45 protein-coding genes, 3 tRNA genes, 3 rRNA genes and 1 riboswitch (2 of these 52 only partly in view) are annotated in these 57,671 nt (G+C 68.3%); of the genes, 37 read left to right on the top strand and 14 right to left on the bottom strand.

The window, feature by feature from the left end; genetic code table 11:
• The 9 genes from ACQPYK_RS37720 to ACQPYK_RS37680 form a co-directional block, all read right to left on the bottom strand.
• Positions 1-646 carry the 5' portion of a coiled-coil domain-containing protein gene (locus ACQPYK_RS37720; RefSeq protein WP_433242241.1) on the bottom strand. It extends 278 nt beyond the left edge of the window, so the window shows 646 of its 924 coding nt (coding positions 1-646); the start codon lies at positions 644-646; its stop codon lies beyond the left edge, outside the window.
• Between the two features lie 53 nt (positions 647-699).
• A riboswitch (cyclic di-AMP (ydaO/yuaA leader) is annotated at positions 700-835 on the bottom strand.
• Positions 836-906: 71 nt separating this feature from the next.
• Positions 907-1,986, bottom strand: coding sequence for a galactose-1-phosphate uridylyltransferase (galT, locus tag ACQPYK_RS37715; RefSeq protein WP_433242238.1), 1,080 nt, complete (start codon positions 1,984-1,986; stop codon positions 907-909).
• Complete coding sequence (locus tag ACQPYK_RS37710; RefSeq protein ID WP_433242235.1) at positions 1,983-2,783, bottom strand: DeoR/GlpR family DNA-binding transcription regulator; 801 nt, start codon at positions 2,781-2,783, stop codon at positions 1,983-1,985. The genes galT and ACQPYK_RS37710 overlap by 4 nt, the downstream gene beginning before the upstream one ends.
• Positions 2,784-2,867: 84 nt before the next feature.
• The gene (locus tag ACQPYK_RS37705) at positions 2,868-3,464 is read right to left on the bottom strand and encodes an HD domain-containing protein (protein ID WP_433242232.1); all 597 of its coding nucleotides are present in this window, start codon (positions 3,462-3,464) and stop codon (positions 2,868-2,870) included.
• Positions 3,465-3,538: 74 nt separating this feature from the next.
• A complete protein-coding gene (locus ACQPYK_RS37700; RefSeq protein WP_433242230.1) occupies positions 3,539-4,108 on the bottom strand; it encodes a TIGR03086 family metal-binding protein in 570 nt (189 codons plus the stop codon).
• Between the two features lie 321 nt (positions 4,109-4,429).
• Positions 4,430-6,151: an ATP-binding SpoIIE family protein phosphatase gene (locus ACQPYK_RS37695; protein ID WP_433242227.1), complete on the bottom strand. Its 1,722-nt coding sequence runs from the start codon at positions 6,149-6,151 to the stop codon at positions 4,430-4,432.
• Positions 6,148-7,734, bottom strand: a complete 1,587-nt coding sequence (locus ACQPYK_RS37690) for a phytoene desaturase family protein (protein WP_433242225.1) — start codon at positions 7,732-7,734, stop codon at positions 6,148-6,150. Before ACQPYK_RS37690 ends, ACQPYK_RS37695 begins: the two co-directional genes overlap by 4 nt.
• 348 nt (positions 7,735-8,082) lie before the next feature.
• Positions 8,083-9,444, bottom strand: a complete 1,362-nt coding sequence (locus tag ACQPYK_RS37685) for a TrpB-like pyridoxal phosphate-dependent enzyme (RefSeq protein ID WP_433242222.1) — start codon at positions 9,442-9,444, stop codon at positions 8,083-8,085.
• A gap of 181 nt (positions 9,445-9,625) precedes the next feature.
• Positions 9,626-9,696 (bottom strand) — tRNA-Gly (locus ACQPYK_RS37680).
• Positions 9,697-9,785: 89 nt separating this feature from the next.
• Between ACQPYK_RS37680 and ACQPYK_RS37675 the strand changes: the two genes are divergently transcribed.
• Positions 9,786-9,859, top strand: a tRNA-Pro gene (locus ACQPYK_RS37675).
• Positions 9,860-9,981: 122 nt separating this feature from the next.
• On the opposite strand, the gene ACQPYK_RS37670 is transcribed toward ACQPYK_RS37675, so the two are convergent.
• Positions 9,982-10,491, bottom strand: a complete 510-nt coding sequence (locus ACQPYK_RS37670) for an ATP-binding protein (protein WP_433242219.1) — start codon at positions 10,489-10,491, stop codon at positions 9,982-9,984.
• Between the two features lie 243 nt (positions 10,492-10,734).
• On the opposite strand from ACQPYK_RS37670, the gene ACQPYK_RS37665 reads away from it, so the two are divergent.
• The 5 genes from ACQPYK_RS37665 to clpX all read left to right on the top strand — a co-directional run bounded on the left by ACQPYK_RS37665 (position 10,735) and on the right by clpX (position 16,715).
• The gene (locus tag ACQPYK_RS37665) at positions 10,735-11,601 is read left to right on the top strand and encodes a helix-turn-helix domain-containing protein (protein ID WP_433242216.1); all 867 of its coding nucleotides are present in this window, start codon (positions 10,735-10,737) and stop codon (positions 11,599-11,601) included.
• Positions 11,602-11,809: 208 nt separating this feature from the next.
• The gene (tig, locus tag ACQPYK_RS37660; RefSeq protein WP_433242213.1) at positions 11,810-13,204 is read left to right on the top strand and encodes a trigger factor; all 1,395 of its coding nucleotides are present in this window, start codon (positions 11,810-11,812) and stop codon (positions 13,202-13,204) included.
• Between the two features lie 736 nt (positions 13,205-13,940).
• On the top strand, positions 13,941-14,585 hold the full coding sequence (locus ACQPYK_RS37655; RefSeq protein WP_433242210.1) for a ClpP family protease: 645 nt from the start codon (positions 13,941-13,943) through the stop codon (positions 14,583-14,585).
• Between the two features lie 11 nt (positions 14,586-14,596).
• Positions 14,597-15,241 (top strand): ATP-dependent Clp protease proteolytic subunit, encoded by a 645-nt coding sequence (locus ACQPYK_RS37650; protein WP_433242207.1) that lies wholly within the window; start codon positions 14,597-14,599, stop codon positions 15,239-15,241.
• A gap of 193 nt (positions 15,242-15,434) precedes the next feature.
• Entirely contained in the window at positions 15,435-16,715 is a 1,281-nt protein-coding gene (gene clpX, locus ACQPYK_RS37645; RefSeq protein WP_433242204.1) for an ATP-dependent Clp protease ATP-binding subunit ClpX, read from the top strand.
• Between the two features lie 168 nt (positions 16,716-16,883).
• On the opposite strand, the gene ACQPYK_RS37640 is transcribed toward clpX, so the two are convergent.
• Together ACQPYK_RS37640 and ACQPYK_RS37635 are read right to left on the bottom strand one after the other, a co-directional pair.
• Positions 16,884-17,519, bottom strand: coding sequence for an HD domain-containing protein (locus ACQPYK_RS37640; RefSeq protein ID WP_433242201.1), 636 nt, complete (start codon positions 17,517-17,519; stop codon positions 16,884-16,886).
• 12 nt (positions 17,520-17,531) lie between these two features.
• On the bottom strand, positions 17,532-18,281 hold the full coding sequence (locus ACQPYK_RS37635) for a GntR family transcriptional regulator (RefSeq protein ID WP_433242198.1): 750 nt from the start codon (positions 18,279-18,281) through the stop codon (positions 17,532-17,534).
• A gap of 80 nt (positions 18,282-18,361) precedes the next feature.
• Here ACQPYK_RS37635 and ACQPYK_RS37630 point away from each other — a divergent pair, with 80 nt between their 5' ends.
• The 27 genes from ACQPYK_RS37630 (at position 18,362) to ACQPYK_RS37500 (ending at position 53,418) form a co-directional block, all read left to right on the top strand.
• On the top strand, positions 18,362-20,947 hold the full coding sequence (locus tag ACQPYK_RS37630; RefSeq protein ID WP_433242195.1) for a valine--tRNA ligase: 2,586 nt from the start codon (positions 18,362-18,364) through the stop codon (positions 20,945-20,947).
• A 571-nt stretch (positions 20,948-21,518) separates the two neighbouring features.
• Positions 21,519-23,040, top strand: a 16S ribosomal RNA gene (locus ACQPYK_RS37625).
• A gap of 422 nt (positions 23,041-23,462) precedes the next feature.
• Positions 23,463-26,591: ribosomal RNA gene (locus ACQPYK_RS37620) — 23S ribosomal RNA — on the top strand.
• Positions 26,592-26,669: 78 nt separating this feature from the next.
• Positions 26,670-26,786 (top strand): 5S ribosomal RNA (gene rrf, locus ACQPYK_RS37615).
• The 16S, 23S and 5S rRNA genes sit together here, the layout of an rRNA operon.
• A 239-nt stretch (positions 26,787-27,025) precedes the next feature.
• Complete coding sequence (locus ACQPYK_RS37610; protein ID WP_433242192.1) at positions 27,026-28,318, top strand: bifunctional folylpolyglutamate synthase/dihydrofolate synthase; 1,293 nt, start codon at positions 27,026-27,028, stop codon at positions 28,316-28,318.
• Positions 28,315-28,683 carry a DUF4233 domain-containing protein gene (locus ACQPYK_RS37605; RefSeq protein WP_433242189.1) on the top strand — a complete coding sequence of 123 codons (369 nt, stop codon included), beginning with the start codon at positions 28,315-28,317 and terminating at the stop codon, positions 28,681-28,683. Before ACQPYK_RS37610 ends, ACQPYK_RS37605 begins: the two co-directional genes overlap by 4 nt.
• A 44-nt stretch (positions 28,684-28,727) precedes the next feature.
• Positions 28,728-30,458 (top strand): hypothetical protein, encoded by a 1,731-nt coding sequence (locus tag ACQPYK_RS37600; RefSeq protein WP_433242186.1) that lies wholly within the window; start codon positions 28,728-28,730, stop codon positions 30,456-30,458.
• A 128-nt stretch (positions 30,459-30,586) separates the two neighbouring features.
• Positions 30,587-30,997 carry a nucleoside-diphosphate kinase gene (gene ndk / locus ACQPYK_RS37595; RefSeq protein WP_271223390.1) on the top strand — a complete coding sequence of 137 codons (411 nt, stop codon included), beginning with the start codon at positions 30,587-30,589 and terminating at the stop codon, positions 30,995-30,997.
• Positions 30,998-31,190: 193 nt separating this feature from the next.
• Complete coding sequence (locus ACQPYK_RS37590; protein ID WP_433242183.1) at positions 31,191-32,222, top strand: rod shape-determining protein; 1,032 nt, start codon at positions 31,191-31,193, stop codon at positions 32,220-32,222.
• Entirely contained in the window at positions 32,222-33,355 is a 1,134-nt protein-coding gene (locus tag ACQPYK_RS37585; RefSeq protein ID WP_433242180.1) for a rod shape-determining protein MreC, read from the top strand. The genes ACQPYK_RS37590 and ACQPYK_RS37585 overlap by 1 nt, the downstream gene beginning before the upstream one ends.
• Positions 33,356-33,357: 2 nt before the next feature.
• Complete coding sequence (mreD, locus tag ACQPYK_RS37580; protein WP_433242177.1) at positions 33,358-33,888, top strand: rod shape-determining protein MreD; 531 nt, start codon at positions 33,358-33,360, stop codon at positions 33,886-33,888.
• A gap of 67 nt (positions 33,889-33,955) precedes the next feature.
• On the top strand, positions 33,956-36,019 hold the full coding sequence (gene mrdA, locus ACQPYK_RS37575) for a penicillin-binding protein 2 (protein ID WP_433242174.1): 2,064 nt from the start codon (positions 33,956-33,958) through the stop codon (positions 36,017-36,019).
• Positions 36,016-37,179 (top strand): rod shape-determining protein RodA, encoded by a 1,164-nt coding sequence (rodA, locus tag ACQPYK_RS37570; protein ID WP_433242171.1) that lies wholly within the window; start codon positions 36,016-36,018, stop codon positions 37,177-37,179. The genes mrdA and rodA overlap by 4 nt, the downstream gene beginning before the upstream one ends.
• A gap of 114 nt (positions 37,180-37,293) precedes the next feature.
• Entirely contained in the window at positions 37,294-37,518 is a 225-nt protein-coding gene (locus ACQPYK_RS37565) for a hypothetical protein (RefSeq protein ID WP_433242168.1), read from the top strand.
• A 103-nt stretch (positions 37,519-37,621) separates the two neighbouring features.
• Positions 37,622-39,049 (top strand): hypothetical protein, encoded by a 1,428-nt coding sequence (locus tag ACQPYK_RS37560; protein ID WP_433242165.1) that lies wholly within the window; start codon positions 37,622-37,624, stop codon positions 39,047-39,049.
• On the top strand, positions 39,046-39,942 hold the full coding sequence (locus tag ACQPYK_RS37555; protein ID WP_433242162.1) for a phosphotransferase family protein: 897 nt from the start codon (positions 39,046-39,048) through the stop codon (positions 39,940-39,942). Before ACQPYK_RS37560 ends, ACQPYK_RS37555 begins: the two co-directional genes overlap by 4 nt.
• 18 nt (positions 39,943-39,960) lie before the next feature.
• Positions 39,961-41,871, top strand: a complete 1,911-nt coding sequence (locus ACQPYK_RS37550) for a TIGR03960 family B12-binding radical SAM protein (RefSeq protein ID WP_433242159.1) — start codon at positions 39,961-39,963, stop codon at positions 41,869-41,871.
• 103 nt (positions 41,872-41,974) lie between these two features.
• Entirely contained in the window at positions 41,975-42,754 is a 780-nt protein-coding gene (locus ACQPYK_RS37545; RefSeq protein WP_433242156.1) for a TIGR03936 family radical SAM-associated protein, read from the top strand.
• Between the two features lie 95 nt (positions 42,755-42,849).
• Positions 42,850-45,639 carry an Rne/Rng family ribonuclease gene (locus ACQPYK_RS37540; RefSeq protein WP_433242153.1) on the top strand — a complete coding sequence of 930 codons (2,790 nt, stop codon included), beginning with the start codon at positions 42,850-42,852 and terminating at the stop codon, positions 45,637-45,639.
• A gap of 185 nt (positions 45,640-45,824) precedes the next feature.
• Positions 45,825-46,127: a 50S ribosomal protein L21 gene (gene rplU / locus ACQPYK_RS37535; protein WP_030924785.1), complete on the top strand. Its 303-nt coding sequence runs from the start codon at positions 45,825-45,827 to the stop codon at positions 46,125-46,127.
• 19 nt (positions 46,128-46,146) lie between these two features.
• Positions 46,147-46,404: a 50S ribosomal protein L27 gene (rpmA, locus tag ACQPYK_RS37530; protein WP_012893687.1), complete on the top strand. Its 258-nt coding sequence runs from the start codon at positions 46,147-46,149 to the stop codon at positions 46,402-46,404.
• Between the two features lie 105 nt (positions 46,405-46,509).
• On the top strand, positions 46,510-47,862 hold the full coding sequence (gene obgE / locus ACQPYK_RS37525; protein ID WP_433242148.1) for a GTPase ObgE: 1,353 nt from the start codon (positions 46,510-46,512) through the stop codon (positions 47,860-47,862).
• 69 nt (positions 47,863-47,931) lie between these two features.
• Positions 47,932-49,056 (top strand): glutamate 5-kinase, encoded by a 1,125-nt coding sequence (gene proB, locus ACQPYK_RS37520; RefSeq protein WP_433242145.1) that lies wholly within the window; start codon positions 47,932-47,934, stop codon positions 49,054-49,056.
• 17 nt (positions 49,057-49,073) lie between these two features.
• Complete coding sequence (locus ACQPYK_RS37515; RefSeq protein WP_433242143.1) at positions 49,074-50,363, top strand: glutamate-5-semialdehyde dehydrogenase; 1,290 nt, start codon at positions 49,074-49,076, stop codon at positions 50,361-50,363.
• Between the two features lie 158 nt (positions 50,364-50,521).
• Complete coding sequence (locus tag ACQPYK_RS37510; protein WP_433242140.1) at positions 50,522-50,713, top strand: hypothetical protein; 192 nt, start codon at positions 50,522-50,524, stop codon at positions 50,711-50,713.
• A complete protein-coding gene (locus tag ACQPYK_RS37505) occupies positions 50,710-51,486 on the top strand; it encodes a DoxX family membrane protein (protein ID WP_433242138.1) in 777 nt (258 codons plus the stop codon). The genes ACQPYK_RS37510 and ACQPYK_RS37505 overlap by 4 nt, the downstream gene beginning before the upstream one ends.
• Positions 51,487-51,639: 153 nt before the next feature.
• The gene (locus ACQPYK_RS37500) at positions 51,640-53,418 is read left to right on the top strand and encodes a protein kinase domain-containing protein (RefSeq protein ID WP_433242135.1); all 1,779 of its coding nucleotides are present in this window, start codon (positions 51,640-51,642) and stop codon (positions 53,416-53,418) included.
• Between the two features lie 64 nt (positions 53,419-53,482).
• Here the strand turns inward: ACQPYK_RS37500 and ACQPYK_RS37495 are convergent, their stop codons facing one another.
• Positions 53,483-54,508, bottom strand: coding sequence for a M48 family metallopeptidase (locus tag ACQPYK_RS37495; protein ID WP_433242132.1), 1,026 nt, complete (start codon positions 54,506-54,508; stop codon positions 53,483-53,485).
• 74 nt (positions 54,509-54,582) lie between these two features.
• On the opposite strand from ACQPYK_RS37495, the gene nadD reads away from it, so the two are divergent.
• The 4 genes from nadD (at position 54,583) to ACQPYK_RS37475 (ending at position 56,576) form a co-directional block, all read left to right on the top strand.
• Entirely contained in the window at positions 54,583-55,203 is a 621-nt protein-coding gene (nadD, locus tag ACQPYK_RS37490) for a nicotinate-nucleotide adenylyltransferase (protein WP_433242129.1), read from the top strand.
• 139 nt (positions 55,204-55,342) lie between these two features.
• Positions 55,343-55,750, top strand: a complete 408-nt coding sequence (gene rsfS / locus ACQPYK_RS37485) for a ribosome silencing factor (protein WP_012893678.1) — start codon at positions 55,343-55,345, stop codon at positions 55,748-55,750.
• Entirely contained in the window at positions 55,747-56,379 is a 633-nt protein-coding gene (locus ACQPYK_RS37480; RefSeq protein ID WP_433242126.1) for a histidine phosphatase family protein, read from the top strand. Before rsfS ends, ACQPYK_RS37480 begins: the two co-directional genes overlap by 4 nt.
• Positions 56,380-56,503: 124 nt before the next feature.
• Positions 56,504-56,576, top strand: a tRNA-Ala gene (locus tag ACQPYK_RS37475).
• Between the two features lie 36 nt (positions 56,577-56,612).
• Here ACQPYK_RS37475 and ACQPYK_RS37470 read toward each other — a convergent pair.
• Positions 56,613-57,671, bottom strand: the 3' portion of a protein-coding gene (locus ACQPYK_RS37470) for a helix-turn-helix transcriptional regulator (RefSeq protein WP_433242124.1). The gene runs 18 nt beyond the window's last position; the window shows 1,059 of its 1,077 coding nt (coding positions 19-1,077); its start codon lies beyond the right edge, outside the window — the gene reads right to left on this strand; its stop codon occupies positions 56,613-56,615.

The following is a 57,671-nucleotide window of genomic DNA, read 5'->3' as shown; positions in this document are numbered from 1 at the left end:
CGTACGGCAGGGCGAAGCGCTTCTCGATCGCCTCGCGCATGATCCGGGTGCGGTCGGTGATGTTGTCGGCGCCTGCGGGGAGCTGGGGCGCCCAGCTGCCGTCGGAGCGTCGGCCGGAGCCCGTGGGGGCGAGCGCGTCGAGCTTCTCCTCGATGGCGTCGATCACCTTCTCGGCGTCTTCGCGCTGGGCCTCCACCACCCCGGCCTCCTCGCCGATCTGCTCGGTGAGCAGGGCCGCCTTCTCCGCCGCCTGCTTCTTCAGATCGCGGCTTTGGGCGAAGACCTGTAGCTGGCTGCTCTGCTGGGCGGTGAGCTGCTCCATGATCGCGGCGCCGCCCATGTTGGTGGAGAACAGCATCGAGGGCAGGGTGGTGAAATCGCTCTGGTAGCGGAGCCGGGCGATGGAGTCGACCTGCTTTTCGGCTTCGGTGTAGGCCTCCTCGGCCTTGCGCAGGTCCGCCCGGGCGGCCGTCTCGGCGGCCTGGGCCTTCTTGAGGGACGCGCGCTTGGCCGCGTAGGCCTCGATGAGCCCGTCGACCTTCTTGTTCAGCTTGGCCAGTTCTGCGCGGAGCCGGGACTCGTCCGGCTTGGGGGTCGCGTTACCCACGGTCGCCGTGCCGAAGGTGAACGCAAGGACCGAAACCATGGAAACGGCCAAAGCCGTATGGCGACGGAACGCGGGGGACAGAGCCGCCACGACTCTCCTCTCCTACCGCCTACCGGGTTAGCTGACGGGTTCGGGCTGGAGGAAGCCCTTCCACCGAAGTGGTTCACCCCAAATGCGATGGGTCCCCGGCTCCCGGGCGATGCGCCCGGAATTAGGCATATCGGACATTAGGTCCGATGTGTGAGGATGGTAGTGGTAAACCCTGAGTAACGCGACCCCAATCTGATGCTAATCAGTGATCAGTTTGTGACAACAGATCGCAAAAGATGTGCCGTCTCCTCGGGGAGGACGTCGTTCACGAACGCCCCCATGCCCGACTCCGATCCGGCGAGATATTTCAGCTTGCCCGGCGCCCGGCGGACACTGAACAGCTCCAGGTGTGCGTAGGAAAGGTCGCGACCGGCGTTCACCGGCGCCTGATGCCAGCCCGCGACGTACGGCATGGCCACGCCGAACAGGCCGTCCAGCCGGCGGAGCACGTCCGTGTAGAGCGGTCCGAACGCCGCGCGCTCGGCGGCCTCCAGTCCGCCCAGGTCGGGGACCTGGCGGTGGGGGTAGATGTGGATCTCCACCGGCCAGCGTGCCGCGGCGGGGACGAAGGCCGTCCAGTGCTCGTTGGAGGCGATCACGCGGACCCCCGCCTCGCGCTCGGCGGCGAGCACGTCGGCGAACAGGTTGCGGCCCGTTCGTTCCCGGTGCCGTTCGGCCGCGCCGAGAGACAGCTTGGTGCGCGGGGTCACGTAGGGGTAGGCGTAGATCTGGCCGTGCGGGTGGGTCAGCGTGATGCCGATCTCCGCTCCCCGGTTCTCGAAACAGAACACCTGCTCCACACCGGGCATCGCCGACAGCTCCGCCGTACGGTCGATCCAGGCCTCCATGACCAGCTCGACCTGGTCGGCGGAGAGCTCGGAGAAGGAGGAGTCGTGGTCGGAGGTGAAGCAGACCACCTCGCACCGGCCGATCCCCGGGCGGACCTCGCTCAGCCCGCCGACCTGGGAGTATTCGCCCAGCTGAGCGGAGAAGGACGGGAAGCGGTTTTCGAAGACGACGACGTCGTAGGCCGGTGAGGGGATCTCGGTCGAGTGGCCGGGGGTCGACGGGCATAGCGGGCACTCGCTGGCCGGGGGGAGGAAGGTGCGGCCCTGGCGGTGGCCGGCCACCGCGATCCACTCCTCGGTCAGCGGGTCGTAGCGCAGCTCGGAGGCCGCGGGGCGGGGCGGCAGCTCGCGCTCGTCGATCGTGCTGCGGTCGGCGTCGTCACGCCGGTCGAAGTAGAGCAGCTCGCGGCCGTCGGCCAGGTGGGTGATCGTGCGTTTCATCGGCTCAGCGCCTCGCTCTCCGGCTGCGGCTCGGTGATGATCAGCTCGCCCACCTGTGCGGTGAGCTCGTCGCGGGCCTCGTCCGACAGGCCGGAGTCGGTGATCACGACGTGGGCCTGGGCCAGCTCGGCGATCGTGCTGATCCCCACCGTCCCCCACTTGGTGTGGTCGGCGGGCACCACGAGGCGGTGCGCGGAGGCGACCAGCTCGCGGTCGGTCTCCGCCTCCAGCAGGTTCGGCGTGGTGAACCCGGCGCGGGCGTTCATCCCGTGCACGCCGAGGAACAGGGTGTCCACGTGGAGCCTGCGGATCGCCGCCACGGCCACCGGGCCGACCAGCGCGTCCGAGGGAGTGCGGACGCCGCCGGTCAGCACGACGGTGCGGTCCGTGCGGGGAGAACGGTGAAAGACGTCGGCGATCCGGATCGAGTTGGTGATCACGGTCAGGTCGGGCACGTCGATCACGAAGTGGGCCAGCGTCCAGGTCGTCGTCCCGGCGGACAGGGCGATCGCCGTGCCGGGCCGGACGAGCGCCGCGGCGTGCTGGGCGATCGCCTCCTTCTCCGCCTGCTGACGCATCGACTTGGCGGCGAATCCGGGCTCCTCCGTCGAGCCGGGTCCGGCGGCGGTGGCCCCGCCGTGCACCTTTTCCACCAGCCCGCGCTCGGCGAGCACCTCCAGATCCCTGCGAATCGTCATGTCGGATACGCCGAGCTCACGTACGAGGTCGGCGACCCTGACCCCACCACTGCTGCGCACCCGCTCCAAAATCGCCTGCTGCCGTTGTTGGGCGAGCATTGATCCACTCCTTAATCAAACAGATTCCACCAAATTATCACAGAGAGGCCAGGTGATCGGTGTTGAATCCTGGTGAATAGTCGCTCACAGGCGCTCAAGCTCGGCATGGATGTTCGCCCTGGCCGGAGCCTCCAGGTCGGCGATGCGGAAGATCACCGGTAGGTCGAGCAGCGAGCGGAGTACGGCCTCCCGGCCGCGCCGGAAGGCGTCGTCCGGCACGAAGGAGTACTCCTGGCGCACGGCCGCCGCGTAGGCCGCGTAGACCTCGGGCGGAGCGGCCAGGATCGCCAGGTCGGCGTCGCAGAGTACGGCGCCGTCCGCGTCGTCGGGCGCGGGGTCGTGTGTGAGGGTGAGCCTGACCAGCCGGGCCACGGTGGCCACCGCGTCGGCGGACAGCCCCATCTCGGGCAGCGCGCGCTCGGCCAGCCGGGCGCTGCGCTCCTCGTTGTCGCCGCGCCGCGGGTCGTAGACGGCGTCGTGGAACCAGGCTGCGAGCCGTACGAGGTCGGGGTCGGCCGCGCTCCCGGCCAGCGTGTCGACATGGTTCAGCACGGCCTCCAGATGGTCGGTCGTGTGATACCTGCGGTGCGGCTCGCCGTACCGGGCGATCAGCTCCCTGCCGAGGCTCTCGGCCTCGGGCCCTGTCAGGGACCGCCAGCGGTCCATCAGTTTCGCGCTCATGCGGGGAGCCTAGGAGCACGGCCGGTGACCGTGTTCACCACCCCGCGAGCGGGAGCGCCGGAGACGGCGGCCCGCTAGCTGCGGCGACCCCATGAGGCGAGCAGCCTGGTCTGGGGATCGGTGTCCGGGTCCACCTGTTGCGGCTCTCCTATGACACCGGCCTGGCGGTAGCCCTCTTCGGCGTCGGCGAACCAGGCCGCGCAGGCCTCCACCAGCTCGGGGTCGAGCCGCTCGTCGGCGCCGATGGCGCGGGCGAGATCCCAGGTGTGGATGAGGGCGTCGGCGAACAGCTCGTTGACGTACTCCCCGGCGGGCACATCGCCGAACGACAGGTGGACGACGCGCGCCAGCGCGCCCTCCTCGCTCGCCGCCTGGGCGGCGGCCACCGCCGAGATGTCGAACGCCTTCAACGGGTCGTCACCGAGCAGATCACCGTCGAAGGCGTCGCCGACCTCGGAGACGGTCCGCCCGGCGAGAAGCTCCGGAGCCCACCGGTTCTCCGAGACCACGTGGTTGACCAGGGCACGCACGTCCCAATCCACGCACGGCGTCTGGTTGTCCCACTGTCGCGGCCCGATCCTGTGCACAAGAGCGCCGAACCCGTCCAGCGTGCGTCGGTAGGCCTCGCTTATGTCAATGCTCATCGTGTCCTCCCGAGTCGTCATTTCGACCGTAACTCCTGGGCGGGACGTAGTCATCGCGCTCGCGGGACAGGGCCGGACGGCGCGAGCGGGCCGGGGCCGCGCCGGAACCGGAGGCGTCCGCGGCCTCCTGCGCGGCCCGTCGGACCACCCTTCTGACCAGCGGCCGGCCGTCAGCACGCCGAAGGCCGGGACCGGACCGCGACCTCTCCCGCCCGGCCTTCCACCACGCGGTGGAAGGCCGCGCCGGGCGTGGATCGCCTTCGTGTCTTCGCCGCCGCCCCTCGGCGGGGCCGGCGGCTCCCCGTACGCCGGGGCCGTGCCTCACGGCAGACTCTGCTCCATCCAGACGACCTTGCCCTTGGGCGTCAGGCGGGAGCCCCAGCGGTGCGCCAGCCAGTTGATGAGATGCAGCCCTCGGCCGGTGTCGTCGCCACTGCCGGCTTCGCGCATGACCGGCATCGTCAGGGAACGGTCGGTCACCTCGCACACGAGCGTCGGGCCGCGCAGCAGGCGCAGCCCGACCGTGCCCGAACCATGCTTGATCGCGTTGGTGACCAGTTCGCTGATCATGAGTTCGGTGGCGTCGGCGATCGGGTCCAGCCGCCACTCGGCCAGCGTGGCCCGGACGAACCGGCGGGCCGCGGAGGCGGAGCGGGGATCCGGGGGAAGGTCGATCTCGACGATGTCGTCCTCGCTCAGCTCGCGCACCCTGGCCAGCAGGAGCGCGATGTCGTCGCGCTCGTGTCCCGGGCGCTGCGCGTCGATCGTGAGGTCGCAGACCTTTTCCAGGTCCTGGTTCTGGCCGGCGAGCAGATCGCACACCATGCCGATGCCCTCGTCGATGTCCCGGTCGCGGCTCTCCACCAGGCCGTCGGTGTAGAAGGCCAGGATGGAGTCGTGCGGCAGGGTGAGCTCGCGCATCTCGACCGTCTCGTTGCCGATGCCGAGGGGAAGGCCGGGCGGCAGCTCCAGCAGCTCGGGCTTGCCGCCCGGCCGTACCAGGATCGGCGGCACGTGTCCCGCGGAGGCGATCGAGCAGGTTCGCGTGACCGGGTCGTAGGTGGCGTAGACGCACGTCGCGATCTGGGTGGCGTCCAGGTCCTGGCTCATCCGGTTGAGCCGGAACAGCACCTCGGCCGGGCTGAGGTCGAGGCTGGCCAGCGTACGGGCGGCCGTGCGCAGCTGACCCATCGTGGCGGCCGCCCTGATGCCGTGCCCCATGACGTCGCCGACCACGAGGGCGACCCGGCAGCCGGGCAGCGGGATCACGTCGTACCAGTCGCCGCCCACCCCCACCAGGTCGCTCGCGGGCAGATAGCGGGAGGCGATCGTCAGGCCCAGCGGCTGGTAGAGGTCGGCAGGGAGCAGGCTGCTCTGCAGGGTCAGCGCGGTACGGCGTTCGCGGTTGTAGAGGCGGGCGTTGTCCAGGCAGACCGCGGTCCTGGCCGCCAGCTCCTCGGCGAGGGCGATGTCCTGCTCCTCGAAGGGATCACTGTCGGGCCTGCGGGTGAAGATGACGAAGCCCAGCACCCTGCCGCGCGCCTTCAGCGGGACCACCAGGAACGAGCTGTCCTCCAGCACCTTGGTCACCGAGTCGCGCTTCCAGAAGCGCCCGATCTCATCGGCGGTGCGGCGGCCCAGCCGAGGGTAGAGGATCGGGTTGCCGGTGGCCATGCACCTGGCGTAGGGCGTCCAGGCGTCGTAGACGGCGACCTCGTCCACCGGGAACGCCCTGGCGTACTCGCCGGGAGCGGGGTCGGACACGCCGACCGCGATCCGCCGTACCAGCGCGGTGCCGTCGGTGGTGCGCTGCGGGAACTCCCCGTCGGTCATGAGCCGGTCCTGCACCAGGATGCCGGCCGCGTCCGCGAAGCGCGGCACGGCGACGTCCATCAGCTCCCTGCCGGTCTCGAACATGTCCAGGGTGCTGCCGATCCGCTTGCTCGCCGCGTTGAGCAGCGACAGCTGCTCGTGCATGGTGGCGGGACTGCTCATCCGCGGTGCCGCTGCCGCCGGATCCTTGGCGACGAACCGGCGGTTCACTCGCTCCACCGCGGGGCCGGGACCGGAGTCCACCAGGTGGTGAGTTCGAGGTCCTCGGCGATGGCGTTGGCGCCGTTGTAGCCGGGGGCCGCGGAGACCGAGCCGCCGGGATGACTGCTCGCGCCGCACAGGTAGAGGCCGTCGATCGGGGTGCGGTACTGCCCGAGCTCGGGAACCGGCCGGTTACCGCCCATCTGGACGGGCTCGTAGGCGCCGACGTGGTGGCTGCCGCGGACCATGTTGATGCAGTGCCGCTCGATGTCGAGCGGTGAGAAGACCCGTTTGCCGAGCACGGCGCCCCTAGCGAGATTGGGGGCGTATTCCGCCCATTCCATAAGTAACCTTTCGCCCACCTCCTCACGGCGCCGATCCCAGTTGCGCGGATCGCCGTCCAGATCGTAAGGCGCCCACGGCCACCAGAAGGCCACGTGCTTGCCGTCCGGCGCGTAGGAGGGATCGAACAGTGAGGGGCAGGCGCCGTTGCCCGCCAGACGATCGGGCAGCCGTCCCTGATGGATCTGGTCGAAGGTACGGCTGAGCTGCGCGCTGTCGTCGGCCCCGAGGACGACGAGGAAGGCCCGGTCCACGTCGGGCTCGAACTCGGCCGCCAGATAGCGCGGCGCCTCCTCCAGCGCGAGATGCAGGCTGACCAGGCTGTGCCCGGCCCATTTGTAGCCGTCGACCTTGGCCGCGAGTTCGGCGCCGAAGTTCTCCGGGCCCGCCAGCCGTACCGTCTGGGGGGCGTCCACCGCGCTGACCACGAACCGCCGCGCGTGCAGGACGTCGCCGGTGGCCAGCCGTACCCCGGTGGCCCGGCCGTCGTCGACCAGGATCCGCTCGACGTGCGCGCCGGTGATCACCGTGCCGCCGTGCTCCTCGATGGCGCCGCGCAGCGCGTTCGCGACGTTGACGGCGCCGCCCACGGGCACACCGAGTCTGGCGATGCGAGACAGCAGACGCGGCAGGAAACCACCGGTACCAGGCACGTTCTCGATCGAGATCGCGTGCAGGAAGGACTTGAACAGCACCCTCACCTGTTCGCTCTCGAAGTTCTTGTCGACGGCCTCGTAGAGCGACAGGGGCATGTAGCTCAGCAGGTCGCGGCCCAGATCGCCCCGGAGGCGTTCGGCGAGCACCGATGGCGGCAGCGGCCTGGAATACAGGAAACCGTTCATCAGGTCCCTGGCCGCCTCGGCGTAGCGCTCGTGCAGCTCCAGCCAACGGTCCGCGTCGGAAGCGGAGAACCGGGCGAAGGACTCGGCGGTGCGCTTGGGGTCGGTGTAGACCGTGATCGCGCGGCCGTCCCTGAAGACCGTGGAGTGCTGGGTCTCGGGATAGACATAGCGCAGACCGTGGCGCTGGAGCTCGAGATCGGCCGGGACCGGTCCCTCCTCCAGGAAGTGGTAGCTGCTGTGGGTGTTGTGCCGGAACCCGGGGAGGGTCAGCTCCTGGGTGCTGCAGCCGCCGCCCGCCTCGTCGTTGCGCTCGACGACCGCGATGGAAAGGCCCGCCCTGGCGAGATAGGCGGCGCATGTCAGCCCGTTGTGACCGCCACCGATGATCACGCCGTCGAACCCCGCCACGTTCTCCTCCAGTGCGACTTGACTGCCGTTCGTGGAGAATTGTAAAGAACGATCTACACTCGGGTCTTCGTTTGACGGAGATTTATGGATATTTATCGATCTCCGTCACATGCTGCCGGTATGTGGCATCGCCGTCAAGATCGTCCTGTCCGGCGACGCTGGCGGCTTCCGATCCGTAAGGCCGAGGCGACTCCTGCCGTTCGTGAGATCGTGCGTGCGAGGTCGGGTGTGAGGCCGTTCGTGAGGTCGGGCGTGCGAGGTCGTGCGTGAGATCGGGCATGCGGGATCAGGCATGCGGGATCGGGCATGTGCGGCCGCCCGCGTGAGGCGAACCCGCAACCCGGGCCTCTACAGGTCGGGCAGGCCGGCCAGCGCCGCGTCGATCCGGTCCTGGGGGAGAGGGAAGTCCTCCATCCGACCGGACAGGTAGCGGTCATAGGCGTTCAGATCGAAGTGCCCGTGCCCGCACAGCGCGGTCAGCAGGACCTTCGCCTCACCGCTCTCCCGGCACCGCAACGCCTCGGCGATGGTCTCGGCCAGCGCGTGGGCCGGTTCGGGGGCCGGGAGGATCCCCTCCGTCCTGGCGAAACGCAGCCCTGCCTCGAAGCACTCGGTCTGGCCCTTTGCCACGGCCTCGAACATCCCCAGCTCGTACATGTGGGACAACAGGGGAGACATGCCGTGATAGCGCAGGCCGCCCGCGTGGATCGGGTCGGGGACGAAGGCGTGGCCGAGCGTGTGCATCTTCAGCAGCGGCGTGAACCCGGCCGTGTCGCCGAAGTCGTAGGCGTAGGTGCCGCGGGTGAGCGACGGGCAGGCTTCCGGCTCGACCGCCCGGATCACCGGGTTCATCCGCCCGGCCAGCCTCTCCCGCAGGAACGGGAAGGTGAGCCCGGCGAAGTTGGAGCCGCCGCCGGTGCAGCCCACGATCACGTCCGGCACCTCGCCGAACGCGGCCAGTTGCTCGATCGCCTCCTCGCCGATCACCGTCTGGTGCAGCAGGACGTGGTTCAGCACGCTGCCCAGGGCGTAGCGGACGTCAGGCCTCGATCCGGCCACCTCGACGGCCTCGCTGATCGCGATGCCGAGGCTGCCCGGTGAGTCGGCCTGCTCGGCCAGGACCCTCCTGCCCGACGCGGTCAACGGGGACGGGCTGGCGTGCACGGTGGCGCCGTACACCCGCATCAGACTCCTGCGGTGCGGCTTCTGGTCATAGGAGGCGCGGACCATCCAGATCTCGCACTCGATGTCGTACTGCGCGCACGCGAACGCCAGCGCCGACCCCCACTGGCCGGCTCCGGTCTCCGTGGTGAGCTTCCCGATTCCTTGCCGCGCGTTGTAGTAGGCCTGCGGGACGGCGGTGTTCGGCTTGTGCGAGCCGGAGGGGGAGCCGCCCTCGTACTTGTAGTAGATCCTGGCCGGGGTGCCGAGGGCGCGTTCCAGCCTGCGCGCACGGATCAGCGGCGTCGGCCGCCAGAGCCGGTAGACGTCGCGGACGCCCTCCGGGATCGCGACGAAACGCTCGGTGCCGGCCTCCTGGTCGATGAGCTCCATCGGGAAGAGCGGCGCGAGGTCGTCCGGCCCGACCGGTTGCAGCGTGCCCGGGTGGAGCGGCGGAGGAGGAGGGGCGGGCAGGTCGGCCGCGATGTTGTACCAGGTGCGGGGGATGCGGGACTCGTCGAGCAGAACTCGGGTGGCTTCGGCCATCATGCGCCTCCACAGGTCGGATTCACCCAGTGTCGGCGCAATCACCGTCCGTGGCCCACGCTTTGCGTTTTTCGTTCTTCATCTCGTGAGGCGTGCGCGTCACGGTTGCGAAAGATCGTAAAGTTTTGGAGAAAGCGAAAGGCCAGGCCACCGGATACCGGTTGACCTGGCCTTTCGCCATCTGAGCGGACGACGGGAATCGAACCCGCGTAGCCAGTTTGGAAGACTGGGGCTCTACCATTGAGCTACGTCCGCGCGAGCCGGTGTCAGTCTGGTCTAGACTTCATCCGGTCGTCAGGGCGTAATCGTACCGGAGTTCCGGAGCGGGCGCGTACCCGACGGACCGGGGTGTGGCGCAGTTTGGTAGCGCACCTGCTTTGGGAGCAGGGGGCCGCAGGTTCAAATCCTGTCACCCCGACACGAAGTACGAGCTCGAAGGCCGTTTCCGATCGTGGGAAACGGCCTCGTTCGTTTTTCGGGGTCGTCGGCCCTCTGGCCGAAATCCGTCGCGCGGGGTCGGACGGTGTCGCCGAAGCGGGGTCAGGCGGTGCCGCTGAAGAGGGCCCAGACGGCCTTGCCGCCGCGGTTGAGGTGGTCCCAGCCCCAGCACTTGCTGTAGGTCTCCACGATGTAGAGGCCGCGGCCGTTCTCGGAGATGAAGTCCGGCTCCTTGGGGGTGGGGACCTCGTCGCTGGGGTCGGCCACGGCGAGGAGCACGTGGGGGGACAGGTGCAGCAGCATCAGGGTGATGGGGGTGGTCTCCACCTGACTGGGCGGGCACAGCGCGTAACGGACCGCGTTGGTGACCAGTTCCGAAACTACTAGCGCTGCGTCATCGCTCAGTTCCGACAATCCCCAGTCGCTCAACGTCGAGCGGGTCACGTCTCGGGCGGTCTTCACCGAATCGGCCTGTCGGGGGAGCGGGCATGCCGTGGCGTCGGAGTGATTGGCCGCGAGCAGCTCGTCGAAGCCGACGTCGCGAGTCGCCTGCAGGTAGTCGGCAGCCGATTTTGGCTCCTCCACCATCCTGCCGGTACCTCCCGCTGTCATCGTGAGTCTCCGTGCCAGTTGTGAGTTTTCAGAGCCTGTGCACCATAAGCCCAATATGCACTAAGCCATCATGGGTCACCGGAACGCCCGCTGCAAGACCCAAATGCACGTGCAGTTGCAATGTGCAGCCGCATGGGCGGTTACGACAGGAGGTTGGCGAATCGGACACGGTGTTGAGACCTTGTCATCGCGGCCGGAAGTAGTGACACTGTGTGCGCTGGCCCAATTGAAGAGGGAGGCGAAGTGACGCAGGTTCAACCGGGATCAGGTCCCACAGCTCTGCGTATCCTTTTGGGCTCCCAACTGCGCCGGCTGCGCGAGGCCAAGGGTCTGTCCCGGGAAGAGGCCGCGCATCTGATTCGGGGTTCCGAATCCAAGATAAGCAGGATGGAACTCGGCCGCGTCGGCCTGAGGGAACGCGACGTCGCCGACCTGCTCACCTTCTACGGTGTGGAGGACGAGACGGCTCGGGCGGCGGTGATGGACCTCCTGCTCAGGGCCAACGAGCCCGGCTGGTGGCACCGGTTCAACGACCTGCTGCCCTCGTGGTTTCAGACCTACGTCGGACTGGAGGAGGCGGCCTCCCGGATCCGCACCTACGAGGTGCAGTTCGTGCCGGGCCTGCTCCAGACGAAGGAGTACGCCAGGGCGGTCATCACCGCGGGAAGCGCCGGGATCGCCCCCGAGGAGATCGCCCGCCGCGTCGACCTGCGGATGGAGCGCCAGCAGGTGCTCAACCGGCCCGATGGGCCGTTCTTCTGGGCGGTCGTCGACGAGGCGGCCCTGCGGCGCCCCATCGGCGGTGCCGAGGTGATGCAGGCGCAGCTGGAGCATCTGCTCGAGCTCATGCGCCAGCCCAACATCACGATTCAGGTGATGCCGTTCAGCTTCGGCGGCCACAGCGCCGAGGGCGGCGCCTTCAGCGTGTTGCGCTTCAACGACCACGAGCTTCCCGACGTGGTCTACGTCGAGCAGCTGGCCAGTGCGCTCTACCTCGACAAACGCGAGGAAGTCGACCGCTACAGCGAGGTCATGGAGCGGTTGTGCGCGGTGAGCACCACCCCGAGCGAGACGACCGACATCCTGCGGCGCATCATCAAGGAGAACTGAACAAGCAGCGGTCGCTCCGAGGTGTAGGTCTGCCCTAGACTGGCCAGCGGCGCTGGACACCCGCCACAGTGGAGCATGCCCTAATCTCGCATGTCTCGACGGCTGTGCCCGGTGCCGCTCATGTGGGCGCGGCGCGCGAGCTTGCCGCGGTAGCCGTACGACTTGACGCGCCCGCGATCACTCGAAGCTTGATCAAGGAGACCACCCCGTGAAGACCGCTGTGGAGGAGCTCAGCCCGACTCGGGTCAAGCTCACTGTCGAGGTGCCGTTCGAGGAGCTCGGCGAGAGCCTGCAGGCGGCGTACAAGAAGGTCGCGCAGCAGGTGCGCGTCCCCGGCTTCCGCCCCGGCAAGGTTCCGGCCCGGATCATCGAGCAGCGTTTCGGCCGCGCGGTGGTGCTGGAGGAAACCCTTAACGACGCCGTGCCGAAGCTGTACGGCCAGGCCGTCGACGCGAGCGACATCTTCCCGGTCAGCCAGCCGGAGATCGAGGTCACCAAGATCGATGACGGCGAGCAGGTCGAGTTCACCGCCGAGGTGGACATCCGTCCCAACTTCGATGTTCCCGACTACCAGGGCCTCGAAGTCACCGTTCCGGTCGCCGAGGTCTCCGACGAGGACATCGACGCCCAGCTGGACGGCCTGCGCCAGCGCTTCGCGACGCTGACCGGCGTCGAGCGCGCCGCCGCCAACGGTGACTACGTCGTCATGGACCTCGCCGCCGCGATCGACGGTGTGAACATCGAGGAGCAGCAGGCCAACGACGTCTCCTACGAGGTCGGCGCCGGCTCGGTGCTGCAGGGCCTGGACGACGCGCTGGTCGGCATGTCCGCCGGTGAGACCAAGGAGTTCACCACCAGCCTGGTCGGCGGCGAGAACGCCGGCGAGGAGGCCGTGGTCACCATCACCATCAAGAGCGTCAAGGAGAAGGTCCTCCCTGAGCTCGACGACGAGTTCGCCCAGCTGGCCAGCGAGTTCGACACGCTCGACGAGCTCAAGGACAGCGTCCGCGAGCAGGCCCGCCGCAACAAGCTGATCGACCAGGTCGTCCAGGCTCGCGAGAACGCTCTGGACGCCCTCCTCGCCAAGATCGACATTCCGCTGCCGGAAAGCGCGTTCAAGGCCGAGGTCGACAGCCGCAAGCACAACCTTGAGCACCAGATCGCCGAGAGTGGCCTGAGCAAGGAGGCGTACTTCCGCCTCTACCAGACCACCGAGGAAGAGCGTTACGCCGAGTTCGACGAGAGCGCGGCCAAGGCGCTCAAGACCGGCTTCGTCCTCGACAAGATCGTCAAGTCCGAGGAGCTCGGCGTCAGCGAGCAGGAGCTGACCAACTTCGTGGTGCGCCGCGCCATGCAGATGAACGTCGCCCCGAACACGCTCGCCCAGCACCTCGCCGACAACGACCAGCTCACGCTGGCCATGGTCGAGATCGTCCGGGACAAGGCCAAGAGCGTCGTCGGTGACGCGGCCAAGGTGACCGACGAGGCCGGCAACGAGGTGGACCTCAAGGCCATCTACACCGAGATCAACGGTGAAGAGGCCGCCGAGGAGGACACCGAGGAGTCGACTGAGGAGTCCGCCGAGACCGAGGCCGCGAAGTAGGCCTCGCCGCCAGGCGCACCGCGCCCCCTCCGTGCCCGGCACGGAGGGGGCGTTCGTCGTTGTGGGGTCCCGTTCCCTCATCCTCGGGGAGAGGGCAGAGCGTCCGTCTGGGCGGCGCTCGAAGGCCGATGGGCCCGGCGGCGGGCTCGTGTCCGGGCGCGGGGAGGCCGCCCCGGGTGAGTTCGTGCACCTGTCTGGGAGACGGCGGCGAGTTCGTGCACCTACCGGGAGTTCGTGCACCTACCGGGAGATGGCGACGGGTCCTTGTCCGGGCGCCGGGGCCCCCGGGAGGCTTGTGCCCGTGCCGGGGAGGCGACGGCGCGCCGTGATGTCCACCCTGATGTCCACCCTGATGTCCACCACGGGCCCGCGGGGCGCGACCCGAAGGCCGCGGCGAGAACGGCGAGAACTCGATCTCTCCGGCGGTCACCGCTACGGGAAACCGATGGGGAGTCTGCGGGAAGCCTGCGGAGGAAAAGCCGGTCGGCCGGACGCGGTCCGGGGTCGGGGTCGGGGTCGGGGTCGGGAAAGCCTCGTGCCGCAGGCCGAACCCGCGTCGGCACCCGGGGCCGCAAGGGTGGAAAACGGGCTTCGACGGCCCTCCGGGAGACCCCGGGAGGGGGCGGGCAGCATGCGCCGTCAGCGAACAGCACGTGGAGGGGGCATGTCCGGTAGGCGGCGCGCGTTAAGGTCACAAGCAAAGCCAATCGATTACGACGCATCGGAAGGTGACGCTGTGACCAGCCCGCCGACCTTCTACCAGCCGACCGGCTCCGGGCCCGAGTCGATGAGCCAGCCGAACGGCTCGTTCAGGCTCGAAGACCAGCTCTACCAGCGGCTGCTGCGTGAGCGCATCATCGTGCTGGGCACCCAGGTCAACGACGAGATCGCCAACCGAATCTGTGCCGAGCTGCTTCTGCTCGCCGCGGATGACCCGGACAGGGACATCTGGCTCTACATCAACTCGCCAGGCGGGTCAGTGACCGCAGGCATGGCGATTTACGACATGATGGAATACGTGCCTAACAATGTGTGCACGGTCGCGATGGGCCTGGCCGCTTCCATGGGCCAGTTCCTCCTCTGCGCCGGCGAGAAGGGCAAGCGTTACGCCCTCCCGCACGCCCGCATCATGATGCACCAGCCGTCCGGAGGCATCGGTGGCACCGCCGCCGACATCGCCATCCAGGCGGAGCAGATGCTCTACGTCAAGAAAACCCTTGCCGAACGCATCGCCTTCCACACCGGCCAGAACTTGGACCAGATCGAAGCCGACTCCGACCGGGACCGCTGGTTCACGGCCGAGGAGGCCAAGGACTACGGTTTCATCGACCAGGTCGTGCGTAGCGCTCGGCAGGTGCCCTCCACGGGCGCCGTCTCCTGAAGGGGCACAAGGTGAGTGAGTTGATCCGGCCGGGAGACATCAACGGCCGCTACGTTCTTCCGTCCTTCACCGAACGCACGTCGTACGGCATGCGGGAGATGAACCCCTACGCCAAGCTGTTCGAGGATCGCATCATCTTCCTCGGCGTGCAGGTGGACGATGCTTCGGCCAACGACGTCATGGCGCAGTTGCTGACGCTGGAGTCGCTCGACCCTGACCGCGACATCAGCATCTACATCAACTCGCCGGGCGGCTCGTTCACCGCCATGACGGCGATCTACGACACGATGCAGTTCGTCCGGCCGGAGATCCAGACGGTCTGCCTCGGACAGGCGGCCTCGGCCGCGGCGGTCCTGCTGGCCGGCGGCACGCCGGGCAAGCGGTTCGCTCTGCCGAACGCCCGCATCCTGATCCACCAGCCCTCCACCGAGGGCGGCGGCCAGGGAAGCGACATCGAGATCCAGGCGCGCGAGATCCTGCGGATGCGCTCGCAGCTGGAGACGATTCTGGGACAGCACTCGGGCAAGGATCCCGCTGCGATCCGCAAGGACATCGAGCGTGACAAGATCCTCGATGCCGAGGAGGCGAAGGCGTACGGGCTGATCGACGACATCATCCCGTCCCGTAAGAAACTCGCCAAGGTCCTAGCCTCGTAACGAGGCATATCGCACCGGAACGGTGCCCAATTGGGCACGTTCCGGTGCGACTCGCCGCTAGGGGGCTCACTGAGGGCTCAGAAGACGGTAACGTCGAAACCTGAGCGGGATGACTTTTCGCACCGGGTATCGGGCCGGTCGGAAGAAACGGACCGCAGAAGCCAGGGCGGTCCCACGCAAAGGAGTATCTGGGGTGGCACGCATCGGCGACGGGGGAGACCTGCTGAAGTGCTCTTTCTGTGGGAAGAGCCAGAAGCAAGTCAAGAAGCTCATCGCCGGACCCGGCGTATACATCTGCGATGAGTGCATCGATCTCTGCAACGAGATCATCGAGGAGGAGCTCAGCGAGTCCTCCGAGCTCAAGTGGGACAGTCTGCCCAAGCCGAGGGAGATCTACGAGTTCCTCGACGCCTACGTCATCGGTCAGGACCAGGCGAAGAAGGCTCTCTCGGTGGCGGTCTACAACCACTACAAGCGAGTGCAGTCCGGTGAGCGCGGGCGTGACGACGGCCTCGAACTGGCCAAGTCGAACATCCTGCTCCTGGGCCCGACCGGCTCCGGCAAGACACTGCTCGCCCAGACGTTGGCGAAGATGCTGAACGTACCGTTCGCCATCGCCGACGCCACCGCCCTGACGGAGGCGGGCTATGTGGGCGAGGACGTCGAGAACATACTTCTCAAGCTGATCCAGGCCGCCGACTACGACGTCAAGAAGGCCGAGACCGGCATCATCTACATCGACGAGGTGGACAAGATCGCTCGTAAGAGCGAGAACCCGTCGATCACCAGGGACGTCTCCGGTGAGGGCGTGCAGCAGGCCCTGCTGAAGATCCTGGAGGGCACCACCGCGAGCGTGCCGCCCCAGGGCGGACGCAAGCATCCTCACCAGGAGTTCATCCAGATCGACACCACCAACGTGCTCTTCATCTGCGGTGGTGCCTTCGCCGGCCTCGAAAAGATCATCGAGTCCCGGGTCGGCAGGAAGGGCATCGGCTTCAACGCCGTGATCCACTCCAAGGAAGACGTCGACACCTCCGACATCTTCCGCGACGTCATGCCCGAGGATCTGCTGAAGTTCGGCATGATCCCCGAGTTCGTCGGCCGTCTCCCGGTCATCACGAGCGTGCACAACCTCGACCGCGAGGCGCTCATCCAGATCCTCACCGAGCCGCGCAATGCGCTGGTGAAGCAGTATCGCCGCCTGTTCGAGCTGGACAACGTCGAGCTCGAGTTCACCGACGACGCGCTGGAGGCCATCGCCGACCAGGCGATCCTGCGCGGCACCGGTGCGCGTGGCCTGCGGGCCATTCTGGAGGAGGTTCTCCTGTCGGTGATGTACGAGGTGCCCTCCCGCCAGGATGTGGCGCGTGTCGTCATCACCCGCGAGTCGGTGCTCGAGCACGTCAACCCGACGCTCGTGCCGCGTGACCAGCTCAACAAGCAGCAGCGCACGCCGCGCGAGAAGTCGGCGTAAAGCACCTCGCTCGACCGGTGCCCCCGTGGAGTCTCTCCGCGGGGGCACCGTGCTTTCCGGGGACGGTCCTGCCCGCGAGGTCTTTCCGGCGCGACCTCCTGACCTGCACCCCGCGCGATGCCGCCTTCGACGCAGCCTTTGACGCCGTCGGCTCCGGTGACGCGGTCCCTACCGGGGCGGGAGCCGGATCAGGCCGTGGAGAAGAGCGGTGTAGTCGATGAAGGCGGCGACCGTCCGATTCGGCTCCTTGGCTTCGTCGTCCCAGCGGCGCAGCCGTACGGCGTCTCGGGCGTACGGCTCGGCCTCGAACCTCGCCTGCTCCCAGGGCTCCATCGGCCCGCCCTGCACGCCGAGGGTGTAACGCGAGGCCTCGGACAGCCGGTCGTGGTAGGAGCCGTCCACGGCGCACAGGTAGCGCTTGGCCGCCACGTGCAGCCGGATCGGCTCGGTCACCTCCGGGCCGAACCACTGCCCCAGCCAGTCGGCGCCGACGTGACTGTGCCGGTTGTCGGTGCCCTCCATCAGGTCATGCCCGGTGATCTCCCCGGTGAAGTGCCCCACATCGTGCAGCAGTGCCGCGGCCACCAGGGCCGATGCGGCGTCGGCCTCCCGGGCGCGTGCCGCGGCCTGGAGCATGTGCGCGGCCTGGGTGACCTCCTCGCCGAGGTAGTCGTCGGCGCCGGGACCGTCGAACAGCGTCCGCAGATGCTCGACCACCGCGTCCCCGTGGCGCCGCGCCGCGTCTCGGCACTCGGGGCAGGAACAGTTGTCGTGCGGCCATATGGCGGGGGACTCGAAGGACATGCCGGGCCTTCCTTAGTGGGCGGGGGCCGAAGATCGGATGAGGGTGTTGGCCCGCACCGAGTTGTGCACGGTGAAGGCGACGGCGTCACCGAGGTAGCGGTCGTCTGACCACTCCAGCGGCCGGTTGTCGGGGTCGGTGGTACGCCGCAGCTCGCGCAGCAGCGCGGTACGGGGGCGGACGCCGAGCAGACGCGCGTCCTCGGCCTCGGCGGTGATCGCGCTGACGGTGTGTTCGGCATGGGCGAACACCACGCCGAGCTCCTCCAGCCGGCCGGTGATCGACTCGTTGTCGACATCGATGGCGATACCGCCCACGAGGGCGCCGATCCGCTCCACGTAGGCGGTGCGCTCGACCATCACCGGCCGGCCGGACAACAGCCGGACCCGCGTCAGGTGATAGATACGGGCGCCGGGGTCGAGCTCCAGCCGTTCGGCCTCCAGGTCGGTCGGCTCCCGCCGGACCAGCGCCACCACCCGGCCACCGGGCGTATGGCCGACCGACGCCGCCCATTGGGAGAAGCTGTGCAGCTGACCGAAGCTCGGCACGAGTGCCGGCTGCAGGACCAGCCGCCGGGTGCCCTTACGCGAGGAGATCAGCCCATCGGCCGCCAGCGCGGCGAACGCCTGGCGGACGGTTCCCCGCGACACCCCGTGCCGCTGCGCCAGCTCACTCTCCGACGGCAGCCGCGAGCCGGGCGGATAGGTACCGTCGGAGATGCCCGCACGCAGCTCGTCAGCCAGTTGCCGGTAAACAGTGGACATGTATAGATAAGCTAGAAGATGTATATACACCTTGCAAGTCCGGCGGCCATGGGACATCGACTACCCGGACGTCCCTAGAATTGGACACCGTGACGACGCCAGAGCTGCCCACCCAGTACACGCCCGCCGACGTGGAGACCCGGAGCTACGAGCGCTGGGTCGCGCAGGGATACTTCACCGCGGATCCGAGCAGCGAGCGTGAGCCGTACAGCATCGTCCTGCCCCCGCCGAACGTGACCGGTGTCCTGCACATCGGCCACGCCCTCGATCATTCGGTCCAGGACGCGCTGACCCGCCGCGCTCGCATGCGCGGGCAGGAGACCCTGTGGCTGCCGGGTATGGACCATGCCGGCATCGCCACCCAGAACGTCGTCGAGCGTGAGATCGCCAAGGATGGCCTGTCCCGCCACGACCTGGGCAGGGAGGCCTTCGTCGAGCGTGTGTGGCAGTGGAAGGAGGAGTCCGGCGGCCGGATCCTCGGCCAGATGAAGAAGCTCGGCGACGGCGTCGACTGGTCGCGTGAGCGCTTCACCATGGACCCCGGGCTCTCCCGCGCCGTCCAGACGATCTTCAAAAAGCTCTTCGACGACGGGCTCATCTACCGCGCCGAGCGCATCATCAACTGGTGCCCGCGCTGCCTGACCGCGCTGTCGGACATCGAGGTGGAGCACAGCGAGGACGAGGGCGAGCTCGTCTCGATCCGCTACGGCGAGGGCGAGGACTCCATCGTCGTCGCGACCACCCGGGCGGAGACCATGCTCGGTGACACCGCCGTGGCCGTGCACCCGTCCGACGAGCGCTACGCGCACCTGATCGGTCGCGAGGTGGAGGTCCCGCTCACCGGACGCCGGATTCCGGTCGTGGCCGACGAACACGTCGACCCGGCCTTCGGCACCGGAGCGGTCAAGGTCACTCCGGCGCACGACCCGAACGACTTCGAGATCGGCCGTCGCCACTCGTTGCCGTCCCTGTCGGTCATGGACGAGCGTGGCGTGATCACCGCGCACGGCCCCTTCCAAGGGCTTGATCGCTTCGAGGCCCGGCCCGCGGTCGTGGCCGCCCTGCGCCAGCAGGGCCGGATCGTCGCGGAGAAGCGGCCATACCTCCACTCGGTCGGCCACTGCTCGCGCTGCAAGACCGTGGTGGAGCCCCGGCTCTCACTTCAGTGGTTCGTGAACGTCTCCCCGTTGGCCAAGGCCGCCGGTGACGCGGTCCGTGACGGCCAGACGAAGATCCACCCGCCGGAGCTGGCCAAGCGCTACTTCGACTGGGTCGACGACATGCATGACTGGTGCATCTCGCGGCAGTTGTGGTGGGGCCACCGGATCCCGGTCTGGTACGGCCCGGCCGGCGAGGTCGTCTGCGTCGGTCCCGACGAGGAGCCACCCGCCGGCTATGTCCAGGACCCGGACGTCCTCGACACCTGGTTCTCCTCGGGACTGTGGCCGTTCTCCACCCTGGGCTGGCCGGACAAGACACCTGAACTGGCCAAGTTCTACCCCACCTCGGTCCTGGTCACCGGCTACGACATCCTGTTCTTCTGGGTGGCCCGGATGATGATGTTCGGCCTGTACGCGATGGACGGCCAGCCGCCCTTCCGTACTGTGGCGCTGCACGGCATGGTCCGCGACCAGTACGGCAAGAAGATGTCCAAGTCGTTCGGCAACGTGGTGGATCCGCTCGACTGGGTCGAGCGTTTCGGCGCCGACGCCACTCGCTTCACCCTGCTGCGCGGCGCCAATCCCGGTTCCGACGTGGCGATCAGCGAAGAGTGGGCGGGGGGCTCCCGCAACTTCTGTAACAAGATCTGGAACGCCACCCGCTTCGCGCTGATGAACGGCGCCGCGGTCGGTGAGCTCCCGACGGAGGAGCTGACCGCGGCCGACCGGTGGATCCTGTCCAGGCTTCAGGAGGTCGTCGCGTCGGTGGACGCGGCCTTCGAGGAGTTCGAATTCGCCAAGATCTCCGATCTGCTCTACCACTTCGCCTGGGACGAGGTCTGCGACTGGTACGTGGAACTCGCCAAGATCCAGATCGCCTCGGGTCAGGAGCACACCCGGCTGGTGCTGGGTCATGTCCTCGACTCGCTTCTGCGGCTGCTGCACCCGCTGGTGCCGTTCGTCACGGAGGAGCTGTGGCGAGCGGTCACCGGAGGCGAGTCGATCGTGGTCGCGCCATGGCCGGTGGTCCAGGAGGCGTTGCGCGACGCTTCGGCCGAGGAGGAGATCCTCGCCGTCCAGGGGCTGGTCACCGAGGTTCGCAGGTTCCGCTCCGACCAGGGCCTCAAGCCCGGCCAGCGGGTCGCCGCACGCCTGTCACTGGCCGGTACGGCGCTCGCCTCGCACGAAGGCGCGATCCGATCGCTGCTGCGGCTCGACCAGCCGTCAGAGTCGTTCTCCGCCACCGCCCGCCTCGATGTGAGCGGTATCGTCGTGGAGATCGACACGGCGGGCACGATCGACGTGGCGGCCGAGCGTAAGCGCCTGGAGAAGGATCTCGCCGTGGCGCAGAAGGAGGCCGCGCAAGTGGCGGCCAAACTCGGCAACGAGCAGTTCATGTCGAAGGCGCCCGATGACGTGGTCATCAAGGTGCGCGCTCGTGCGGCCCAGGCCGACCAGGACATCGCGCGGCTGACCGCCCAGTTGGCGGCGCTCCCCGCCGGCTGAGCGCGCCGCGGGGGCAGAGCTTTGGCCGGGAGTCCGGGGTCCGTTGACCCCGGACTCCCGTGTTTGGAAGTCCCTGACGTAGGGAAGACCTAGTTGTTACCGCGAAGTGGGTCATGACAGCCCGAGTGGACTGCTAGAGTTCTTCAGGCAGGGCAAGCCCCTGCACCCCCCTCTAAGAAATCCTCGAAAATCTGGGTGTGTCCGCACGATTGGACACAAGACGGATGTCGGAGTAAGTTAGAAGGGTTGCTCCGGAGACGGGGCGGTCGAGATCCTAACGGGTCCGGCGGGTTCGATGGAAACGGTCACGAAAGCGACAGTTTGACACGAACCGGGCGGATCTGATAAGATGGAGACACGGAATGGAACGCCCTGAAGCCGGGACCATGGTCACGGCGACGGAGAACGCGTCCGTTTCTTGAGAACTCAACAGTGTGTTAAAAGCCAGTGCATGAAGCACAACCCCGTCCACCCACCCCCGGTGGGAGACGGATTCCTTTGGTTGATACACCCCTGGCCCGCTCGCGGGCCCGAGGGGGTGCTTTCAGCCGGGAAACGACTGTTCAGACATTGTTTGGAGAGTTTGATCCTGGCTCAGGACGAACGCTGGCGGCGTGCTTAACACATGCAAGTCGAGCGGAAAGGCCCTTCGGGGTACTCGAGCGGCGAACGGGTGAGTAACACGTGAGTAACCTGCCCCCGACTCTGGGATAAGCCCGGGAAACTGGGTCTAATACCGGATATGACCACTTCCCGCATGGGATGGTGGTGGAAAGTTGTTTCGGTTGGGGATGGACTCGCGGCCTATCAGCTTGTTGGTGGGGTAACGGCCTACCAAGGCGACGACGGGTAGCCGGCCTGAGAGGGCGACCGGCCACACTGGGACTGAGACACGGCCCAGACTCCTACGGGAGGCAGCAGTGGGGAATATTGCGCAATGGGCGAAAGCCTGACGCAGCGACGCCGCGTGGGGGATGACGGCCTTCGGGTTGTAAACCTCTTTCAGCAGGGACGAAGTTGACGTGTACCTGCAGAAGAAGCGCCGGCTAACTACGTGCCAGCAGCCGCGGTAATACGTAGGGCGCAAGCGTTGTCCGGAATTATTGGGCGTAAAGAGCTCGTAGGTGGCTTGTCACGTCGGGTGTGAAAGCTTGGGGCTTAACTCCAGGTCTGCATTCGATACGGGCTGGCTAGAGGTAGGTAGGGGAGAACGGAATTCCTGGTGTAGCGGTGAAATGCGCAGATATCAGGAGGAACACCGGTGGCGAAGGCGGTTCTCTGGGCCTTACCTGACGCTGAGGAGCGAAAGCGTGGGGAGCGAACAGGATTAGATACCCTGGTAGTCCACGCTGTAAACGTTGGGCGCTAGGTGTGGGGGCCTTCCACGGTTTCCGCGCCGTAGCTAACGCATTAAGCGCCCCGCCTGGGGAGTACGGCCGCAAGGCTAAAACTCAAAGGAATTGACGGGGGCCCGCACAAGCGGCGGAGCATGTTGCTTAATTCGACGCAACGCGAAGAACCTTACCAAGGCTTGACATCGCCCGGAAACACTCAGAGATGGGTGCCTCTTCGGATCGGGTGACAGGTGGTGCATGGCTGTCGTCAGCTCGTGTCGTGAGATGTTGGGTTAAGTCCCGCAACGAGCGCAACCCTTGTTCAATGTTGCCAGCACGCTCCTTCGGGGGTGGTGGGGACTCATTGGAGACTGCCGGGGTCAACTCGGAGGAAGGTGGGGATGACGTCAAGTCATCATGCCCCTTATGTCTTGGGCTGCAAACATGCTACAATGGCCGGTACAGAGGGTTGCGATACCGTGAGGTGGAGCGAATCCCAAAAAGCCGGTCTCAGTTCGGATTGGGGTCTGCAACTCGACCCCATGAAGTCGGAGTCGCTAGTAATCGCAGATCAGCAACGCTGCGGTGAATACGTTCCCGGGCCTTGTACACACCGCCCGTCACGTCACGAAAGTCGGCAACACCCGAAGCCCGTGGCCCAACCACTTGTGGGGGGAGCGGTCGAAGGTGGGGCTGGCGATTGGGACGAAGTCGTAACAAGGTAGCCGTACCGGAAGGTGCGGCTGGATCACCTCCTTTCTAAGGAGCATCGGCTCGGCTGGGTCATCGTGAGATGCCGGTCGGGTCCAGGTCATGATGGTAGGCGCCTGTTCTGCCCATGACGCGCTCATTAGTGGAGCACTGGCTAATCGGATGATCCGGGTTCGCCTGGGTCGGCTAGTACCGCTCGTACTCTTCGGAGTCGGGAGGGGAACGTCGGCCGGGGGGCGCGGATGGGTCTGGACACACTGTTGGGTCCTGAGGAAACGGGCCGGATACGGAGCCTGCCTGCGGGTGGGCTTCGTGGTCTGTGTGACCTCGTGCGGGACCAGCCTCCTGTCATACCAGCGTGGCCGGGGGGAAGACGATCGTCTTCTCCTTCGGGCCGGGTGTTGGTGGCGGGACGGATCTGGTCGCTGTTTGTTGTTTGAGATTTGCATAGTGGACGCGAGCATCTTTGTGGCCAAGTTTTTTAGGGCACACGGTGGATGCCTTGGCATCAGGAGCCGATGAAGGACGTGGGAGGCTGCGTTAAGCCCCGGGGAGTCGCCAACCAGACTTTGATCCGGGGATGTCCGAATGGGGAAACCTAGCACCAGTCATGTGGTGTTGCCTCCGCCTGAATGTATAGGGCGGTTGGTGGTAACGCGGGGAAGTGAAACATCTCAGTACCCGTAGGAAGAGAAAACAAATTAGTGATTCCGTGAGTAGTGGTGAGCGAAAGCGGAAGAGGCTAAACCGTATGCGTGTGATAGCCGGCAGGCGTTGCGTGTGCGGGGTTGTGGGACCCTCTGGGAGGAGCTGCCGCTCTTCCAAGCAGTGAGAAATCGATGGGATAGTCGAAGCTTCTGGGAAGAAGCGCCGGAGACCGTGAGAGCCGGGTAGGCGAAATCTTGTCGACTGTTTGAGGGGATCCCAAGTAGCACGGGGCCCGAGAAATCCTGTGTGAATCTGCCAGGACCACCTGGTAAGCCTAAATACTCCCTGATGACCGATAGTGAACAAGTACCGTGAGGGAAAGGTGAAAAGCGCCCCGGTGAGGGGTCGTGAAATAGTACCTGAAACCGTGTGCCTACAAGCCGTAGGAGCGTAGGCGTCTTCGGACGTCTGTGATGTGACTGCGTGCCTTTTGAAGAATGAGCCTGCGAGTTATGGTGTGTGGCGAGGTTAACCCGTGTGGGGGAGCCGTAGCGAAAGCGAGTCTGAATAGGGCGTTGTCAGTCGCATGCTGTAGACCCGAAGCGGAGTGATCTAGGCATGGGCAGGTTGAAGCGCGGGTAAGACCGCGTGGAGGACCGAACCCACCAGGGTTGAAAACCTGGGGGATGACCTGTGTTTAGGGGTGAAAGGCCAATCAAACTCCGTGATAGCTGGTTCTCCCCGAAATGCATTTAGGTGCAGCGTTACGTGTTTCTTGCCGGAGGTAGAGCACTGGATGGCTAATGGGCCCTACCAGGTTACTGACGTCAGCCAAACTCCGAATGCCGGTAAGTGAGAGCGTAGCAGTGAGACTGCGGGGGATAAGCTCCGTAGTCGAGAGGGAAACAGCCCAGACCACCGACTAAGGCCCCTAAGCGTGTGCTAAGTGGGAAAGGATGTGGAGTCGCAGTGACAACCAGGAGGTTGGCTTAGAAGCAGCCACCCTTGAAAGAGTGCGTAATAGCTCACTGGTCAAGTGATTCCGCGCCGACAATGTAGCGGGGCTCAAGTACACCGCCGAAGTCGTGGCATTCACACGTTTGCTGAGCCTTTGTGGTTTAGGTGTGTGGATGGGTAGGGGAGCGTCGTGCGGCCGGCGAAGCAGCAGAGTGATCTAGTTGTGGAGGCCGTGCGAGTGAGAATGCAGGCATGAGTAGCGAATCAGAAGTGAGAAACTTCTGCGCCGGATGACCAAGGGTTCCTGGGCCAGGCTAATCCGCCCAGGGTAAGTCGGGACCTAAGGCGAGGCCGACAGGCGTAGTCGATGGACAACGGGTTGATATTCCCGTACCCGCTACGATGCGCCAATACTGAATCCAGTGATACTAAGGGTCCTTAAGCCCCTAACGCCCTTCGGGGTGTGGGTGAGGCTGAACGCCTGGCCTGATCTGGTAGTAGGTAAGCGATGGGGTGACGCAGGAAGGTAGCCCAGCCCAGGCGATGGTAGTCCTGGGGTAAGCAGGTAGGGAGGACCGTAGGCAAATCCGCGGTCCGTTAATCCTGAGATGTGATGCCGAGCCGATTGTGGCGAAGTGGGTGATCCTATGCTGCCGAGAAAAGCCTCTAGTGAGTGTCGTGGCGGCCCGTACCCGAAACCGACTCAGGTGGTCAGGTAGAGAATACCAAGGCGATCGGGTGAACTGTGGTTAAGGAACTCGGCAAATTGCCCCCGTAACTTCGGGAGAAGGGGGGCCTTCGCTGGTGACGAGTCTTGCACTCCGAGCTGGTGGGGGTCGCAGAGGCCAGGGGGAAGCGACTGTTTACTAAAAACACAGGTCCGTGCGAAGTCGTAAGACGATGTATACGGACTGACGCCTGCCCGGTGCTGGAACGTTAAGGGGACCGGTTAGTGCGCCTTTGGGTGTGCGAAGCTGAGAACTTAAGCGCCAGTAAACGGCGGTGGTAACTATAACCATCCTAAGGTAGCGAAATTCCTTGTCGGGTAAGTTCCGACCTGCACGAATGGCGTAACGACTTCCCCGCTGTCTCAACCGCAGACCCGGCGAAATTGCACTACGAGTAAAGATGCTCGTTACGCGCAGCAGGACGGAAAGACCCCGGGACCTTCACTACAGCTTGACATTGGCGTTTGGAACGTCTTGTGTAGGATAGGTGGGAGACGGTGAAGCGGTGACGCTAGTTACCGTGGAGTCATTGGTGAAATACCACTCTGGTCGTTTTGAACGTCTAACTTCGGTCCGTGATCCGGATCAGGGACAGTGTCTGGTGGGTAGTTTAACTGGGGCGGTTGCCTCCTAAAGAGTAACGGAGGCGCCCAAAGGTTCCCTCAGCCTGGTTGGCAATCAGGTGTCGAGTGTAAGTGCACAAGGGAGCTTGACTGTGAGACCGACGGGTCGAGCAGGAGCGAAAGCTGGGACTAGTGATCCGGCGGTGGCTTGTGGAAGCGCCGTCGCTCAACGGCTAAAAGGTACCCCGGGGATAACAGGCTGATCTTCCCCAAGAGTCCATATCGACGGGATGGTTTGGCACCTCGATGTCGGCTCGTCGCATCCTGGGGCTGGAGTAGGTCCCAAGGGTTGGGCTGTTCGCCCATTAAAGCGGTACGCGAGCTGGGTTTAGAACGTCGCGAGACAGTTCGGTCCCTATCCGCTGCGCGCGCAGGAGACTTGAAAGGAGCTGTCCCTAGTACGAGAGGACCGGGACGGACGAACCTCTGGTGTGCCAGTTGTTCCGCCAGGAGCACGGCTGGTTGGCTACGTTCGGAAGGGATAACCGCTGAAAGCATCTAAGCGGGAAGCTCGCCTTGAGATGAGGTCTCCCACCCTGTGAGGGGGTAAGGCTCCCGGTAGACGACCGGGTTGATAGGCCGGAGGTGGAAGCACAGTAATGTGTGGAGCTGACCGGTACTAATAGGCCGAGGACTTGACCACAAAGCATTTTGCTCGCGTCCACTAGGCAATTCTGAAACAACAAGCACCCGTTGTGTGTGTTTGATAGTTTCATAGTGTTACGGCGGTTATGGCGAAGGGGAAACACCCGGTTACATTCCGAACCCGGAAGTTAAGCTCTTCAGCGCCGATGGTACTGCACCGGGGACGGTGTGGGAGAGTAGGTCGCCGCCGGACAATCGTTTGAGAAGAGGCCACCCCTTTTTTGGGGTGGCCTTTTCTGTTTTCCCGACCCTTTTTCGGGTTCTTTGTTGGCGCTTTCCTGGGCTCTTTGTCGGCGTCTCTTTCTGGGTTCTTTTCCCGCTCCTGCGGTTCTTTTCCCGGGCCGGTTCCGCAGCCCACCGACCCGTTCGGAAGCCCGCCGAGGAGGTCAGTAGGCTGGAGGCGTGGACTACCGAGCGGTTGAACGAGCAATCATGGAACGCGGCGTCGAGTGGAACTTCGAGCCCACTCTCGACAGGATCGCCGCGCTCATGGACGTGCTCGGTTCCCCGCAGCACTCCTATCCCGTCGTGCACGTGGCCGGAACCAACGGCAAGTCGAGCACGACCCGGATGATCGAGACGATCCTGCGCGAGCGCAACCTGCGCGTCGGCCGCTTCACGAGCCCGCATCTCACCTCCATGCGTGAGCGCATCTGTGTGGACGGCGCTCCGCTGAGCGAGGAGCGCTTCGTCGAGGTCTACGAGGACATCGCTCCCTACCTCGCGATGATCGATGCCCAGGGCCGTCGCCTCTCCTTCTTCGAGACCCTGACCGCGATGGCCTTCGCGGCCTTCGCCGACGCCCCAGTGGACGTCGCGGTCATCGAGACCGGCATGGGCGGCAGCTTCGACGCCACCAACGTCGCCGACGGGGCGGTGGCCGTCGTCACTCCCGTCTCCCTGGACCACGTCGACTATCTCGGCCCCGACGTCGCGACGATCGCGGGGGAGAAGGCCGGCATCATCAAGCCCGGGGCGACCGTCGTACTCGCCCAGCAGCAACTACCCGCGGCCGAGGTGCTGTTGCGCAGGGCGGCCGAGGCGGGCGCCACCGTGGCACGCGAGGGACTGGAGTTCGGCGTGCTCGGCAGGGAGCTCGCGATCGGTGGCCAACTGCTCCGCCTCAGGAGCCTCAAGGGCACCTACGAGGAGGTCCTGCTCCCCCTGTACGGCGCGCACCAGGCGAGCAACGCCGCCTGCGCCCTGGCCGCGGTCGAGGCGCTCTCCGTCGGAGACGATCCGCTCGACCCCGAGCTGGTGCGTCAGGCGTTCCTCCAGGTGCGCTCGCCGGGGAGGCTGGAGGTCGTCCGGCGGGGTCCCACGGTGCTGGTGGACGCCGCGCACAACCCCGGCGGGGTCCAGGCCACCCTGGAGGCCGTTCAGGAGTCGTTCGACTTCGCCAAGCTCATCGGTGTGGTGGCGGTGTTCGAGGACAAGGACGTCGAAGGCATCCTGGAGCTGATGGAGCCGATGATGGACGAGATCGTGGTGACACGGAACTCCTCGCCCAGGTCCATGGACGTGGACGATCTCGCCGCGCTCGCCGAGGAGATCTTCGGAGTGGATCGGGTCCACCAGGTCGAGCGGCTGGACACGGCCATCGACCGGGCGATCGAGATGGTCGACTCCTTGGGAGAGTTCAGCGGGGCCGGCGTTCTGATCACCGGGTCCGTCGTCACCGCCGGAGACGCACGACTGCTGCTCAAGGCGGAGGAGGCCACGTGAGCCGGGAGACGGCGGGAAGACGAGAGATGATCACGGTCACCCCGGGCATGCGGCGGCTCTGTGCCAGTGTGCTGGGCATGGAGGCGATCGTCGTCGGGCTGTTCACCCCCGTGGCGATCAACACCCAGAACGTCGAACCGGCCGTGGCGGTGACCGTCGGAATCGGCCTGGCAGTCCTGTGCGTCCTGGTCACGGGCATGTTGAAGCGTCCCTTCGCCTACGTCATGGGAAGCCTGATCCAGGTGCTCGCCATCGTCGCGGGCTTCCTGGTTCCGACCATGTTCTTCCTGGGGGCGATCTTCGCCGCACTGTGGATCACGGCGATATTCGTCGCTCGCCGTGTCGAGGGCGTGACTTCCCGCTAAAGTCGGCCAACATGGCCGTCCCTCCCATTCAACCGACTCGGGCGGTGACTGCCGGGCCCGAGGGCCTGGCGCGCACGCTCGGTGTCTCCGTGGTGCTCGACGTCGTCCTCGGGCTGCTCGTCGCGGTGGTCCTTCCGCTGGCGATCGTCGCCATCCCCAACACCATCTCTGTGGTGGCAGCCCTTCTTCCGCCGGAGATCTCGCAGATCGCGATGATGCGGGCGCACGGGCTGGCGCTGCCCGCGATGGTGCTGACCGTGCCGCTGGCCGGCCTCGCCGTGCGCCGGGTGCGGGCCGCTCCGGTGCTGGTCGCCGGGCTGACCTTGCTCGCGGTGGCCGACGCCGCCGGGGGCTACGCGAACTCGACGCTGCTGGTGGGGGTGCTGCGGGTCCTGCACGGGATCGGCGCCGGCCTGCTGGTGCCCGCCACCTTGGTGGCGGTCTGGGAGCGTTCGCCGCTCCTGCGCGCGGTGTGGGGAGGCATGCTCGCGGTGAGCCTGCTGACCGCGCAGGCGCTCGCCCTGTGGCCGCTGGACGAGGTGAAGTCCTGGAGGGTCACGCTCCAGCCGTATCCGATGCTCACCGGGATCGCGCTCGCGCTGGCCGCGCTCTATCTCGTGCTCTGGATGAAGAGCGGTGAGCACGCCGTGGCCGGTGGAGAGGCGAGTGTCGCGGAGCGTGGCCGTCTGCTGGTGGCGGTCGTGCCCGCCGTGGGCATCGCCGCCCTGGCCCTGGGCAGCACCTTCGACTGGCCGCCGGGGCTGCTGGTCCTCGCGGCGCTGCTGTCCATTCTGGTGCTTTTCGGCCTTGCTTCGCTGGGTGCCTCCGACGGTGCCGGCGGCCGGGTGCCCGCCTACACGATGCTCGCGGTCGGCATCGTCGTCCTGCCCACCGCGGCGCAGGTCACCTATATCGAGCTTGGCGGGCTGGGTGGTCCGGGGCTGTCCGGTCTGTGGCCGGCCTTCGCGATCGCCGGAGCCACGGGGGTCGTCGCCGCGATGCTGGTGAGCCGGTTGAGCGACGGCGGCATGCCGCTGATCGGCGCGGGCGGCCTGGCGGTCATGGTGGCGGGACTGTGCGCCGTCCGGTTGCTCCTACCCGTCTCGGGCGGCCTCGGGCTGATCCTGCCGCTCGTGCTGCTCGGGGTCGGTGCCGCGGTGGCCCTGACCTCCGCTTTGCGCTCATCCGGCACGGGTGCGACGCTCTTCGCCCTGTCGCTGTTCTTCCCCGGGGTGCTTTCCGGCTTCCTGCTGGGCAGCGGCGTGCAGGTCACTCGTCTGAAGGGGGCCACCACCTCCCAGGCGCTGGTCGACGCGTTCGTCGGCGCCCTCCATCTGTGGGCGCTGGTCGGTGGCGGCCTGGTGGTCGCGGTGATCGTGCTCTGCGCGGTCCTGGCGCGGCGTTCCCCCGCCGTCACGTCCGGTACGGCGAGCACTTCGGCGGTCGCCGAGCCCGGTTCGGTCGCCCAGCCCCCCTCGGTCGCCGAGTCCGGTTCGGGGGCCGCGCTCGGTTCGGGGACCGAGCCCGCCGCCGGATCCGTGACGGTTCCGGACCCCGCCACCGAGCTGGAGTCCGTCGTTGAGGAGCGGCCCGTGAGGGAGCCCGCCGCCATGGCGCAGACGCGTCCGGAGGACGGCAGGCCTGAACAGGACAAGCGGCAGCACCCCGAACCGGAACCCGACCCGCAGCCCGACAAGACGGGCACGCTGCCGGTGGTGCCGCCGCCCACACCGTCCCCCGAAGACGGGCTGGGAGAGGGGCCCGCTCACCCATAAGGCCCGTCCGGGAGGTCTGGGTGTCCGTGCACGACGTCGTCGAGCACGGGCAATCGAGCCGGGGGCGGTAAACTTCGCGCGTTCATCGCAGTCCGCGAATCGTCCTTCCCGTTCAAAGGAGAACCTCAGTGTCCGAGCGCACTCTTGTCCTGATCAAGCCCGACGGTGTCGCGCGTGGTCTCATCGGCGACGTGATCGCCCGGATCGAGCGCAAGGGCCTGAAGGTCGCGGCGCTGGAACTGCGCACGCTTGACGCCGACACCGCCAAGTCCCACTACGCCGAGCACTCCGAGCGACCGTTCTTCGGCGAGCTGGTCGAGTTCATCACCTCCGGCCCGCTGGTCGCGCTGGTCGCCGAGGGCCCCCGTGCCATCGAGGCCTTCCGCTCCCTGGCCGGCCTGACCGACCCGGTCAAGTCCGCCCCCGGCACCATCCGCGGTGACCACGCTCTGGAGATCGGTGAGAACGTGGTCCACGGCTCCGACTCGCCCGAGTCCGCCGCCCGCGAGATCAAGCTCTTCTTCCCGGACCGCTTCTAGCCTTTCCGGTCTCCGGCACCGCCGAGCCTCGTCGTCCCCCGGGGGATGACGAGGCTCGACGTATTTGGCCCGTCTTAAGATTTTCCTGGAACTGGCGGCCTCATTGCGCTCAAGGGTGGGTACGTCACGTTACGATTCGAGTGCGTTCTGTAGTTTTCGCCGACGACCCGACGGAAGGAGGGCCGCCTTCCCCATGAGCAGCAAGCTTTCTTTTCTGGGCCGCGACATGGCAGTCGACCTCGGCACCGCCAACACACTCGTCTATGTTCGGGGTCGCGGCATCGTGCTCAACGAGCCGTCCGTCGTCGCGATCAACACGACCTCGGGGAAAATCGTCGCCATCGGCATAGAGGCCAAGCGCATGATCGGCCGGACGCCCGGCAACATCGTGGCCATCAGGCCGCTCAAGGACGGCGTCATCGCCGACTTCGACGTCACCGAGCGCATGCTCCGCTACTTCATCCAGCGGGTGCACAAGCGTCGTCACTTCGCCAAGCCTCGCATCATCATCGCGGTGCCGAGCGGGATCACCGGGGTCGAGCAGCGCGCGGTCAAGGAAGCCGGCTACCAGGCGGGGGCGCGTCAGGTCTACATCATCGAGGAGCCGATGGCCGCCGCGATCGGCGCCGGGCTCCCCGTGCACGAGCCGACCGGAAACATGGTGGTCGATGTCGGCGGAGGCACCACCGAGGTGGCCATCATCTCGATGGGAGGTGTGGTGACCAGCCAGTCGATCCGGGTGGGCGGCGACGAGCTGGACCAGGCGATCATCAGCTTCGCGAAGAAGGAATACTCGCTCATGCTCGGCGAGCGGACCGCCGAGGAGATCAAGATGGCGATCGGCTCCGCCTGTGTGCTCCCCGAGGAGGGGCATGCCGAGATTCGAGGCCGTGACCTGGTCAGCGGCCTGCCCAAGACGATCATCGTGTCGGCTCACGAGATTCGCAAGGCCACGGAGGAGCCGGTGAACGCGATCGTCGACGCGGTCAAGACCACCCTGGACAAGTGCCCGCCGGAGCTGTCCGGTGACCTGATGGACCGGGGGATCGCGCTCACCGGGGGCGGCGCCCTTCTCAAGGGCCTGGACGAGCGCCTCAAGGACGAGACGGGCATGCCGATTCATCTGGTGGACAACGCACTCGACTCCGTCGCGCTCGGCTCGGGCAAGTGCGTCGAGGACTTCGACGCCCTGCAGCAGGTCCTGGTGCCGGAGCCGCGGCACTGATGAAAGACACGCGCCGGGCGCGGATGAGCCTGGGACTGCTGCTGGCCGGGGCGCTCGTGCTCATAACCGTGGATCACCGGACGGGTGACGACTCTCCCTTCGGGCCTCTTCGAGGCGTCGGCGCGACCCTGTTCGGCACCGCGGAGAGTGCGGGGGCCGACGTCGTCCGGCCGGTCGGCCGGTTCTTCGAGACGATGGTGGGCGCCCCCGACGCGCAACGCCGCATCGACGCGTTGAGCGCGGAGAATCAGCGGCTCAGACGCGATCTGGCGGCGCAGAGCCTGGATCACCGGCACTCCGCCGAGCTGCGCCGTCTGCTCGGGGTGGCCGGAACCGCCGGATACAAGATCGTGCCCGCTCAAGTGATCGCGCGGCGTGGAACGCCCGGGTTCGAGGAGGCCGTCGAGCTCGACGTGGGCGGTGCCGACGGGGTGCGCTCGGAGATGACCGTGCTGAACGGCGACGGCCTGATCGGCCGGGTGGTCCACGTGAGCGCGTCCACCTCGACGGTGGTTCTGCTCAGCGACCCCGCCTCGGCGGCCGGGGCACGGCTGGAGGGAAGCAACGAGATCGGGGTGGTGCACGGGGTCGGAGAGAACGGCCGCCTGCTCCGTTTCCGGCTGCTCGACTCGACCGCGCAGATCGTGCCGGGCCGCCGGATCGTGAGCTTCGGCTCCCAGCGTGGCGTGCCGTACGTGGCGGGGGTGCCGATCGGGGTGGTGGAGCGGGTGGAGGCCACGCCGGGGGAGCTGACCCGGATCGCTTATGCGCGGCCGTACGCCGACCTCACCGCGCTGGACGTGGTCGGCGTGGTGGTGCAGTCGCCGCGGCGCGAGCCGCGCGACGCGGTGCGTCCCGACGCGCCGCGCAAGCCCAAGGCGCTGCGCCGGTCCGATCGGTCACGCGAGTCCGACCAGGCACGTGAGTCCGATGGGTCACGTGAGTCCGGTCAAGCACCTGAGACCGACCAGGCACGTGAGTCCGATCGATCACGTGAGTTCGAGACGCCGGAGGAGCCCGACTCCTCGCGCAAGCCCAAGAGGCCGAGTAAGCCTGCGGAGCCGGATGAACCCGAGGTGTCGGACGGGCCCGAGGCGCTGGGCGAGTCCGAGGCGTCGCGGGAAGGGGTCTGAGAGTGGGCGGCCGTGACGTGCTCTCCGCGGGACTGCTCCTGCTGGTCATGGTCGTCCAGGTGACGATCGTGAACCGGTTGCCGCTGCCGGGAGCGGGCGCGCCGGATCTGGTGCTGCTCACCGTGGTGGGCTACGCGCTGGTCCGTGGGGCCGTGGCCGGGACGGTCATGGGATTCTGCGCCGGGTTGGTCGGCGACGTGCTGCCACCGGTCGCCCATGTGCTCGGCCAGTACGCCCTGGTGCTGTGCCTGATCGGGTTCCTGGCCGGGCGGGTGGCGGAGAGCCGGCCGGAGGCCGGGCAGCTCGTGGCGTTGACCTGCGCGGCCGCGGGGCCTGTGGTCGCCGTGGCGGTCGGCGTGCTGCTCGGCGACGACCGGATCGGCCATTCCATGATCACTACGATGCTTCCCCCGGCGATCCTCTACAACGTGCTGGCCGCGCCTCCGATGGTGTGGGCGGTGACGAGAATCGTCCGGGGACCCCGGACACGGACCCTGCAGCCGGCGGGATATCTGGCGCGAGGTCGCACATGAGCGGGCGAGTCGACGGGCCCGGCGTTTCCGGACCACGTTCGGACGCGCCGGCTGGCGGGGAGCGAACATGATCCGGATGCAGGGCCGGCTGGTCGTTTTGCAGGTGCTGGTGGTGTCGCTGCTGGCGCTGCTGGCCGTACGGCTCTGGCAGGTGCAGGTGGTGCGCGGCGAGGAGTTCGTGGCGGCCGCGACCGAGACGCGCACCCGCGACGTGGTCGTGCCCGCGGTGCGCGGGCAGATCCTCGACTCGGCGGGCCGGCCGCTGGTGCGCAACCGGACCAGGCTGGTGGTCTCGGTGGACCGCACGAGCCTGAACCGGATGGCGGACAACGGCCGGGTCGTGATCCAACGGCTGGCCTCGGTGCTTGGGCGGCGTCCCAAGGACCTGCGCGAGCGCATCAGGGCGTGCGGTCCCGGGGTCGCCAGGCCCTGCTGGCCGGGCTCGCCGTACCATCCGATCCCCATCGACGACCACGTCACGACCCGCGAGGCCCTGCAGATCCTGGAGCGGCAGGAGGAGTTTCCCGGGGTGACCGCCGAGGTGCAGGCGGTACGGGAGTATCCGGGTGAGACCGCGGGCGCGCAGGCTCTCGGCTATCTGCAGCCGATCACCCAGGCCGAGATGGAGAAGCGCGCGGGGTCCAAGGCGGTGTTCTCCGGGGTGGACCTGGTGGGCAGGGACGGCCTGGAATCGGTCTACGACAGCGCGCTTCGGGGGGTGCCCGGCGTGCGGCGCGTGCAGGTGGACCGGCTGGGCAAGGTGATCGGGGTGGAGCGGCAGGTGCCGCCGACGCCCGGTGACACCCTCATCACCAGCATCGACGCCAAAGTGCAGGCGGTGACCGAGAAAGCCCTGGCCGAGGCCATGAAGTCCGCTCCCCAGGCCGACGGTGCGGCAGGGGTGGTGCTCGACGTGAAGACCGGGCGGGTGGTCGCGCTGGCCAGCGCCCCGACCTACGACCCGGCCATCTGGACCGGCGGCATCTCCGAGGCGGAGTACCAGCGACTGCTGTCCGGCAAGGCCGGCAAGCCACTGGTGTCGCGGGCCATCAAGGGCGAGTTCGCGCCGGGCTCGACGTTCAAGGTCTCGTCGGTTTCGGCGATGCTCAAGGACGGCTACCCGCTGCACGGCCACTACGACTGCCCGGGCTCCTTCATGGTGGGCAGCCGGCCGTTCAACAACTTCCACGGCATCGGGCTGGGCACGCTCACCCTGCACACGGCGCTGGTGAAGTCCTGCGACACGATCTTCTACAAGGCGGCCTACGAGCAGTGGCTGCGTGACGGCGGGCTGAAGCCGAAGGCGAAGACCAAGGAGCCGATGGCCGCCATGGCACGCGCCTTCGGGTTCGGCAGCCCGACGGGCATCGACCTGCCGGGCGAGTCGTCCGGGCGCATCCCCGACCGCCGGTGGAAGAAGGACCTGTGGGCCGCCACCAAGGCCGACACCTGCAAGCGGGCCAGGACCGGCTACCCGGAAGTGGCCAAGAGCGACCCCGGCCGAGCTGCCTTCCTCAAACGGCTCGCCTACGAGAACTGCCTGGAGGGCTACCAGTGGCGGCCGGGTGACGCGGCCAACTTCTCCATCGGGCAGGGCGACGTCCTGGTGACTCCGCTGCAGCTCGCGGCGGCCTATGCCGCGCTGGTCGGAGACGGCAGGCTGCGCAGCCCCCGGCTGGGCTGGGCGCTGGTGCGACCGGACGGCACCATGGTCAAGGAGATCAAGGCGCCGGTGGTGCGCAAGCTGCCGATCTCCGCCACCGAACGGGCCTACATCAAGGGGGCGCTGAGCGAGGTCGCCTCCGACGGCACGGCGGCCGGGGCCTTCACCGGGTTTCCCATGGACAAGGTGAAGGTCGGCGGCAAGACCGGTACCGCCGAGGTCTACGGCAAGACGGACACCTCGTGGTTCGCCTCGTTCGCGCCGACCGACAAGCCCAGGTTCGTGGTCGTCGTGATGGTCTCCCAGGGTGGGATGGGCGCACAGACCGCGGCTCCGGCCGTACGGAAGATCTACGAGGGCATCTACGGTTTCACCTCCACGGGGGGAAGGACCCGGGCGGCGCTGCCGGCCGGACGCCCCGCCGCCGAGCCGCCGATGATCAAACGAGACGGAACGGTGGCACGATGACCCGCACGATGGCGGCGGCGCGGGGCGGCTCCCTCACCCGCAGGGCGGCGGCGGCCTCCTCGGCGGTGCGCCGGATGGACGGGGTGCTGCTGGTCGCCGTCGCGGCGCTGGCCGTGATCGGCACGATGCTGGTCTGGTCGTCCACCAGGACCTGGGCGCCCGGATCCACCGGCCTGGTCAAAAAGCACATCCTCAACCTCTGCATCGGGGCCGCCATGACCGGTGCGGCGGCGACGGTGGACCACCGGCGGCTGCGGGCCTACGCGCCGCTGGTGTACGGCCTGTCCCTGCTCGGACTGTTCCTGGTGATCACGCCTCTCGGCTCCACCGTGAACGGCGCCCATTCATGGATCATGGTGGGTGGGGGGTTCGCCTTCCAGCCGTCGGAGTTCGCCAAGCTCGGCCTGGTGCTGATGCTGGCCATGCTGATGGCCCAGCCCGCCGCGGGCACCGACCGGCCGCGTGGTCTGGACGTCGGGATAGTGCTGGTGGTGGGGGCCTTCACCATGGGTCTGGTGATGCTCCAGCCCGACCTGGGCACCACGATGGTCCTCGGTGTGATCATGGCCGCCGCACTCGTCATCGCCGGGGTCCGCAAACGATGGATCGGCGGCCTGGCCCTCGTCGTGATCGGCGGTGCGGCGGCCGTGTGGTTCCTCGACGTGCTGGAGCCGTACCAGATCGCCAGGTTCACCGCCTTCCTCAACCCCGCCAGCGACCCGCGCGGCGTCGGTTACAACAGCACCCAGTCGCTGATCGCCATCGGGTCGGGGGAGCTGTTCGGCAAGGGATTGTTCGACGGCGGCCAGACCACCGGCCGGTTCGTGCCCGAGCAGCACACCGACTTCATCTTCACCGTGGCGGGGGAGGAGTTCGGCTTCCTCGGCTCGGTCACCGTGGTGGCCCTGCTGGGTGTGATCCTGCTGCGCGGGATGCGGATCGCGCGGCAGTGCGACGACCGGTTCGGCACGCTGACGGCAGGGGTGATCGTGTGCTGGCTGGCCTTCCAGTCGTTCGTCAACATCGGGATGACGATCGGGATCATGCCGATCACCGGCCTGCCCCTGCCGTTCGTCTCCTATGGCGGGACCGCGACCTTCGCCAATATGATCGCCATCGGGCTGCTCCAGGCGATCCATATTCGCGAACAGCCGTTCTAGACCGGCCAACATGAGAGCCGCCCGCATGTCCGTGACCCCCGATTCTCACTGGCGTCGCGGGAGTCAAGCGAACATTCTGGGAACGATGACGGAACTCGCGATGACGGAGGGGCCGTGATATCGGAACTCGCCGAGCGGCAACGGGCACTCGAACTGCTGCGTACCGCGTTTCCCGACTATCGGATCGTCTTCAGCAAGGGCCGCTGGGCCGCGGTGTCGGCGGGCAGCCCGCCGTCGGTCTGGTTCGCCGAGACCCCGAGCAGCCTGTGCGGGCAGCTCTTCCAGGCCCAGCTCCGCAACGGCGGGACGGTCAGGCCCTTCGGGGGCGGCGGTTCATGACAGGAGCGCCCTCCGGGATCGGCGGCGGTTTCTCATGTCCCCCCGGCGCCGATCATCGCACTAGCGTGGAGGCACCCCCTTCGGAAAACGGCTGGGAGAGCCGATGACCCATAGCTCACGTGGCGGAGACCGGGCCGCGCTGGCCTGCGCGACGATCATCCGTAACCGGACACTTGCCTCCGTCTCCGGTCCGCCGTCCGCGGCGCTCATCCAGCAGATGGTCGATGAGATCCACGCCTGCTGCCCGCAGCAGACCCGGTTCAAATGCCGCAGGCTCGCGCACGGGTGGACCGTGGAGGAGGCCATCGAGCACTTCCACGCCCTGTGCGACCGGGATGGCGTCAAGCGACGCGGGCTGTCCGAACGCTCCTGGCGGGAGTGGGAGGCGGGAGCCCGGCCCGACCGGGACTACACCGACCTGCTGTGCCGCCTGTACGAGACCGGGCCCGTGCAACTCGGCTTCGCCAACGACTACACCCCCGAGGAGCTGCGGTCGGTGCCGTCCGCGCCTCCCGCCCTGGACATGATCACGGTGGCGGCCGACGAGGCGGGCGCGCACGCCGAGGAGGCCGAGGCCAGCGAGCTCGGCTCGGGGGCGCTGGAGCGGTTGCGCACCCAGGTGATCTGGGTCGGCAAACGTTACGTGGCGGAAGCCCCGCTGCCGCTCTTCGTGGAGATGCGGGAGCTGCAGGAACGCACCCGCAGGGCGCTGGACAAGCGTATCCACCCGGGGCAGGCCCGGGACCTCTACTTCCTCACCGGCGCGCTGTGCGGGCTGATGGCCAACGTCAGCATGGACATGGATCGCCGGATTCCCGCCGACACCCTCGCCCGGGCCGCGTGGACCTACGGCAAGGTGGCGGGGCATCCGCCGCTGATGGGCTGGGCTCGCGGCATGCAGTCCTCGGTGGCGCTGTGGGACCGGCGGCACAGCGACGCGGTCAGATACGCCGAGGAGGGGCTGACCTACGTGAGCAGGGGGGCCGGCGCCACCCGCCTGCACATGCTGCGGGCCCGCTCCTACGCGATGCTGGGCCAGGACAGGCAGGCCACGGAGGCGCTCCACCAGGCGGCCGACGCCCGGACCGCCGGGACCGACGAGCTGCACGACGAGATCGCCGGGGAGTTCGCGTTCCGCCCGGCCAAGGAGCGTTACTACGCCGCGGTCACCCACCTGCACCTCGGTGCCCCGCAGGCGGCCATCGAGTCGGCGCGCGAGTCGCTGTCGCTGTACGCCGCAGGGGATCCGGAGAACCGCTCCTACGGGTGCGAGTCCATGGCCAGCGCCCATCTGGCGATCGCCCACCTCATGGAGGGGGACGCCACGGGCGCGGAGGACGCCATGGCGCCGATCCTCGCTCTTCCCCCCGACCGGCGCATCGGCAGTCTGGGGGCGACCCTCAGCACGGGCCGCGCCCTGCTCTCCTCCCGGCCGGGGGGAACGCAGATGGCCCGGCAGATCGAGAGTTTCTGCGCCCTCGGCCTGCCCCAGCACGCCCGGTACGCGATCTCAGACAGGAGCGGACGATGACGATAGCCGCCGAAAGGTCGCTCCTCACCCGGGCGGCCGGGGCGCTCGGCCAGGCCTGCCGGGACGCCGGGCTGGACAGCACCGGCTTCACGCTGCTGCGCGACTTCGCCAACACCGTCTACCACCTGCCGGCCCAGAAGGTGGTGGTACGGCTGGCACAGGCGACCACTCCGGGCAAGCTGGACCGGCTGACGACCTCGGTCCGGGTCACGCGCTGGCTGCTGGAGCAGGGCTTTCCCACCATCCGGCCGCTGAACGTCAAGCAGCCGGTCGTCGCGGAGGGATTCCTGGCGACCTTCTGGCACCACGAGGAGCACATCGGGCCGCCACCCGACCCGGCGCAGCTGGGCCCGTTGCTGCGAAGGCTGCACGATCTGCCCGCCGTGCCGTTCGAGCTGCCGACCCATGACCCTTTCGGCGCGGTGCGCCGAGCCATCCTGGCCAGTCTGGCGCTCGGCGACGACGATCGCGGCTGGCTGCTCGAACGCTGCGACGTCCTCGCCGAGGCCTACTACGAACGGCTGCAGTTCGTCCTGCCGTACGGGCTCACGCACGGCGACGCCCACCGGGGCAACATGATCCGCACGCGTGACGGCTTCCTGCTGTGCGACTGGGACGGGGTGTGCGCGGGGCCGCGGGAGATCGACCTCATCCCGACCCTGCAGGGGGTCCGGTTCGGGCTGACCGAGCGGCAGCGGTCCAACTTCAGCGAGGCCTACGGCTACGACGCGACGCGTTGGAACGGTTATCGGGTGCTGCGGGACATGCGTGAGCTGCAGACCCTCACCGCGGTGTTGCGCAACGCCCACCGCGACCAGCGGGCCCACGACGAGCTGGAGCACCGGCTCGCCTCGCTGCGGGCGGGGGACGAGCGCCTGTGGCACCCTTTCTAGACGGATAGGCTTGATGGCATGTCTGTCGAGTCGCTGTTTCCCCGCCTGGAAGCGCTCCTGCCCAAGGTGCAGAAGCCGATCCAGTATGTCGGAGGTGAGCTCAACTCGACCGTCAAGAACTGGGACGAAACCACGGTCCGCTGGGCCCTGATGTACCCGGACGCCTACGAGGTGGGCCTGCCCAACCAGGGCGTTCAGATTCTCTACGAGATCCTGAACGAGATGCCCGAGACGCTGGCCGAGCGGACCTACGCCGTCTGGCCCGACCTTGAGGCGCTCATGCGGTCCGAGGGCGTCCCCCAGTTCACGGTCGACGCTCATCGGCCGGTGCGGGCGTTCGATGTGTTCGGGTTGTCGTTCTCCACCGAGCTCGGTTACACCAACATGCTCACCGCGCTCGACCTGGCCGGCATCCCGCTGAATGCCGCCGACCGAGGTGACGACGATCCGATCGTCCTCGCGGGCGGCCACGCGGCCTTCAACCCCGAGCCGATCGCCGACTTCCTCGACGCCGCGGTCCTGGGCGACGGCGAGCAGATCGCCATCGCGATCACCGAGGTCATCCGCGAGTGGAAGGCGGAGGGCTCGCCCGGCGGACGTGACGAGCTGCTGATGCGGCTGGCCGAGTCCGGCGGGGTCTACGTGCCCAAGTTCTACGACGTCGACTACCACGCCGACGGCCGGATCCGGCGTGTCGCGCCGAACCGCTCGGGCGTGCCGTGGCGGATCCACAAGCACACGGTCATGGACCTGGACGAGTGGCCGTATCCGAAGAAGCCGCTGGTCCCGTTGGCCGAAACCGTGCACGAGCGGTTCAGCGTGGAGATCTTCCGCGGCTGCACCCGTGGCTGCCGGTTCTGCCAGGCCGGAATGATCACCCGCCCGGTCCGGGAGCGTTCGATCACCACGATCGGCGACATGGTCGAGGCGGGCGTCAAGGCGTCCGGGTTCAACGAGGTCGGCCTGCTGTCGCTCTCGTCGGCCGATCACTCCGAGATCGGCGAGGTCGCCAAGGGCCTGGCCGACCGTTACGAGGGCACCAACACCTCGCTGTCGCTGCCCTCGACCCGGGTCGACGCCTTCAACATCGACCTGGCCAACGAGTTCTCCCGCAACGGCCGTCGCTCCGGACTGACGTTCGCCCCGGAGGGCGGCTCCGAGCGGATGCGCAAGGTGATCAACAAGATGGTCACCGAGGAGGACCTGATCCGGACCGTCACCACCGCCTACACCCAGGGCTGGCGGCAGGTGAAGCTCTACTTCATGTGCGGCCTGCCCACGGAGGAGGACGCCGACGTCCTCGGCATCGCGGACCTGGCCAAGAAGGTCATCAAGGCCGGCCGCGAGGCCACCGGGTCGCGGGACGTCCGCTGCACGGTCTCCATCGGCGGGTTCGTGCCCAAGCCGCACACCCCGTTCCAGTGGGCGGCCCAGGCCGACCACGAGACGGTGGACCACCGGCTCAGGGCGTTGAAGGACGCCCTGCGCGGTGACCGGGAGTACGGCCGGGCCATCGGCCTGCGCTATCACGACGGCAAGCCCTCGATCGTGGAGGGCCTGCTCTCCCGGGGCGACCGCCGGGTGGGCGAGGTCATCCGCGCGGCGTGGGAGGACGGCGGCCGGTTCGACGGCTGGAGCGAGCACTTCTCCTACCAGCGCTGGATGGACGCGGCGGCCAAGGCGGGCGTCGACGTCGACTGGTACACCACGCGCGAGCGCGAGGAGAACGAGGTTCTGCCCTGGGACCACCTCGACGCGGGTCTCGACCGCGAGTGGCTCTGGCAGGACTGGCAGGACGCCGTCAACGACGTCGAGGTCGAGGACTGCCGCTGGACCCCGTGCTACGACTGCGGCGTCTGCCCCACGATGGGCACCGAGATCCAGATCGGGCCCACGGGGAAGAAGCTGCTGCCACTGACGGTTGTCTGAGGTAGGCCGTGCGTGAGCACGGCCTACCCTGAACTGACGACCACGACTTGGGAAGGACGACACCACCCTGAAACCCGCTCCCGACGGGCCTCCGCCCGCGCCCGTGGCGCAGCGCCTGCGCGTTCGCTACGCCAAGCGAGGCCGCCTGCGCTTCACCAGCCACCGTGACATCTCCCGGGCCGTGGAGCGCGCGGTCCGCCGCGCCGACGTTCCGGTGGCGTTCAGCGCGGGCTTCTCACCCCACCCCAGGATCTCCTACGTGGGCGCGGCCGCACCCACCGGAGTCGCCAGCGAGGCCGAATACCTCGAGATCGCCGTGACGCGCGAGTGCGACCCCGACATGCTCCGCGCCGCGCTGGACACCTCGCTTCCGCCCGGCCTCGACGTGCTCGACGTCGTCGAGGCAGGAGCCGGAAGCCTGGCAGACCGGCTGGAGTGCTCGGCGTGGGAGCTGCGGCTTCCGCAGGCCGACCCGGCCCTGGCCCGGGGGGCGGTGGAGCGGTTCCTCACCACCGAGCGAGTAGAGGTGGAGCGCCTGACGAAGAAGGGCCCGCGCCGCTTCGACGCGCGGGAGGCGGTGCTGAGCCTCGGGGTCATTGAGGAAATTGCGACAACAGCAGGTCAGGCGTCCAGTCAGCCATGTGTCATACTTCGCATGGTTGTACGGCACGCAACTCCTGCCGTTCGACCCGACGACGTTCTTACTGGATTGCGTCTTGTGGCTGACTTCGCGCCGCCGGTGCCCCCCGAGGTGACCAGGCTGGCGCAGGGACCGCTGGACGTGCGCACCGGTAAGCCCGCCGACCCGTTCGACCTGGACCGCGACATTACGCGCGGCGGCGAAACGGAACCGGCGGGCCAGTACGTCGGCGGCGACCTATAGGACTTGGCGCCGGGCCCAGGCTCGGCGTACAGCGAGAGACGAGAGCTCCCGCGCGGCGCGGAGACGCGCCCGGGAGCTGACGGGAGAACGCCCGCATGCTCGATAACGAGCCCAACGTCGGGGTCAATGGCCCTGGCGGGGACATGACCGAACAGAAGACAGAGCCGACACGTCGCCGGCGGGCCGCAAGCCGGCCCGCAGGACCTCCGCCGGAGGAGCCCGAGCCCGCCCCGCAGGCGGTGACGACCGTGGCGCAACCCGCCGTGCCGGCGGCCACAAAGCCGGCGAAGGAACCGGCCGGAGAGCCGGAGACTCCCGCCGCGGCGGCGGAGCCGGACGGCTCGGCCACGCCCGAACCCGAAACGGTTCAGGAGACGGCGCCCAAGCGCGCCACCCGGCGCAAGGCGGCCACGACGGCGTCGACGACCACCACCCGGCGTAGCCGTGCCAAGAAGGCGGAGCCCGAGGTCGCCCCTGAGCCGGTCGCGGAGCCCGTGTCCGGGCCGGTGTCCGAGCCGGTCGGGGAGACCTCCGCCGAGCCGGTTTCCGAGCCGGCCGCCCAGGAGCCTCCCGCACCGGTCAAGCGCAGCCGTACCCGCAGGAAGGCCGTCCAGCAGGACGAGCTGATCGAGATGGAGCGGGTCGCCGACATAACCACCGCCGAGGCCGAGGAGGTCGCGGCGGCCCTGCTGCTCGCGATGCCCGTCGATGAGCCGCTGGACGACGAGCCCGCCGGTGAGGACGTCACCGAGGAGCGCCCAGGCCTGTTCGTCGACCCGTTCGGTCTGACCGCGCAGGAGCGCACCGAGGTTCCCTCGGTGACCTTCCAGGCACCGGCGGCGGTGTTCCAGCCGCTGTTCCAGGCTCCCGACCCCTACCGGGCCGAGCAGTCGGTCGTCCGTCCCGCCCCGGTGCAGCAGCCCGCCGCTCCGGTGCAGCCGTCCGAGCCGGAGCCCGCCGAGATCGAGGCCGAGACCGCCGAAGAGCCCGAGGACGATGACGCGGAGGGCGACGACGAGGCCGGTGGCCGTCGCCGTCGCCGTCGCAGGGGCGGCCGTGGCCGGGGCAAGACGCGCGAGCTGGACGAGGCCGAGGACGACTCCGAGCAGCCCGAGGACGAAGCGGCGCCCGAGACCGACCAGGAGGAGGAGGCCGAGGGCGGCGGTTCGCGTCGCCGTCGCCGCCGGCGGCGCAGGGGCACCGAGGAGGCGGGCGAGGTCCAGGACGACCCGCCGAACACCGTGGTGCGCATCCGCGCCCCCCGGGCCGGGCGCAGCACCTCGATGGACGAGGTGCAGAGCGTGCGCGGCTCGACCCGCCTGGAGGCCAAGAAGCAGCGTCGCCGCGAGGGCCGCGAGCTCGGCCGCAGGCGTCCGCCGATCATCACCGAGTCGGAGTTCCTGGCCCGCCGGGAGTCCGTCGAGCGCATGATGGTGGTCCGCCGCACCGGCGGCCGGACCCAGATCGCGGTGCTGGAGGACGGCGTCCTCGTCGAGCACTACGTCAACCGCGAGGCGAGCCAGTCCTACGTCGGCAACGTCTACCTCGGCAAGGTGCAGAACGTCCTGCCGAGCATGGAGGCGGCGTTCGTCGACATCGGCAAGGGCCGCAACGCGGTGCTGTACGCCGGTGAGGTGAACTTCGACACCGCCGGGCTGGAGGGCCAGCCCAAGCGGATCGAGGTGGCGTTGAAGTCCGGCCAGTCGGTGCTGGTGCAGGTCACCAAGGACCCGATCGGTCACAAGGGCGCGCGTCTCACCTCGCAGATCAGCCTTCCCGGCCGCTACCTGGTCTACGTGCCCGACGGCTCCATGACCGGCATCAGCCGCAAGCTCCCCGACAAGGAGCGCACCCGTCTCAAGAGCATCCTGAAGAAGGTGATGCCGGAGAACGCCGGCGTCATCGTCCGCACGGCCGCCGAGGGCGCGTCGGAGGAGGAGCTCGGCCGCGATGTGGCGAGGCTGTCGGCCCAGTGGGAGAACATCCAGCGCAAGGCCAAGTCGGCCAGCGCGCCGGAGCTGCTGTCCTCTGAGCCCGACCTGACCGTCCGGGTGGTGCGTGACGTCTTCAACGAGGACTTCACCTCCCTGGTCGTGGCGGGCGACGATGTGTGGGAGACGGTCGACGAGTACGTCCGCTACGTCGCCCCGCACCTGGCCGACCGGCTCTCCAAGTGGGACGAGGGCGGCGACGTCTTCGCCGCCTACCGGATCGACGAGCAGATCGCCAAGGCGATGGAGCGCAAGGTCTGGCTGCCCAGCGGTGGTTCGCTGGTGATCGACCGGACCGAGGCCATGACCGTGGTCGACGTCAACACCGGCAAGTTCACCGGCCAGGGCGGAAACCTGGAGGAGACCGTCACCCGCAACAACCTGGAGGCGGCCGAGGAGATCGTCCGTCAGCTCAGGCTGCGGGACATCGGCGGCATCATCGTCATCGACTTCATCGACATGGTGCTGGAGAACAACCGGGACCTGGTGCTGCGGCGGCTGCTGGAGTGCCTGGCCCGCGACCGCACCAAGCACCAGGTCGCCGAGGTCACCTCGCTCGGCCTGGTACAGATGACGCGCAAGCGGGTCGGACAGGGCCTTCTGGAGGCCTTCTCCACCGTCTGTGAGTGCTGCAACGGCCGCGGCCTGCACGTCTCCACCGAGCCGGTGGAGAGCAAGCCGGAGCCACGTGGCACCCAGGGCAAGATGGCCGTGGAGAAGGCGGTCGCCGAGAAGCTCGGCAAGGACGCCGGTCACGCCGTCGCGGCAAAGGACCAGTCCGGCCGTGATACGGTGACCGATGCGCTTGATGGCGTTCCGGTTGAGGACGCACAAGCCATCCAGGCTTCCGGCCGGGGGCGGCGACGCTCCCGCAAGGCCAAGTCGGCCGAATAGGTCGGCAACTCCCGACGTTCCGCCCGGTTCGACCAGGACACCGGTAATCCGGTACCCTGGTGAACCGGTGCGCTCATGGCGCGCCCTGTTCGCGCGCCTACCTGGTTCGTCGGTCAAATCAGTGACCATAGCCGGATGCGGGGCGCAGCATCCAGCGAGCAAGTAGTCAGAAGAAGGGTTCCGCGGTGTACGCGATCGTTCGTTGCGGCGGCAGGCAGCAGAAGGTCTCCGTCGGTGACGTCCTCGAGGTGGACAAGGTCGCCGGCGAGGTCGGTTCCACGGTTTCGCTGCCGACGGTGCTCGTCGTCAACGATGGCGACGTGACCACCGAGGCGGGCAAGTTCACGGTTGCCGCCGAGATTCTCGGTGAGACCAAGGGTCCGAAGATCCGGATCCTCAAGTACAAGAACAAGTCCGGCTACAAGAAGCGCCAGGGTCACCGCCAGCGTTACACGCAGGTGAAGATCACCGGCATCGACCAGGCCTGAGTTTCGGGAGTTTTGCGAGATGGCACACAAGAAGGGCGCGTCGTCCACTCGGAACGGGCGTGACTCCAACGCACAGCGGCTTGGCGTGAAGCGCTTCGGCGGCCAGCTGGTCAACGCCGGCGAGATCATCGTCCGCCAGCGTGGCACCCACTTCCACCCCGGCGACAACGTCGGCCGCGGTGGCGACGACACACTGTTCGCGCTGGCCGCCGGCCACGTGCAGTTCGGTGTCAAGCGCGGGCGCCGCGCGGTGAGCATCGTCCCGGTCGCGGAGTAGATCCGCACCGACAGACGTTAACGACAGGGGTGGATCGCATGCAGCGATCCACCCCTGTTGGTGTTATAAGCGGGTATTTCCGCAGATGGGGGTAGGAGGGCAGACATGCCGGACTTTGTGGACCAGGTGGTCCTGCACATCAAGGCCGGTGACGGGGGACATGGCTGCGCCTCTGTGCATCGGGAGAAGTTCAAGCCGCTGGGCGGCCCCGACGGCGGCAACGGCGGCCGCGGCGGCGACGTGATCCTGGAGGTCGATCCCAACACCGCCACGCTGCTGGAATATCACCGCCGCCCGCACCGCAGGGCCGATAACGGCAAGCAGGGGTCGGGCGCCAACCGCGACGGCGCCAACGGCGGTGACATCATCCTCCCGGTGCCCGACGGCACCGTGGTCAAGGACGCCGAGACCGGCGAGGTCCTGATCGACCTGGTCGGCGCCGGCACCCGTTACGTGATCGCCGAAGGCGGCCACGGCGGTCTCGGCAACGCCGCCCTGGCCAACGCCAAGCGCAAGGCCCCCGGGTTCGCGCTGCTCGGTGAGCCCGGTGACGAGCTCGACGTGATGCTGGAGATGAAGAGCGTCGCGGACGTGGCGCTGGTGGGCTTCCCGAGCGCGGGCAAGTCCTCCCTCATCGCGGCCCTCTCCGCGGCCCGGCCGAAGATCGCCGACTACCCGTTCACCACCCTGGTGCCCAACCTCGGCGTGGTGACCGCCGGTGACACCGTCTTCACCGTCGCCGACGTGCCCGGCCTCATTCCGGGCGCCTCGGAGGGCAAGGGCCTGGGACACGAGTTCCTGCGCCACGTCGAACGGTGCAACACGCTCGTGCACGTGATCGACTGCGCCACCATGGAGCCCGGCCGCGACCCGATCAGCGACTTCGAGGCGATCGAGGCCGAGCTGAAGGCGTACGGCAAGCTGGAGGACCGGCCACGCCTGGCCGTCCTCAACAAGGCCGACGTGCCCGACGCCCGCGAGCTGGCCGAGATCGTCCGGCCGATGCTCGAGGAGCAGGGCCTGCGGGTCTTCTCGATCTCCGCGGCCACGCACGAGGGCCTCAAGGAGCTGACCTACGCCATGGGCGAGATGGTCGCCGCCGCCCGGGCCGCCGCGCCCGTGGCCGAGCCGACCCGCCTGGTCATCAAGCCCAGGCAGCTCGGTGACGCGGGCTTCAGCGTGCGCCGGGTCGACGACAACACCTTCCAGGTCACCGGGGTCAAGCCGGAGCGGTGGATCCGCCAGACCGACTTCACCAACGACGAGGCCGTCGGCTACCTGGCCGACCGGCTGGAGCGGCTCGGTGTCGAGGAGGAGCTCACCAAGGCCGGGGCCACCGCCGGAGCCGAGGTGGTCATCGGGTCCATGGAGAACGGCTACATCTTCGACTGGCAGCCGACGCTCAACGCCGAGGCCGTGCACCAGGGCCCGCGCGGCTCGGACAACCGGCTCGGATAGCCTGCCCTCCCTCCTGTAAGTCCCGGGGCAACCCCGGGAGACCCTGTCCCTGCGAAAGGTGCGTCTGTCGTGGACTCTGCGCGCGATCGGATCCGTACGGCTTCACGCCTCGTCGTGAAGGTGGGTTCGTCCTCGCTCACCACTCCGCAGGGGATGATCGACGTCGACCGGGTCGATGCCCTGGTCGACGTGCTCGCCGCGCGGCGCGGGACCGGCACGCAGATCGTGCTGGTCTCCTCCGGCGCCATCGCGGCCGGTCTCGGCCCGCTGGGCCTGTCCAGCCGGCCGCGTGACCTCGCCACCCAGCAGGCCGCAGCCTCGGTCGGGCAGGGCGTGCTGGTCGCCCGATACACCTCCTCCTTCGCCCGGTACGGCCTGCGCGTGGGCCAGGTGCTGCTGACCGCCGACGACATGATGCGCCGCTCGCACCACGTCAACGCCGAGCGCACGCTGGGCCGGCTGCTGGAGCTGGGCATCGTCCCGGTGGTCAACGAGAACGACACCGTGGCCACCGACGAGATCCGCTTCGGCGACAACGACCGGCTCGCCGCCCTGGTCGCCCACCTGATCCGCGCCGACGCGCTGGTGTTGCTGTCCGACGTGGACGCTCTCTACGACGGTGATCCCCGCCGTCCCGGCGCCCGCAGGCTCGGTGACGTGCGCGGTCCGGAAGACCTGGTCGGGGTCGAGTTGGGGAAGGGCGGCGCGGTCGGCACCGGCGGAATGATCACCAAGGTGCAGGCGGCCAAGATCGCCACCGGAGCCGGCGTGCCCGTCGTGCTGACCGCGGCCGCACACGCCGCACAGGCTCTCGCGGGCGTCGACATCGGCACCTACTTCCACCCGGGCGGCCGCCACCCCGGCACCCGGCTGCTCTGGCTGGCCCACGCCACCACCGGTCGCGGCCGGCTCCACCTGGACCCCGGTGCGGTCGAGGCCGTGGTGAGCCGTCGCAAGTCGCTGCTGCCCGCCGGGGTCACCGCCGTCGACGGCGATTTCGCCGCCGGGGATCCGGTGGACCTGTGCGGGCCGATGGGCCGGGTGGTCGCCCGCGGTCTGGTCAACTTCGACGCCGGGGAGATCCCGGAACTGCTCGGCCGCTCCACCCGGGAGCTGGCCACCAGCCTCGGTCCGGAATATGAACGCGAGCTCATCCACCGTGACGACATCGTCATACTGGAGTCTCACCACTAGTTCCAGGGGAGCGCGAGATGTCCGAGGACTTCCTGAAGGTAGCCCTGGCGGCTAAAGAGGCCGCCGCCGAGCTGGCCCCGCTGCCGAGGGCCCCGAAGGACGCCGCGCTCCGGGTGATCGCCGACGCGCTGGTGGCCCGGTCCGCGGAGATCGTCACGGCCAACGCGCTCGATGTGGAGAAGGCTCGGGAGGGCGGCGTCTCCGAATACATGATCGACCGGCTCCGGCTCGACGAGGCCCGGGTCGCGGCCATCGCGGAGGCGGTCCGTCAGGTCGCCGACCTGCCCGACCCGGTGGGCGAGGTGATCCGGGGCGGCACGCTGCCCAACGGCCTTGAGCTGCGCCAGCTCCGGGTGCCGCTCGGCGTGATCGGCATCATCTACGAGGGCCGTCCCAACGTGACCGTCGACGCCGCCGCCCTCTGCCTGAAGAGCGGCAACGCCACCCTGTTGCGCGGTTCGTCCAGCGCCTACGAATCGAACACGGTACTGGTCAGGATCATGCAGGACGCGCTGGCCGGCACCGAGGTGCCGGCGGGAGCGGTGCAGCTGGTGCCCGGCCAGACCCGTGACTCGGTCAAGCAGCTCATGCGGGCCCGCGGTCTGGTGGACGTGCTGATCCCGCGCGGCGGGGCCTCTCTGATCAACTCGGTGGTCGAGGAGTCCACGGTCCCGGTAATCGAGACCGGCGTCGGCAACTGCCACGTCTACGTCGACGCCGACGCCGACCAGGATCTGGCGATCGAGATCCTGCTCAACGCCAAGGTCCAGCGGCCCTCGGTGTGCAACGCCGCGGAGACGTTCCTGGTGCACGCCGCGGTGGCCGACGCCTTCGTGCCGCGCGCACTGGCCGCGCTGGCCGCCGAAGGCGTGACGGTGCACGGCGACGCCCGGATCGCGGCCTACGGCGACGTGGTGCCGGCCGGCGAGGAGGACTTCGGCACCGAATACCTCTCGCTGGACATCGCCGCCGCCGTGGTCGACTCGCTGGAGGAGGCGGTCGCGCACATCAGGAAGTACGGCTCGGGCCACACCGACGCGATCGTCACCCGCTCGGTCACCGCGTCCCGCAGGTTCGTCGCGCTGGTCGACTCCGCGGCCGTGGCGGTCAACGCCTCGACCAGGTTCACCGACGGCGGTGAGTTCGGCTTCGGTGCGGAGATCGGCATCTCCACCCAGAAGCTGCACGCCCGCGGTCCCATGGGTCTGCCCGAGCTGACCTCCACCAAGTGGGTCTACACCGGCGAGGGGCATCTGCGCACCGATGCCGGCACGGTCATCGCCTCGCGTGAGGCCGGCGACAGGTAGGCGAGGAGCGGGGGCACGCGCCCGTGAAGGCACTTCCGCGCCACCACCGGACCGGCGTCACACCGGAGCCGCCGGTCCGGTCATCGCGCCATGCGTCACTGAACGTAGTAGCGTGTCGCTCCGAGTAATCACGGTCGCCTGCGGTTTGACTGGACTTCATGGAAATCGTGGTTGCGTTCCTGTTCGTCGTCGTTGTGCTGTTCGGCCTCGACCGCATGATGCTGTGGCTGGAGCGCCGAGGGCATGTGAACTGGCGACGCACCGGCCGCCGGAGGCTGTCGGCCGAACCCGCCGCCGAGCTGGACAGCCTGCTCACCAATCCCTCCCGCGAGCGCGCGCGCCGGCCATGAGACGTTTCCTGTACGACCTGGCCGCGCTGATCGCGCGGATCGCCCTTGGCGTCATCTTCATCGCACACGGATTGCAGAAGCTCACCAGCGGGGGCCTCGACGGCACCACCGCCATGTTCGCCTCCTCGGGTGTGCCGTTGCCCCGGCTGGCCGCCGGGTTCTCCATGGCCGTCGAACTGGGCGGGGGCGTCCTGCTCATCCTGGGCCTGTTGACCCCGATCATCGCCTTCCTGCTGGCCGTGGACATGATCGGCGCTTTCGTCTTCGTCCATATGCGCCACGGCGTGTTCGCGTCCGAGCTGGTCGCCGCACTGGGCTCGGCCGCGCTGCTGCTGGCCGCCGCGGGCGCGGGCCGGTTCAGCCTGGACCACCTGATCTTCGGCCAACGAGAGGAACGTCGCCGGGCGGCGGAGAACGCCCCGGCCTACGTCCCGCCCATCGCGGCCGAGCCGCTACCGCGGATCTCGCCGACCCCGGCCGAATCACAGCCACCGGCCGAATCACAGCCACCGGCCGAATCACAGCCACCGGCCGAATCACAGCCACCGGCCGAGTCGCAGCCACCGGCCGAGTCGCAGCCACCGGCCGGGCAGGAGGCATCGGCCGCGCGGGAGCCGCGGTCATCGGCCACGGAGGAACCGCGTCCGCCGATCCCGCCGGCCGGCACCCCGGCCGAGCCGCCGGACACCGGGCCGCCGGACACCGGGCCGCCGGACACCGGGTCTCGCCCCGGACCGCGAGACACCGAGCCCCCGCCGCCCCCGTCACGCTGATCTCTGCGCGGAGTACGGCGCGCCGCCGGAAATTCGTCACCCCTGCCCGCTATGGTGTTGTCTCCTATGGCTGGAGGGCAGGGAAGCGAGCGGTAGCGAGCGACCCGACAGGCACAGCGGTCTTGGACCTATGTGGCCGACGCAGGAGGTCACGTGGGTCGTCTCGGGCGCGTCGGCCCCTACACGTTGGCGGAACGCCTTGGCCGGGGCGGCATGGGCGAGGTCTACCTCGCCACCAACCGCCGAGGCGAGTGCGTCGCGCTGAAGATGCTCCACGACGTCGTCGACGCCGACTCGGAGGCCCGAATACGCCTGGAGCGCGAGGTCCGCGCTCTCCGCAGGGTCGAGAGCCCTTATGTCGCCCGCGTCGTCGACGCCGATCTCGCCTGCGAGCGGCCCTACCTGGTCATGGAGCACATCGAGGGAGACACCCTCCTGGACCGGGTACGGCGCGGCGGTCCGCTCCAGGGGACCGACCTGGTGACCCTCGCCCAGGGGCTGGCCACGGCACTGTCGATCATCCACGCGGCCGGAGTCGTCCATCGCGATCTCAAGCCCGCCAACGTGCTGATCACCGCCGATGGCGAGCCCGTCCTGATCGACTTCGGCATCGCCCAGGTCCTGGACGCCACCCGGCTCACCCTGACCGGCACCTTCCTCGGCACCCCGAGCTATGCCGCCCCCGAGCTCTTCGTGGACGAGCCCGTGGGCGAGCCCGCCGACGTGCACGCCTGGGCGGCCACGGTGGCCTTCGCCGCGACCGGCCGTCCCACCTTCGGCCGTGGCACGGTGGAAGCGCAGATGTACGCCATCCTCAACGGCCAGGCCGACCTCGCCGGCATCCCCGCGGCGCTGCTCCCCCTGATCCGGGCGGCTCTTCACCGCGAGGCGGCGAAACGCCCCACCGCGGCGCTCCTGGCCGCGCGCCTGACCCGTCTCGCCCGTGCCACCTCACCTGAGCCGGCGCCCTCGCAGAGAGGCGGGCCGATCGCGGACAAGAGCGCCTCCACCATGCCGAAGAAGCCGGAGGCCCGGACCAAGCCGGGAACCAAGGTGGAGGAGCCCCCGCGGAACGGCCGTCCGGCCGCCAAGGCGGGCGAGCCCGACCGTGGCGCGCGCTCGGCGGCGGGTGCGGACGGAATGCCGCGTGGTGGCCGGACGGCCGCCGCGGTCGCCGGCGAGCCGCCACGGTCCGGACGGTCGGCCACCGGCACGGACGGGGCCGCACGCGGCGCGCGTCCGGCCGCGGGTGCGGACGGAGCGTCCCGAGGCGGCCGGGCGGCCTCCGGGACGGGCGAGTCGTCCCGCGGAGCACGGCCGGTGCCCGGGGGATCGGGAGCCAAGCCCGTCCGGGCGATGCCCAGAGGACGGCAGCCGGACGGCGCGGAGGTCGCGGCGGGCGGCAGGGGCGGACCGCTGCCCACGGGGGGCGCGGCGCTGATGCTGCTGGCCGTACTGGCCGTGCCGTGCGTGGTGGCCACGGTCATCTGGCCGCTGGCCACCTTCGCCGTCACCGGGCTCTTCGCCGTCCTGGCCCGCACGATCTGGGCCGGGCACTGGCTGGTCAGAAAGCGCAAGTCGACCAGGACGCGAGGCCTGCTGCGCGTCGTGAGCTTCCCGGCGACCTTCACGGTGTCGCTGCTGACCGCGCTGGCCTGGCCGGGACTGCCGGCGGCCGGGCTCGCCGGCCTGGTGCTGTGGCTGGTCCTCGGGGCGTCGTTACCACCGGAGTGGTGGCTGCGGCCCGCTCCGGTCGCCGTCGCCGGCATCGTGTTCGGCGTCGTCTGCGGCGGGATCATCGGTCGCGAGGTCGAGCGGATCAGCTCCGAGATTCCCGAGTTGCGCAAGGAGGGCCTGCGGGCGCTCGCCGTGCTGGGGGGATTCGTCGCCCTGTGCGCGGCGGCGGTGCAGGCGGTCGCCCTCCTGGCCTGATGACCGGCGCCCCGCTGTTGAAAAGGTCCAGAAGAGATTTTCTGGACCTTTTCCTGGACTTCGACTAGTTGCCGTCGCGGCGGGAGAAGCGGTTGAAGATGCGCTCCCCGGCGTTGACCGCGCCCTCGGCCACATCGCGCAGCACGCCGATGAAGGGGTCCTGGGACTGCGACCAGGATTCGCGGTAGGAGCGGGCGGCGGCCCTGACCTCCTCGGAGATCTTGGCGTTGGAGTCGTCGGCGCGGCGGGGGTAGGTGCCGCCGATGATCGTTTCGTACTCGCCGCTGCGGCGCCACTTGTCCAGCTCGGCGACCCGGGAGACCGCGAACGGGTGGGTGGTGCCCAGCAGGTTGAGGACCTTGAGCAGGCCGTCACGGACGTCGCCCGCCGTGTCGTACTCGCGTGCCTGGTCAAGGAAGGCCTCGATGTTCATCTCGTGCAGGCGCGACCCGCCGGCGAGCTTCATCAGAGCGCGCAGCGCGGCGTCGGGGTCCTGGCCGCAGAGCAGGCCACCGCGGTCGGCGGAGAGCTCGGACTTGCGGTGCCACTCCTCCAGGCCGGCGACGATCGCGCGCAGGCCGATGTAGCCGAGCGGGATCCAGGCCACCCGCGTGGCCAGGCGGGTGAGGATGTCCAGCATGGTGCGGTAGACCGCGTGACCGGACAGGATGTGCGCGGTCTCGTGACCGATGACGAAACGCTGCTCCTCCTCGTCCATCAGGTCGAGCAGGCCGGTGGAGACGACGATGAACGGATCGTCGAAGCCGATCGCCTTGGCCTGGGCCAGCGGGCTCTGCTGGACGTAGATCTCGGGGATGCGGTGCAGGTCGAGGGTGTATGCGGCGTCGCGGCCCATGTCGTGCAGGGCGCGGAACTGGGTGTCGCTGGTGCGTACGGCCGAGGCGAGGTGGATCAGGCGCAGGCGGCGCTCGCTGATCAGTCCGGACATCTGCTTGAGCACCGTGTCGAATCCGCTGAGCGAGCGCAGGGCGACCAGCGCCGACCGGTCAGCGGGATGTTCGTAGGCACGTGAGCTGATTCCGGGAAGCTGCACGCGGTTGCGATCCGGGGTGGTGGTCATGTCCGGCATGCTACGTCGGGTCCGCCTGGCACGCGCGGGGGGTGAATAAAAGCCGTGTACGGCTTACGCGTATGGTCCGTTCCATGATGAACGCGCCTACCGGCCAAGGAAAGCGACGTCTGGGCGTCATGGGCGGCACCTTCGACCCGATTCACCACGGGCATCTGGTGGCCGCCAGCGAGGTCGCACACCACTTCGACCTCGACGAGGTGGTCTTCGTACCGACCGGGCGCCCGTGGCAGAAGGCCGACAAGACGGTCTCGGCGCCCGAGGACCGTTACCTGATGACGGTCATCGCGACCGCGTCCAATCCGCGTTTCTCGGTGAGCCGGGTGGACATCGACCGCCCCGGGCCGACGTTCACCATCGACACCCTGCGGGAGATCGCCGCCTCCTGGGGGCCGGATGTCGAGCTGTACTTCATCACCGGAGCCGACGCTCTCGCCCAGATCCTGAGCTGGCGCGACGTCGAAGAGCTGTTCACCATCGCCCATTTCGTCGGCGCCACCAGGCCCGGCCACCACCTGCACGATCCGGGCCTGCCGGAGGGCAAGGTCAGCCTGCTGGAGATTCCGGCGCTGTCCATCTCGTCCTCGGAATGCCGGGAGCGGGTCGCCTCCGGACAGCCCATCTGGTATCTCGTGCCTGACGGTATCGTTCAGTACATCAACAAACGCGGTCTCTACCGCTATGTGAGCCCCTGACCGGGTCGCCAATTCGTTTGCGGCGCGGAATCGGGTGGCACACGATAGGCGTTGTACCTATGGCGCGCCTCTTCAACGAGCGCCCGATCGGGCACCCTGATAGGTGACAGCGCCGACTACAGGAGGACTAACCGACACCGTGACCGCAACCGACAGATCCGTCCAGCTCGTCAGGCTCGCCGCCGAGGCCGCCGCGGACAAGCTGGCCGATGACATTCTCGCCTACGACGTGAGCGAGCAGCTCGTCATCACCGACGCCTTCCTGCTCTGCTCCGCCACCAACGACCGCCAGGTTCGCGCCATCGTCGATGAAATCGAGGACCGGCTGCGGATCGAGGCCGACGCCAAGCCCGTTCGCCGTGAGGGCGAGCGTGAGGGCCGCTGGGTGCTCCTGGACTACATCGACATCGTCGTGCACGTCCAGCACGAGGAGGACCGCACCTTCTACGCTCTTGAGCGCCTGTGGAAGGACTGCCCTTCCATCGCGTTGCCGGACAGCGTGCGGCAGGCCGCCGCCCAACGTGCCCGTGAAGCGGTAACTGAGTGAGTCGCCGTATCGTCTGCCTGAGGCATGGCCAGACTCTGTGGAACGTCGAGCACCGCTTCCAGGGCCACAGCGACATCCCGCTGGACGAGACCGGCATGGCGCAGGCGACCCGTGCCGCCTCGCTGCTGGCGGCCCTCCGCCCCAGCATGATCGTCTCCTCTGACCTCCAGCGGGCGCTGGACACCGCCTCGGCGCTGGGCCGCCTCACCGGCCTGGACGTGACCGTCGACAAGGACCTGCGCGAGCGCGGCGGTGGCGAGTGGGAGGGCCTCACCCGCGAGGAGATCTCCGCCAACTGGCCTCGCGAGTTCGTCGCCTGGGAGGCTCCGGGCGGTGAACAGGTTACCGACGTCGCCGAACGGGTGTCGTCGTCGATCCGCCGCTGGGCGGCCGAGCTCGATCCCGACGGCCTTCTGGTGGTCGCCTCCCACGGGGCGGCGATCCGGCTCGGCATCGCCAAGCTGATGGGCCTGCCGGAGGAGCTCTGGCCCGCTCTGGGCGGGCTGGGAAACTGCTCCTGGTCGGTGCTGGAGGAAGGCCGCAAGGGGTGGCGCCTGCTCGAGCACAACGCCGGAACCCTGCCCGAGCCGGTCCAGAGCGACGACAGTCCCGAAGCCACGGAAGATTGATTCCGTGCTACGGCTTGCGCCCGAGATGACGGGCGCGAGCCGTGCGGTCGTCGATTAGGTGAACGTGCGGGTGTCCCTATATGCTTCCGAAGCGCCGCAACGAGAGCACTCGGAGCGGTGACCAGGGGCTATGGCGCAGCTGGTAGCGCGCCTCCATGGCATGGAGGAGGTCTGGGGTTCGAATCCCCATAGCTCCACCTACAAGCCGCCCTTGATCTGCTGTAACAAGCAGATCAAGGGCGGTTTTCGTGGTTTCGGGCGTTGCCCGCCGGGGCGCCGCCGGTGCGAAGGCGGCGTCTTTCTCCCCGCCGGGGACGGATCTCCTCCTCCCCGGCCGGCCCGTCATGGAGCCGTACCAGGGCTCTGGCGGTCTCCGCCACGAGGTCGCGGAGCCCGACGGGGGAGACGACCTCCACGTCGGCCCCGAACCGCAGAAACTCGCTCAGGGCATGTTCGAACGTCTCGATGGGGACCGTGATCTGCGTCCAGCCGTCCCTGCCGGGAGGCTCCGCGGTGGCCTCGGCCGCCCGTAGGAGAGCCGGCCGGTCCATGTCGGGCAGGCGCTCCATCCCGCGTGGTGAGAGCCGGATGACGGCCTCGCCCCGGCGCAGGCGGGCCTCGAACTCCTCCAGGGAGTTTTTCCAGTGGGCGGCCAGATCGAAGCCGGCGGGCCGGGTGAAGGTCTCCGGGAGGGCGCGCAGTTTCAGGATCTGGGAGATCCGGTAGGTGCGCACGTTCTCGCCGCTGCGCGCCACGAGGTACCAGTGGCCCGCTTTGAGCACCAGGCCGTACGGTTCCAGCGTGCGGACCACTTCCTTGGGAGCTTTCCAGCGGCGGTAGCGGATCTCCAGGCGCCGCTCGTTCCACACCGCGTCGGCGACCGTCGTCAGGTGCGGAGTCTCGTCGGCGCCGTGGTACCAGTTCGGCGCGTCGAGGTGGAAGCGCTCCTGGATCCGCCCGGCCCGTTCCCGGAGCGCGGGCGGGAGCGCGGCCGTGAGCTTGAGCCGGGCGGCCGCCACCGCCGATCCGAGGCCCAGTTCGGCGGCGGGCCCCGGCATCCCGGTGAGGAACATCGACTCCGCCTCCTGCGAGGTCAGGCCGGTGAGCCGGGTGTGGTAGCCGTCGAGCAGCCGGTAGCCGCCCGAGGGCCCGGCGTCGCCGTACAGGGGGATGCCGGCCGAGTGGAGCGACTCCACGTCCCGGTAGACGGTCCGGACGGAGACCTCCAGCTCCGCCGCCAGTTCCTGGGCGGTCATCCGGCCCCGGGTCTGCAGCAGCATCAGGAGAGAGAG

Origin of the sequence: Streptosporangium sp. CA-135522 (genome assembly GCF_050949235.1) — a bacterium.
Lineage (GTDB): Bacteria > Actinomycetota > Actinomycetes > Streptosporangiales > Streptosporangiaceae > Streptosporangium.
This window is presented reverse-complemented; position numbering and strand designations above follow the sequence as displayed.

Bases quoted from the DNA above. Each gene is read 5' to 3' on its own strand.
- galT (WP_433242238.1), bottom strand. From the start codon at position 1,986: ATGAAACGCACGATCACCCACCTGGCCGACGGCCGCGAGCTGCTCTAC.
- ACQPYK_RS37710 (WP_433242235.1), bottom strand. From the start codon at position 2,783: ATGCTCGCCCAACAACGGCAGCAGGCGATTTTGGAGCGGGTGCGCAGC.
- ACQPYK_RS37705 (WP_433242232.1), bottom strand. From the start codon at position 3,464: ATGAGCGCGAAACTGATGGACCGCTGGCGGTCCCTGACAGGGCCCGAG.
- ACQPYK_RS37700 (WP_433242230.1), bottom strand. From the start codon at position 4,108: ATGAGCATTGACATAAGCGAGGCCTACCGACGCACGCTGGACGGGTTC.
- ACQPYK_RS37685 (WP_433242222.1), bottom strand. From the start codon at position 9,444: ATGATGGCCGAAGCCACCCGAGTTCTGCTCGACGAGTCCCGCATCCCC.
- ACQPYK_RS37670 (WP_433242219.1), bottom strand. From the start codon at position 10,491: ATGACAGCGGGAGGTACCGGCAGGATGGTGGAGGAGCCAAAATCGGCT.
- ACQPYK_RS37640 (WP_433242201.1), bottom strand. From the start codon at position 17,519: ATGTCCTTCGAGTCCCCCGCCATATGGCCGCACGACAACTGTTCCTGC.
- ACQPYK_RS37635 (WP_433242198.1), bottom strand. From the start codon at position 18,281: ATGTCCACTGTTTACCGGCAACTGGCTGACGAGCTGCGTGCGGGCATC.
- ACQPYK_RS37610 (WP_433242192.1), top strand. From the start codon at position 27,026: ATGGAACGCGGCGTCGAGTGGAACTTCGAGCCCACTCTCGACAGGATC.
- ACQPYK_RS37590 (WP_433242183.1), top strand. From the start codon at position 31,191: ATGAGCAGCAAGCTTTCTTTTCTGGGCCGCGACATGGCAGTCGACCTC.
- ACQPYK_RS37585 (WP_433242180.1), top strand. From the start codon at position 32,222: ATGAAAGACACGCGCCGGGCGCGGATGAGCCTGGGACTGCTGCTGGCC.
- mrdA (WP_433242174.1), top strand. From the start codon at position 33,956: ATGATCCGGATGCAGGGCCGGCTGGTCGTTTTGCAGGTGCTGGTGGTG.
- rodA (WP_433242171.1), top strand. From the start codon at position 36,016: ATGACCCGCACGATGGCGGCGGCGCGGGGCGGCTCCCTCACCCGCAGG.
- ACQPYK_RS37560 (WP_433242165.1), top strand. From the start codon at position 37,622: ATGACCCATAGCTCACGTGGCGGAGACCGGGCCGCGCTGGCCTGCGCG.
- ACQPYK_RS37555 (WP_433242162.1), top strand. From the start codon at position 39,046: ATGACGATAGCCGCCGAAAGGTCGCTCCTCACCCGGGCGGCCGGGGCG.
- ACQPYK_RS37550 (WP_433242159.1), top strand. From the start codon at position 39,961: ATGTCTGTCGAGTCGCTGTTTCCCCGCCTGGAAGCGCTCCTGCCCAAG.
- ACQPYK_RS37540 (WP_433242153.1), top strand. From the start codon at position 42,850: ATGCTCGATAACGAGCCCAACGTCGGGGTCAATGGCCCTGGCGGGGAC.
- rpmA (WP_012893687.1), top strand. From the start codon at position 46,147: ATGGCACACAAGAAGGGCGCGTCGTCCACTCGGAACGGGCGTGACTCC.
- obgE (WP_433242148.1), top strand. From the start codon at position 46,510: ATGCCGGACTTTGTGGACCAGGTGGTCCTGCACATCAAGGCCGGTGAC.
- ACQPYK_RS37515 (WP_433242143.1), top strand. From the start codon at position 49,074: ATGTCCGAGGACTTCCTGAAGGTAGCCCTGGCGGCTAAAGAGGCCGCC.
- ACQPYK_RS37510 (WP_433242140.1), top strand. From the start codon at position 50,522: ATGGAAATCGTGGTTGCGTTCCTGTTCGTCGTCGTTGTGCTGTTCGGC.
- ACQPYK_RS37505 (WP_433242138.1), top strand. From the start codon at position 50,710: ATGAGACGTTTCCTGTACGACCTGGCCGCGCTGATCGCGCGGATCGCC.
- ACQPYK_RS37495 (WP_433242132.1), bottom strand. From the start codon at position 54,508: ATGCCGGACATGACCACCACCCCGGATCGCAACCGCGTGCAGCTTCCC.
- nadD (WP_433242129.1), top strand. From the start codon at position 54,583: ATGATGAACGCGCCTACCGGCCAAGGAAAGCGACGTCTGGGCGTCATG.